Raw genomic sequence first — 44,140 nt, 5'->3', positions numbered from 1 at the left:
TTGAGGGCGTACGTGGAGAAGGCTCCCCCGACCACCAGCCGCACCCCGACCCCCGGGGTGGCGTGTCAGCTGCGGGCCGTCGCCGGCCGATCGCGCCCACGCGGCGACAGCCGCAGAACAACACCGCCCCGCGCCCCTGACGGGGCACTGCATGACCCCCCGGACACGCCCTAGGTGGTCGCTTCGAAGTGGCTGGGGCGTCCGTCGCGCAGGACCAGGCGCCCCAGCCGCTCGGCGTCCGCGCGGCGCATCAGCCGCGCCCGGCCGGCGGCGTCCTTCAGGACGGCCGTGTGCCAGGGCGTGGCCCATACGTCGGCGCACTCCAGCAGCCGGATCCCGAACTTCTCGCCGCCCACCGGCTGCGGGTGGATCGACAGGCGTACGGCATCCGGGTGACGGTCGGCGACCAGCGCGCCCCAGGCCTGGCTGCGGGCGATCACCTCGTAGGCGCGGGCCCGGCAGGCGCGCTGCAGGGCCGAGCGGCTGCCGGTGTGGTGGGCGGTGTCCTCGACGAGGAAGCGGGTGATGCCGCGGTAGAGCCGGGCGGTCTCCTCGTCGCTGCGCACCTTGGCGCGCAGCTCCTCCACGGAGGGGGCGTAGGCGTCGGTCACCAGGCGCCGCTTGGCGTCGTGGCCGAGGTCGCCGTGCACGTCGCGCAGGTCGAAGGTGTCCAGGTGGCGCAGGCCCTCGCGGCGGATGAGGGCGCGCAGTTCGTCCCCGTAGGCGTCCACGTCCTCGTCGCTCACGCCGATGCTGTCGGCGAAGATGTGGCCGTCCGAGCAGATGACCATGCGGGCGCCGGGTGCGTACAGCTCGCCGATGCGGGCGCACAGGCCGTCGAGGAAGGCCAGCGAGAGGCGCTCGCCCTCGTCGGGCAGGCGCCCGAGGACCTTGGCGGGGTTGGGCGACTTGCAGGGGAAGCCCGGCAGGGTCAGCACGACGGGCTCGCCCGCGTCCGTGAACCTGCGTATCCGCTGCAACTGCCGCGCGTGGCGGGCCGGGTCCGGCGCGGCCGGCCCGGCGGTGCGGTGGTAGGGCAGCAGCAGCGCGAGGATGCGGGCCTCCAGGCAGGAGGCGGGGGCCGGGGCGGGGGCGGGAGGGGCGAGGGTCATGCTGCGGTCATCCACGGTGGCGAGGGCAGGCGGGCGGGGCGAAGGTGACGGGCAGGGCGCTGGTGCCCCGGCCCAGGACGGCGGGGATCCACTGCAGCTCCTCGTCCGGCACGGCCAGGCGCAGCCCGGGCAGTCGGGCGATCAGCGTGCCGAGCGCAACCTGCAGTTCGATGCGGGCGAGGGCCGCGCCGGGGCAGAAGTGGATGCCGTGGCCGAAGGCCAGGTGCGGGCCCTGTGCCCGGTCGAGGTCGAGGGTGTCCGGGTCGGGGAAGCGCTCGGGGTCGCGGTTGGCCGCGCACAGCGAGACGATGACCGAGTCGCCGGCGGGCACGCGGGTGCCGTGCAGGTCGGCGTCCTCGGCGAGGAAGCGCCAGGTGGTGAGCTCGAAGGCGCTGTCGATGCGCAGCAGTTCCTCGACGGCGGCGGGCATCAGGTCCGGCTCGGCGCGCAGCCGGGCCAGGGCCTGCGGTGCGCGCAGCAGCGCCACCACGGCGGTGGTGATCTGGTTGGTGACCGGCTCCTGGCCGGCGACGAGCAGCTGGAAGACCATCGAGTCCAGCTCCTCGCGGGTCAGTTCGCCCGCGTCGTGGGCGGTGACCAGGCGGCCGAGCAGCCCGTCGCCGGGGTGCTCGCGCCGGTCGGCGACGACCTCGGCGATGTAGGCCTGCAGCTCGCGCAGCAGCGCCTCGTACGCGGGCCGGCCGGGGTCGGCCGGGCCGACGGGCGCGACGACCTTGCCCCAGTCGCGACGGAAGCGCGCCGCCAGGTGCGGGGGCAGTCCGATGACCTCGGCGAGCACCTGGAAGGGGAAGCGGGCCGCGAAGCAGCGCACCAGGTCGACGGTGGTGGCCCCGTCCGCAGGCAGAGCGGCGTCGAGGAGCGCGTCGGCCATCTCCTGGAAACGGGGCCGCAGCGCCTCCATGCGCCGCGGCGCGAAGGCGTCGGTGACCAGACGGCGCATGACGGTGTGTTTGGGCGGGTCCTGGTGCAGCAGGTGCACCTGGAGCTGGGAGTGCTGGGGCTCGGGCATGATCGAGGCGCGGGCGCGCCAGCGGTCGTTGCCGAGCGCGTGGTTCTTGCCCAGCCGCGGGTCGGCCAGCGTGCGCTGTGCGGCGGCGTGCCCGGTGACCAGCCAGGCGGTCACCCCGCTGGGGAAGAGCACCCGGTGGACGGGGCCCTGCGCGCGCAGCCGCGCGTACAGCGGGTAGGGGTCGCGCTTGTACGCGGGACCGAAGAGGGGGACGGGGTCGGGCAGCGGCACGGCGTGGGGCTCCTCGCGAGGTCGTGGACCCCAAGGAAGTCGTACGCCCGCGCGGGCGAGTTCCCGGCTTTTCGTACGACTCCCGGGCCGGCGCCCGTCGACGCCCCCGGTATCCCGGGGTAGTCGGCCGCGCGGGCCCGCTGGTTCCCGGCTGCGAAAGGGACAATCCTCACGCGCCGGGAAGCGGGCGATGCGCCCGGACGGCCGGGCGGACCGTGCCACGATGCGCAGATGACCGCACGCCGAGTACCCCCGTACGCACCCCTCGTCGGCTTCCTGCTGCTGCTGGCCGCCCTCTTCGGCGTCGCCTGGGCGGCCGGTGCCGCGGCCGGCCCCGTGGCGCCCGGCATGCACCCCAGCGGGAGCTCCGGCCCGGGCACGGGCGGTGGGGGCATGGGCGGCATGAACGGGATGAAGCACTGATGAGCACCCCCACCTCGACCCAGGCGCCGGCGGTCACCACGGAGCTGATCGTCGGCGGCATGACCTGCGCCGCCTGCGTGGCCCGCGTCGAGAAGAAGCTCGGCCGGCTGGAGGGCGTGAGCGCGAGCGTCAACCTGGCCACCGGACGGGCCCGGATCAGCCACCCCGCGCAGGTGACCGCCGACGAGCTGGTGGCCGTGGTGGAGGGCGCGGGCTACACGGCCGCGCTGCCGCAGCCGCTGACGCAGGAGACGACCCCCGCGGAGGGCGAGGGGCCCGGCCCGCTGGTCCGCCTGCTGATCACGGCCCTGCTCTCCGTACCGGTGCTGGTGCTCTCCATGGTCCCGGCCCTGCAGTTCCGCAACTGGCAGTGGCTGTGCTTCGTCCTGGCCTCCCCCGTCGCGGTCTGGGGCGCCTGGCCCTTCCACGACAGGGCGCTGCGCGGGCTGCGGCACTCCACGGCCACCATGGACACCCTCGTCTCGCTGGGCGTGGTCGCCTCCTACCTGTGGTCGGCGTACGCCCTCTTCTTCGGCGGCGCGGGCGAGCCGGACATGCGGATGCCGTTCACGCTCGTGCCGTCGGCCACCGGCGGCACCGCGGACGTCTACCTGGAGGCCGTCGTCGGCGTGCCCCTGTTCGTCCTGACCGGCCGCCTGCTGGAGGCCCGCGCCCGGCACGGCACCGGCTCCGCCCTGCGGGCCCTGGCCTCGCTCGCCGCCAAGGACGTCGTCGTCCGCGCCGACGACGGCACACAGCGCCGGGTGCCCATCGACGAGCTGCGGGTCGGCGACCACTTCGTCGTACGCCCCGGCGAGCGCGTGGCCACCGACGGCGTGGTCGTCAGCGGCAGCTCGGCCCTCGACCTGTCCCTGGTCACGGGCGAGAGCGCCCCCGTCGAGGCCGGCCCCGGCTGCACGGTCGTCGGCGGTGCCGTCAACTCCGGCGGCCTGCTGGAGGTACGGGCCGAGGCCGTCGGCGCCGACACGCAACTGGCCCGTATCGCCCGGCTGGTGGAGGAGGCCCAGACCGGCAAGGCCCGCGTGCAGCGCGTGGCCGACGCCATCGCGGGCGTCTTCGTCCCCGCCGTCCTGGCCGTCGCCGTCACCGTCCTCGGCTTCTGGCTCGGCGCCGGCGCCGCCCCGCAGGCGGCGGTCACCGCCGCGGTGGCCGTCCTCGTGGTCGCCTGCCCCTGCGCCCTGGGCCTGGCCACCCCCACCGCCCTGCTCGCCGCCACCGGCCGCGGCGCCGGCCTCGGCATCCTCGTCAGCGGCCCCCAGGCCCTGGAGGGCCTGCGCCGGGTGGACACAGTGGTCCTCGACAAGACGGGCACCCTGACGACGGGCGCCATGACGGTCACCGACGTCGTCGCCCTGCCCGGCTGCACCGCGGAGCGGGCCCTGACCCTGGCAGGCGCGGCCGAAGCCGGCTCCGAACACCCGGTGGGCCGCGCCGTCCACGCCCACGCCACGGCCCTGACGGGCCCCCTCCCGCAGGCCACGTCCTTCACGGCAACCCCGGGCCTGGGCATCCGCGCCATGGTGTCGGGCCACGAGGTGACGGTGACCCGACCGGGGGCGGGGACGGGGGCGGCTCCGGCCACCGCGGGGGCGGCGGGGGCGGAAGCGGTCCCGGCCACCGCCGCCCCGACGGGCGCCGCCCGGGCCATCACCGCCACCACCCCGGAGCCCGCCCCGGCCACCGCCGACGCCCCGGAGTCCGCCCACCCGGGCGGCGGGCCCGCCGTCCTCCCGGGGGGCGGGGGGCGGAGCCCCCGGGAGGGGGACGGGGCGGAGCCCCGTGACGGGGGGTCGGGGGGCTTGCCCCCCGGGAACGGTGGAAGGGCGGGAGCGGGGCACCCCTCCCACCCCGCCGAAGCCCTCCGCACCGCCCTGGCCGCCGCCGACGCCCGCGGCGACACCCCCGTCGTCGTCCACATCGACGGCACCCCCGCAGCCGTCATCGCCCTCGGCGACACCGTCCGCCCCGACACCTACCGCGCCGTGGACCACCTGAGGCGCCTCGGCCTGCGCCCGGTCCTCGCCACCGGTGACACCGAGGCGGCCGCCCGCAGCGTCGCGGAGCGCCTCGGCATCGACGAGGTGCACGCGCGGGCCACGCCGGAGGAGAAGGCCGCCCTCGTGCGCGCCCTGCGCGAGAGCGGCCACCGCGTCGCCGTCATCGGTGACGGCGTCAACGACGCGGCCGCCCTTGCCGGCGCGGATCTCGGTATCGCCATGGGCAGCGGCACGGATGCCGCGATCGGTGCGGCGGACGTCACGCTGGTCCGTGAGGACATGGGGGCGCTGGGCGACGCGGTCCGGCTGGCCCGGCGCACGTCGGTGACGGTGCGGTCCAACCTCGCGTGGGCGTTCGCGTACAACCTGGTCACCGTGCCGCTCGCCGCCGTCGGCCTGCTCAGTCCGATGCTCGCGGCGGCGGCGATGTCCGTCAGTTCGCTGCTGGTCGTGGGCAACAGCCTGCGGCTGCGCAGCTGGCAGCCCCGTCCCCCCGCCGCAAGGAAGTCCCGGTGAAGAACTCCCTGATCAGCGCCGTCCGTGCGGCCCGTGCCGCGCTCGTACCGGCCGCGGCCGGTGCCCTGGCCCTGGCCGGTCTGACCGCGTGGGCGGCCTCGGGCGCGGCCGGTCGCCCGGCCTCGGTGACGGTGGAGGAGGCCCGCGTCCTCGTACCGTTCGGTTCGGACGACACCGCCGCGCTGCTGCGGCTGCGCAATTCCGGCGACGTGGACGACGAGCTGATCGGCGTGGACGTGCCGACGGCCGGCGGCGCGATGCTGAGCCGGACGGTCGTGCGCAACGGCGCCGGCACGATGCGCATGGTCCACTCGGTGACCGTGCCGGCGCGCCGGACGCTGGTGATGTCGCCGCACACGGTGGACGTGATGGTCTACCGGCCGCCCGCCCTGCGTGTCGGCGACCGGCTGCCGTACGTGCTGCGGTTCCGCGAGAGCGGCACGATCCGCGGGGAGGCGGTCGTCGTACGCCCGGGGAACTAGCCGGCAGCGGCAAAAAGGGGCCCACGGTGCGACGTCCGCACCGTGGGCCCCTTTGCGCGACCGGCCGGGTCAGCCCGCCAGCGCGGGCACCCGCTCCCGTGCCGCCGCCTCCGCGGCGGCCTCGTGCTCGGCCGCGGCGAGCTGGACGATCAGCGCCTCCCGCGCCCGCGCCACGCGCGAGCGGACGGTGCCCACCGGGCAGCCGGCGACCACGGCGGCCTCGGCGTACGGCAGCCCGAGCAGCTGCGTGAGGACGAAGGCCTCGCGCCGTTCGCAGGGCAGGCGGTCGAGCAGCTGCGAGAGGACGACGCCCTCGTCGAAGCCGGGCAGCGCGGCCGGCTGGGCGCGTTCGGCGGCGGACTGCCAGTCGTCGGTGTCCGACAGGCGCGGCCGTGCCGCCTGGAAGCGCAGCCGGTCCACGACCGTGCGCCGGGCGATGGACAGCAGCCAGGTGCGGGCCGAGGAGCGGCCTTCGAAGCGCGGCAGGGAGCGCAGCGCGCGCAGGTACGTCTCCTGGACGAGGTCGTCCGCGCCCTGCGGGTCGTTGCTGAGCCGTGCCACGTACCGGCGCACGTCGTTCTGGGTGGCCCTGATGAAGTGGTCGACCGCTTCGGCGTCGCCGCTGCGCGCGGCCAGGGCCCAGGCGGTCACCGTCTCGTCGTCACGCACGACGCCCCCCGGTGCGGGGGCGCGGCGCGGTGCCGGGGACGATGGCGGGGTGCATTGCAGTGAGGTACGTACCGCCGTCTCCGCCTTCCTCGACGGCGAGGAGCCGCCCCCGGGGATGCCGGGGCCGGTGGTCGGGGCGCATCTGGAGGGGTGCGCGCAGTGCCGGGAATGGCAGGAGCGGGCCCGCAGGCTGAAGGTCCTCGCGGCGGGGCTGGACCTCGGCTGAGCAGGCCGGCGGTGTGAGGGCAGGGGTCATCGCCCTGGGTCCTTCCTGGAATCCGGGCGCCCGGCGGCCGGGGAGGGGTGCTCCACTCCCCTGTGGCGGGCGGGCCCGGTGAGGTGATTCGGCCCGGTGGGTCGCCGTCAGACGACGGCGACGCGGGCAGGAGGACCGCGCGTGGGGAGGACGTGGGCGTACAGCAGCTGGCGCAGCCGCTGTACGGCGTGGGCCAGCCCGGCCCGGACGCGGGGCGGCCCGGGCCGTACCGGTATGACCTGCAGGACCAGCAGCAGGGGCGCACGCAGCCGGGCCCGCACGGTGCGGGCGAGCCGGAACGCGGCCTGCTCGCCGCCGGCGAGCCAGATGCCGCAGACGAGGGCGACGAGGACGTGCGCGGACCACATGCCGAGCGCGCCGTGCCCGGCGTGGGACATGCCGGGCATGCCCATGCCGCCACTCATATCGGCCATGTCATGAGGTGCCGCGGCGCCCGGGGCGGGCAGTCCGTACCCGCCGCAGATCGTGCCGGCGGCGGGCATCAGGGCGTGGTCGAACGGGCCGCTCGGCATGGCCTGCGCACCCTGCTGCACGCTCTGGGCGACCGTGAAGAAGGAGTGCAGGGCCGTCTGTGCGCCCACCGTGGCGAGCGTGATCAGCAGCGGTCCGCGTTCCCGGCCCGCCAGGAACCAGGCGCAGCTGCCGGTTCCGGTCAGGGCGACGGCGACGGCCCACCAGGGAACGGTGGTGCCGGACATCAGGGCGTGGCCGAGGGCGGCGAGCAGCACGCAGACCGCTGCGAACACCCCGGCTCGCAGCGTGCGCGGGACCTGGCCGGCCTGCTGCCCTGTTTTCATGACGGGGACATCGTTGCACCCGCCCCGCGCGCGTCGACGGCGGGGGGCGCGCTGACGCCCGTACGACCCCCCGCTCGGCGCACGGCTCCGCCCCGTACCGTCCGCCCGGCGGTACGGGGCGGGGTGGGCGAGACCGGTCTGACCTGCTGCTTGTCTGACCGGCTCACCTGCTGCGCCCACTTTGGGCTTCCCTCGGTTTCCTCCTGTTTCCCCCGGTTTACCCCCCACGCGGGCACTGCCATGTGCCCGAATGTGCCCGACGGCCGCCCGGTCATCGGGGCCGTGGGGGCGGGGGGCTGGGTTCTCGTGCTGCCCGGATCGAACCCGCAGATCAACGGGGCGTGGAATACCACAAAGCCCCGAGGCGCGAAGTGCGCTTCGGGACTTCCTGGTGTCCGAACCCGTCGGTCTGTTCCTCCCGGTATCCACGTGCGTACTTTGGCGAGTCCTCGTGGATACCGGATCGATCCCAGATCCGGACAGGCACGATGCTCTCATACGACTCCCCGACCGCTCCACCGCGAGCAGCGAAGGGACGCACCCCCTCTTTCCCTGTTGACGCGGCACGCCCCACAGGCATCGCTGGCGTCACAGCTCTAACTTCTCGACTGCCCGGCCAGCGCCGTCGCCCCCTCCACAAAGAGCTGCTGCCTTCCGGCTTCTCGCCCCGCATGACGCGTCTCCTCGTCGAGGGCGACGCCGACGACACCTACACCCCGTGGTCGAAGAAGAAGCTCGCCGACGGCCGCTACGGGCTGGTGATCGGCAAGGACTCGCACACTGCCAGCGACCACGGCCACCGGGTCATCTGTGCCCTGACCACCGAGGCCATCCGCGTCGGCGCCGACCGCATCAACTTCCGCGACGTCGTCCTCAAGGGCAGCGGCCGGGGCGGGGCGCACGCCCGCGACCTCGCCCACCGCTCCGGCCACGATGCCGCCGTCGCCTACCTCGACCGCGTCTGGGACCGCGCGAAGACCCGCGTCCAGGGCAGTGACCGGATCGACTCCCGGCAGGACGCCCACGCCGATCTCGCCGCCTACCATGCCCGCGTCGAGCGCACCCCGTGGAAGGGCAGCGCGGGCAAGACCGACCTGAAGAACCTCGCCGCTCGCCTCGCGGTGTGTGAGAAGGCTGGCGGCCGACGGCACACCTTCTCCGAGCACCATCTCGCCGAAGAGGTCGGCTGCGCGCGGGAGACGATCCGCAATTCGAACGAGCGCCTGGAGAAGAGCGGGCACCTGCGCAAGCTCGACTCCGGGTCGCCGACCGAGGGCGCTACCTGGCTCCTCACCGACCCTCACGACCTGTCTCACGACGAGACCAACCGTCAGTGGCCGCAGGCTGGGGAGCCAGGAGTGGCCCAGAGGTGAGACGAGCCGAGTCCCGCGCCGATCTCGACTCGCGCACTGCGAGCCGCCTCGCTCCCGAGGACGCGTTCGCCCACTTCGGCCTCGGTGACATCGGCCTCGCCGTCGTCGCGGCCCGGGCAGAGCGTGACGGGCAGACCGTCGAAGAGCTCCAGGGCCCGGCGACGGTCTCGCGCCCTACCGCGTACCGGCAGATCAAGAAGCTCACCAAACTCGGACCCGTCCGCCGCGAGGGAGAGCTGCACCACCTCACCGACCAAGCGCTCAGCGGTATCGGCGCCGCCACCGAGGACTGCTCGGAGCCCGTCACAAGCTGGCAGGACGCCGTCGAGCACCTGGGCACCGACGCCACGGCCGAGCGCCGCCGTCACCGGCACCGCGTCCAGTGCGAGCGCTTCCAGCGGCAGCAGCAGCGCGCGGCTGAACGCCGCCGCGCCACCTGGCCGCAGCCGGATACCCGCACCGCATCGCGGGCTACGCCCACGACCAAGGGCAGGTCATCGACCTCGCGCGAAAGTCGACACGGCGACGAACCGCGTCCTAAAGAACGGTCCATCGAACAGCTGACAGCTGTGACTTCACGCCACCTGCCCGCCCAGTTCACCTTCAGAGCTGCCTTAAAAGGCGACTGGCAAGCAGGGCACGAGACGCATGAAGACCTCAGGGCGACCCTGCGTTACCGATCCATACGACGCGACCGTCGAAGCCACCTCGCTCACGGGCCTTTTGCGACCGGAGACTTTCGAGCTCAGCAACACTCATGCCAGAGTCGACCGCCAGCGCATGGATTACCTCGAGCACATCGGCCAGCTCTCCAGCCACGGCCTGCTCTTCCGCCTCCAGGAGCTCCGCGACCTCCTCTTGGAGCTTGGCATGCAGACGCTCCCGGTACTCGTCGCCCTCCGCCACATATGTCACGGGCTCCGCACCGCCGCTGCGGATGATCTCTGGGATCCGGTCACGGACAAGTTTGCCCTCACTCAAGGACAGGGGCTCCCCGTTCCTCTCGGACGTGATCCGACTCACACCCCGCCTCCTCCCCGGCAGATCTCCGCTGCCGCCGACTACCCGCAAGACATCACACCGCAGGTTACGACGCCACCGCTCGCTCGTCGCGACACCCAAGTGGCACATAACACCCACGCCTGCACTGTCGCGTTCAGGATGGATGACCATACTCGGCCGGCGGGTGGGGGTTAGGATCTCCTTGCACTCCTGGCGGAATGGGGGGACCTCGTCGAGGAGCATCACCAGGAGTGCTGTCTATAGGCGCGCATTCCGACAATTGGGGGAATCATGACGGGCGGCTCTGCCGCGACAGACGTGGTCTACCTCGACTACAACGCCACCGCGCCGCTGCGCCCGGAGGCTCTCGAGGCCACGATCAACGCGCTTCAGGACGTCGGCAATGCCTCAAGTATGCACCTTCTGGGGCGTGAAGCCGCGACCCGTGTTGACTTAGCACGTCGTCAGCTCAGCAGCCTCCTCAACTGTTCGCCGGGCGAACTCATCTTCACCTCTGGCGCCACGGAAGCGAACAATCTCGCCCTGCGCGCCGCCTGCGGCCGCCGCGGAACCCTAGTGACCACGATGGTCGAGCACCCGGCCGTGCTGGAAACCGCACGCGCGGTCACTGCCAACGATCCCGGCTCCCTTGTCCTACTCCCCGTCGATGGAGACGGCGTTGTCGACCTGGAGCCTCTGCTCGCGGCAGTTCGTCACCGCGGGGTGTCCCTCCTTTCCGTGATGCTCGCCAACAACGAGACCGGGGTGCTTACCGACCTGGCGCCCATCATCAAGGTTGCTCGTGAAGCCGGAGTCCTGGTCCATACCGACGCCACGCAGTACGTCGGGCGGCTCCCCCTCGATCTCTCCAACATGGACGTCGACCTCCTGTCGCTCTCAGCCCATAAGTTCGGCGGTCCACAGGGTATCGGCGCACTCTTCATCCGCCGTGGAACCCCTCTCCCGCACCGGCCGCTCCTCGTCGGTGGTGGACATGAGCGCGGGTGGCGCGCTGGCACGCTGAACGTTGCCGGTATCGCGGGACTTGGAGCGGCCGCCGAGGCCTCACGACAGCACCTCGAGCAGGAAGCTGAGCGGGTCACCGGTCTGCGTGATGCTCTCGAAGCAGGGTTGACCTCCCGAGTACCGGGATGCCGGATCAATGGTGCGCGCGTGCCGCGGCTGCCCGGCGTCACAAGCGTCACCTTCCCCGGGGTGCCGGCCGATGCCGTTCTGGCCTCCATGCCTCATGTCGCCGCATCCGACGGCAGCGCCTGCTCGTCCGGGGCACCGAGCCCAAGCCACGTCCTCCTCGCCATGGGGCACAGCCGCGACGACGCCGACTCCACGGTGCGCTTCTCGCTCGGCTACGGCACAACCGTTGGCGATATCGAGGTCGCGCTGGACGCCACCGTCAATGCGGTCTCCCGTGTGCGGTCCGCTTTGACAGTCACTGACGGGGCCTGACTGGCGTTGCCCATTCGGGGCCACCTCCATTTGCGTAACTGCTTGTTCCACCGAAAGGTCCAGTTACATGTCAGACAGCCGGCTTGCCGAGGCCGTCGAACTCTCCTTCTCACGGCATGAAACCTTTGCTCCGCGCTTCGGCTGGCTGCACAAGGCTTATATGCAGGTCAAGGACGACAGCCAGATCTTCCACCGCGAGGATGCGCCCGTCCTGCTTGGCGTGGGTAAGAACATGGTCAATTCGATGAGGTATTGGTCGAAGGCTTTCAAGCTGACGCGCGAGCACCCTCATGCGGACCCGTCTTACCGCTCGTACATCGCATCGCCAACCTGGCGTGCAGGCTGGCTACTTGACGAAGCTGGAGCAGATCCCTACCTCGAAGACACGGGAAGCCTCTGGCTCTTGCACTGGTGGCTCGTGTCATCTGAGCCTCAAGCCAAGTGCTGGGCGCCCAGTTGGTATGTGATGTTCAACCTCGCGCCCTTCTCCCGCGTGACCTCGGCGGAGATGACCAGCGTCATCACCCGCCGCGTTCATGAAGGGTTCAGCGAGAAGGACTGGCCTGCGACGGAGTCAATCACTCGTGACGTCGACTGCCTGATCAAGATGTACGCCCTCGACCATGAATTCAACCCGCTATCGCCCGGGAGCTTCGAGGACTTGCTCATGTCTCCCTTCCGCGAGTTGGGTCTCCTTGAAGGACAGGGCAAGGGTCGTCAGCGAACCTGGCGTTTTACCCAAGGCACGCGTTCCAATCTTCCGGCCCCGGTTCTGGTCTACGCCTGCCTGGACTACGCATCGCGGTTCTCGGCGAATGCGGGCTCTATCACCCTGGCCAGGCTCGCCAATGAGACTGGCGCCCCCGGTCGAGCTTTTCGTATGCGGGAGCCGGATCTGGCCACGGCCATCGAGAATCTTGTCAACGATCACCCTGACTTGAACCTTGTGGAAGCGCTCGGACAGCGCAGCCTCACGTTCAGCAGAAACCCGCAGCTACTGGCTTGGGACATCCTCGACGAGCACTACGGCAACATCCGCAACCGTGATGGGTTTCCGACTCCGAATGAGTGGGCGGAGCGGTATCCCGGCCTGAACACCACCACCTCCAAGCGTGCGCACAAGAAGCTCCCGCAGCAGATCGAGGAGCTGGAATTGATCGAGGAGAACGCGTGACCATGGCCACGTCCAAGACCACCCGGCGCCACCGTCAGGCCGAGGCCACCGTGCAGATCCCCAAGGGCATCAAGCTGGTTGGCTCGGAGCTGCGCTCTACCAACCTTGAGCGCGATGTGAGTGAGCCGCTGATCAATGCGCCCTATGTGGGAGTGCGCGCCCTCGACGTCCTGGACCGGGTCACCAACGCCGTATCCGACCTTCGTCGCACCCGGGCATGGTCGTTCACCGGGCCCTACGGCTCCGGTAAGTCGACCCTGTCGAACCTCCTCGACGCCCTTCTCGGCCACGACGTGCCCCGGCGGAAGGCAGCTGAGCAAGCCGTCGCCGCGAGCGGCCCAGGCCACGCTTCGCGGCTCGCACGGGTTCGTGATGAGCTGCACAAGGACGGGTTCCTCGGAGCTGTTGCCACTGCGCGCCGGGAGCCTCTGGCGATCACCGTGCGGCGGGCCTTGCAGACCGCGGTCGAGCGCAAATGGAAGAAGCGTCCGCCCAAAGCCGTCGCACAGGCACTTGCGGCTTGCATGGAACGCGAGGTTCCTTCCGCCGAGAGCCTTATCGATGCTTTCGCAGTCCTGTGTGATGTCGCTCCGGTTCTGCTCATCATCGACGAGTTCGGCAAGACGCTGGAGTACCTCGCCGCCGAGGGCGACTCCGGCGACGAGGGAAGCGATGTATACCTCCTCCAGATGCTCGCCGAAAGAGGCGCTGGTCCTTCGGGAATGCGCCTGTTCCTGATCACGCTCCAGCACCTGGCATTCACCGATTACGCAGCGCGCTCCAGCACCATCCAGACGCAGGAATGGGCGAAAGTCCAGGGACGTTTTGAAGACATCACCTTCGCACCAAACCTCGGCGATGCCGTCTACCTCATGCAGCGGCGCCTTGACCCTGCGGGTCTCGACACCGCCGACCGTGAGCTCGTCCGGGTCCAGGCGCAGGCCGCAGCAGACACCTGGGCCGAGCACGCCCTCAACACAGTTGTCGACATCTCCGCCGAGACGTTCGCCGGCCTTTACCCGCTTCACCCTCTCACCGCCGTCGCCGCCCCCTTGCTGGCTGCCCAGATCGGTCAACACGATCGGAGCCTGACCGGCTTCCTCGCCAGCGATGAGCCCAACACCGTTCGCCGGACCCTGGACACGCTGTCCTGCGATGCGCCGAAGCACGCCTCCACCATCCGGCTGCCTCAGCTGTACGACTACTTCTTCGCCTCCGGACGCACGACCATCCTCGCCTCCACGAACGCCAGCCGCTGGCTCGAGGTTGACAACCGCCTCAATGAGGCACATGGCCTGCCGGCCGAAGACCAGGCAGTCCTCAAGGTCATCGGCGTCCTGAACCTGATTGATGCGGACGGCCTCCTCCGTGCTACGCCGTCCATGATTCAGTTCGCCCTCCATGATCCAGCGGACGCGGGTGATCCCAAGCGCTTCGCTGCCCTGGAGAAGCAACTGGAACGACTTACAGCCGACGGTTTCGTCGTCCACCGCACCTACAGCAACGAGTACCGGGTCTGGCAAGGCACTGACGTCGACATCGACGCGCGAGTCAGGGAAATTGCCACACGCATCGACCCAGCCGATGTAGTCCGATACTTCAGCCAGCACCTCGGCACCGTGCTCCCCGCAGCGGTTGTTGCCGGCGGACACAGCCAGAGAACCGGCATGCTCCGGTACTTCATCACCTCAGTCAGTCATCAAGCGGAGAAACTCGACGGCCCGGAGGTCGTCCAGGACGCGGCAGACGGCCTAATGCTCTACCACCTCGGGTCCCTTGAAACCCGACCCGTGGTGAACTCTCCGCTGCCGGTCCTCATCGGTACGACCAAGGCGCCCGAAAAGGTTCTGCAAGCCGGTATCGACCTGGTGGCACTTGAGGAACTCCTCGAAGACAGCACCATCGATCACGTGGCAGCGCGAGAAGTCACAGAACGCGCGTCATACATCTCGCAGAACATCGGCTCCATGCTGGACAAGGCGTTCAACCCCCTGAGCCCCGAGTCCACCTGGTACTTGTGGGACCAGGGCTCCGAGACGGCCAGTGCGCCGAACGAGCCCATCAAGGCCCGCAGTTACGCCAACCTCGCTTCCCAGGCATGCGACCGTGTCTACCCCCTCACACCGCACATCCGCAATGAGATGGTTGGCCGTCACCAGCTCACCAGCAACGGCGCCCGCGCACGGCGCCAGCTGCTGACCGACATGCTGCAACGCTCAGGTACCCCCCTGCTCGGCTACGACGCCAAGAAGTACACCCCGGAACGGGCGATGTACCACGGTGTGGTGGAGTACCTCGGGCTCCATCGAGCTGCCGGCGAATCCAGCGCCGACAGCCAAGGTGACGGCTTCCTCACCCACGGCATTTCTCGCCCTAGCCCCGAGCGCCACGCCCATGTCGTCGGCGTTTGGGAGGCTCTCGACGAAGCCCTGACCAACACGAAGCGCACCACACCGATCGTCGATATCTATCACCGCTTGATGGCGCCGCCGTACGGTGTGAAAGCAGGCGTCGTCCCCATCCTCGTCGTGGCGGCCCTCATCCTGCGGTCCGACGACGTCGCCTTGTTCGAGGACGGGAACTACTGCCAGCGGCTGACCCCGGAGATCATCGAGCGCCTCAACGTCCCCTACCCTGACCGCTTCACGGTCAAGGCCACACCAGTCGGTCGAGGCCAACGACGCCTCGTAGTTGAGGGATTGACCCAGGCCCTTGACGTCGAGATGCCGCGCTCGCGTACCGCTCGCAACCCCGCACTGCTGGCCGTCACACGGGCAATGTTGGAACGCGTGATGGTGCTCGACCCCTACGCCCGACAGACACGACGAATGGGCGACGATGCGCTGGCCGTCCGCGAAGCACTCTCCCGTGCGACCGACCCGGACGAGCTGGTCTTCACCTCCTTGCCCAAGGCGTTGGGGTTCGAGCCCGTTCTCGCCAACTCCACTAAGGACGAGAAGACCACCGAGTCGTACGTATCGCGCCTAACCGCGGCCCTCGATGAGCTGTCCAGTGCAAGCGCCACGCTACGCCGCGAGGTAGTAGCTACGATCGGCCGCGAGTTCCGTCTCCCCGAGGATCTCCCCCAGCTTCGCATCGGACTCGCCGAGCAACTTCGAGGCTTCGCGAACGCTCCACTCGAGCTCAGCCTGCGCGGGTTCGTTTCCCGGGTCCTCAACGAGAGTCTTCCGGACGAAGACTGGCTCGACCCGCTCATCATCCGGCTCGCGAACAAGGCATTGGGTGACTGGTCAGACAGGGATGTCGCGAGCTTCCCCCGGCAGGTCAGAGAGGTAGCTCGGGCCCTTGACCGCGTGAGCCACCTCTACGAGCACGAAGCGCATACTGCTGGGCAACTCGCGGATGAGCAACGCCAGTTGGACACACACCTCCTCACCCTCACCACTCCCCAGGGGCAGGAGGAGCGCACCCTCATCCACGTGCCACGGCAGTCCCGCAAGACAGCCGAAGAGCTCGTTGTCAGTGTCATCCGGCAAGCTGAGGAAGCACTGGGGCCTGACGGCGCTCGCATCTTGCTCGCCGCCCTGGCCGAGCGCCTGTCAGCAACACACGCCGACTCAGCTGCCCAGAGGAAGGAGAAGCTGTGACCAGCACCGAGAACTCAGACAGGAAGAAGCGCCACGTCCTCGGCTTGTCCGGAGGCAAGGACTCGTCCGCTCTTGCCATTTACATGCGTGATTGCGTTCCCGAGATGGAGTACTTCTTCTGTGACACCGGTGCCGAGCTACCGGAGACCTATGAGTACCTCAACCGCCTCGAAGCAGCCGTAGGCAAGCCGATCGTCCGCCTCAATGCCAGCCGGGACTTTGATCACTGGCTGGAGGTGTACCAGGGCACGCTCCCAAGCCCTCAGATGCGCTGGTGCACCAAGAACCTCAAGATCAAGCCACTCGAAGAGTGGGTGGGTGACGATGAGGTCATCTCCTACGTCGCGATCCGCGCCGACGAGAACCGACTCGGCTACGTCAGCACCAAGCCGAACATCACCGCCGTCTTCCCCTTCCGCGAGGACGGCATTGACCGCGCCGGCGTCGACCGCATCCTTGACGAGGCCGGCATCGGCCTCCCCGACTATTACCAGTGGCGAACACGCTCCGGCTGCTACTTCTGCTTCTTCCAGCGGAAGCACGAATGGGTTGGCCTCAAGGACCGGCACCCTGAGCTGTTTGAGAAGGCCATAGCGTACGAGGAGAAGGTCAACTACCAGCGCACTGCCATGCAGGAGCGGCAGTACACGTGGTCCCAGGGCGAATCCCTCCATGAACTCATCGAGCGCAGGGACGAGATCGAGGCCAAGCACCAAGCCGCCCTCGAGCGCGCAGCCAAACGCGTGAAGCCCAACCGTCCCCTGCTTGAGGTCCTGTCCGACGCTCTCGACGAGGACGACGACTCTGCCGCATGCGCGGTGTGCCACCTCTGAGCGATCGAGGATGCCCGGCGCATGAACCTTCTTCACAAACCGGGCATCCCGCGCCAGCTCGCTGACGCCAGGTCAGTGATCGATGCCAGACTAGGCGTACGACATCCACGAGAGCGGGGGGCTCTTGCGTATGACCAGTCCGAGCATGGCCGACGGCCGGGACGCACTCACGCGAATAGCTCAGCGGTACCACGAGGAGGACAGCCCGGCACTGCCCATGGAAGTTGGCCTGCTCCGAATGCTGGACGCCGAACGGTGTCAGCAACTCGACGCAGATCTCCGCCGGTTCGCATCACCATGGGAGGTCTACCAGGCCACCGAGGACCTCGCTCCAGCCTTGCCGGATGCGCCTGGCTTATACATGTTCGTGTGGCGCCCGCGATTCCAATTCCACGTCGACAGCCGGCCCTCACATGGCAGCTTCCCTCAGCTGCTCTATGTCGGGCAGGCCGGAGCTTCCAACACCGACTACGGTAACACAATACGGCAGCGCTACAAGGAATACCGCCGCTACCTCCGCAGTAATCCAGAGAGTCTGTGGACCGACAGCGAACCAAAGACGCGCACCGAGCGACTCAGTCGCTACCTCCCACTTCGACCGATGGAGTTCTGGTGCACCACGGTCGCTGACCGAAGTCGAATCAGAGGACTTGAGAAGAGGCTGATTCGCCTCTGGAACCCTCCCCTGAACGATGCAGATCGCCCGAAGCTCCGCGGAAAGCTCGGTGCTCCCCGAGCCGCATGGACAGCCTAACCCCGACGAGATGAGGTTAATCGATGCCCTCCAAGACGTTCGTCCCCGCCTTCGAGGCGCGCGTAGGAAATTGGAAGTACTACTCCTGTCTCATGAGCTACGCTGCGGTGGCTCGTGAGATCAATTTTGCGCACGAACTCGGTGGCAACCAGGACTTGGGCACGATGATTCAGCGCGGAGTTGGCAGCCGCACAACTGACATCACGAACTACCTCCTCACAAACGAGAATCGTTTTCTCGGCGCCATCATCGTGGCTGCGTGGGGAGGCGCGCCTGAGTACATTCCTCTTGAGATGGAGAAGAGCCCTGACAACGGCGACGTTCTCTCAGGAATGGACCGCAACTTTGGCGTACTGACCTTCGATGGAACGCATCAGTTCTTCGCACTCGATGGCCAGCACCGGCTCAGGGCCATCAAAGATGCAGTCAAGCGCAACCCGGAACTCGGGCGCGAAGACATCACGGTGATCGTCGTGCCCCACTTTGACGATGAAGCTGGCCGACGGCGAACCCGCCGTCTCTTCACCAACATCAACCGAAACGCGGTGAAGACAACCGCCCAGGAAAACATCGCGCTTGACGAAGACGACGGCTTCGCTATCCTCACTCGCCGCCTTCTGGACGATCACGAATTCTTGGGCCGCCAGGGAACCGTCCAGGTCTTCAGCAAGGTCGGCAACGACGGAGAGCTTAGACTCGCCACCCGTCAGGTGGGAGTATCCGGGACTGCCTGGACCACCATCGGCGTGCTCTACGACCTGGTGACCGAACTTGGCTTTGGCCTCCACGAGAGCATGAACAAAACCTCGCAGCGAGCAACAGACGACGTCCTCGACGAAAGCTACGAGATCATAGCTCAACGCCTTGACGAACTCCTGAGTGCCTGTGGTGACATGCGTGATCGCTATGAGTCACATGCCGCCCCCAAGGACTTGCGCGCACCCAAGGCCCGCGACGGCGAAGGGCATCCCTTCATGCGGCCCGCTGTCCAGATCCAGATTGCTCGCGCCGCCCGCCACATCAGCGACCAGGGCTTGCTGCCTTGGCCCGAGCTGTTGAAGCGGCTGCACGAGCTGGATTGGCGAATGACAGCGGCCCCGTTCTCAGTCGTTTGGCAAGAGACCCCGGAAGCCGCCCGTAAGGGCAAGATGGTCACGGCGAAAGAAAACGGACAAGCCCTGTACGAGCTGCTCCTGGCACACCTTGCACCCAACTCTAAGAGCCAGATCGAACGGGCTCTTAGGAATTATCGGACCGTGAAGAACGGCGAGCGGTATCCGATTTCCGGTGAGGAACTGATGCGCCGTCTCCCTGCCGCCGCGGAATTCAACTAACGCAGCACGGTCACAGGCCGTCGGACACGAAGGTGTACGCCCTGCGCTGTCGTGCGGGGATTCCAGCCTTGCTGTCCTTCGCTGCAGGTGTGACATGCCCTGCCCTGTGGGCGCGCTCCCATAGGGCGAGGGCATCGCGCCCCTCGTCGGTCAAAACGAGCAGACGGCGTCCAGGTCCAGCCGGCTGAGGATCGAGGAGACCCTGGACAGCTAGCCCGACTACTCGCTGCCGGGCAACAGGCTTCACCCCCGAATTGACCTCGTCCGGTATATAGAAGCCCTTCGCATCTTCATAGAGCCTCTCCTGCCCGGCGGCACTAAGTGCTGCGACCTGCGCCGCGGAGAAGTCGAGTTCCCTAGCTCGACTTTCCTCCTCTTCGGTCAGTAATGCGCTGTCGCTACGAGCATGCTCTTCGGCGTGATTCTGAGCCGCGGCCTCGACGTCAAGCCGCGCGAACGGGCCATCACACTCGTTCACCACCGCCCCTCCAGGGGCACAACGTGCACAAATTACGCCCCAGGCATCTTCCGGGAAGGTTCGCGTGAGCCGAACCTCCAGATATGAAGGCAGGCTCGGCACTGAGGGGCCGGCAGCATAAGGACATTCGATAGCGGACGGCGAGTGCATCATGTTCGTCATTACTCATCAGGCAGCGCTGGCGCAGCGCGCAGTCGTTCTTCGCCCGACATACGCGATACCTGAGTCGGGCCACACCTCAGCGCACCAGAACGCACGAACCACGCCTCATCACTGCGACATTAAGGCCGCAGCGGAACGGCTACCGGTGTCCCTGACGGTGTTGCACTCGCCATTCTTATGCGTAAGTGCATAACAAACAAACAACCGTGAAGTGGGGTGCATCACGTCACCGCACGTCGCATCCCCTTTGCTGTAAGTCATAAGATGCAGCAGTGGCCGACACCCCTTCAGCCGACCCGCTGTCGTCGAAGAAGACCAGCTTCAACGTAAATGACCTCATATGGGCGTCAGTTGATGGCGAAGGGACAAGCCCTGGGAAGGCCCGAGAGAACGGGCTGACTACCCCACATGTCGTCGAGCTGCTCCTCGCCGGCTACGTCAACGGAACCATCAAGGTGACCGCCGGCCGCTACGTTCGCGGACGATCCCGCAGCCCCCACGTAGTCAGCATCACCAGTCGCACACACAAGGCTGCGGCCGAGAAGGTGGCAGCAGAGAAGAGCCCGGACGGTATCCGCTCCTTATCCCACCTCGCCGAGGTCCTGCTCGCTGCCTACACCCGTGGGGACATCGTCATCACGGCCGTCGGCCACGCCAGCGATGGCGTCGCCACGCGTTAGCAGTTCGGGGTGAAAGTCAGCTGTATCTCAGCCGAAGGTCAACAGCGGCACATAGTGCAGGCCCGGTTCCGCGCGGCTTGGTCATGCTGGGTGCCACGCCTTCGACCACCCAGCAGCTCGCTGAGGAACTGAACCTTGGCGCTGAGGAGGTGACTCGTACGGTCGTCGGCCGACTGCGCCTTCAGGCCGACCGAGACGTGGATGTGCGGCAGGATAGCGCCGCTCTCCGGGTCGTGCGCAAGCGTGCCGGCGCCGAACGCCTCGACGTTGGTAACGTAGGTCATGGACCAGACCGGGGCATCCGGATTCTCGAGCTTCTCGCAGGCCCCTACGATCTCGGCCTCCGCGAAGGCACCGATGAATGAGGGGATGTACCCCTGGCGTACACCGTTCTCGCGGCAGAATGTGGAGAGCGCGTCGAAGAAGTCTTCGCCGTGATCGAAGGTGACGCCGAGGGTCCGTTCGATAGTCAGTTCGTGGGCGCGCATGCGCCGTACCTTCTGGGATCTGTTGAGGTCAGTTGGCGAACGTCGTGAAGGTCGCTGCGACTGTGTCGCGCCCTGTTCCGTGGGCGATCAGCTGGTGGAGAAGGAGCCTGGCCTGGTAGGGGGTAAGGGATCCGGCCGGGATGAGGCCGCGCTTAATGAGGTCCGATTCCGACCCCACGAAGCTGTAGGTGTGGGTTAACACCGGACCGTTACCGATCCGCGAAGCCAGGACTATGGGAATTCGCGTGGCAAGTTGCTCCAGCGCGTCCACGAGCTGCTGCGGTACATGCCCAACCTCGAAGGCCGCGACGACCAGGCCGTCGCAGGCGTCAGCCCATCGTTCGAGCAGGGCTCCGTCGTCTCCCAGACTGCCGGTGTAGTGGCCGATCCTGGCACCCTTGGGCCAGCGGTTTCATTAGGGCGGGCCGATCAGGCAGCCTGCCGACGAGGCGGACGCGGTCTTCAGCGATGCGGCCGAGCGGGCCGGCACCCGGTGACGTGAACGCGGCTAGGCTGGTGGTGTGGGACTTGCGTACGTGCCGTGCCGCGTGGATTTCGTCGCCCATGACGACCAGGCACCCTGCTCCTCGCAGCTTCGGCTCGGCCGCCGCAGCCACGGCGGCGTACAGGTTCCCGGGGTCATCTGGACCTACCATGGTCGGGTTGCGCATGGCGCCTGTAACGATCACCGGAGCGTCTTGTGTATGGCAGAGGTCGAGGAAGAAGGCGGTCCCTCCTCGATCGTGTCGGTCCCCTGGGTGACCACGACACCGTCTACTCGCCACCTTCGAGCACCTGGCTGATTCCTCGCTGAGCTTGGCGGGGTTCCCGAAGGTGAGCGAGGCCCCTGGAACCCGACAGAAGTCGTGTACGAGCAGGTCGACGTCGAGGGCGTCCAGACCGAGGACGGCAGCAAGGAGGTCACGGGCGGACAGCGCCGGACCACGCCGCCGATGGCGGGATCAGTGGTCATGGCGATGGTTCCGCCGAGAGTAGACCGCTGCCGTTCTCGTTGCGCCTGCCGCCATGCCAGCCTCATCCTCTCGGTATCCGAGCGAGGACGCCCCCGGAGATCGTTCCATGCAGGCTACCGAGTCCTGGTCGCGGAGGTACGGTCAGTGGATCGAAATTCGGCGACGACGAAGGAACAGGCGATGTCGAGAGCTGCAAGGCTGAGATGGCGGCTGCGTGGTCTTCCCAGGCGTAAGGTCCTGCCCGCCGTGAACTGCCGACAGCGGCGAGCGAGCCGCCTACGGTCGAGATCGAGATACTCGGCCGTCGCTGCGAGACGCTGGCCTGGTCTCCCTCCCACTGTGATCGAGTGCGCCTTGGCGTGTCGAGTGATGTCCGCGAACGAGCACAGCGTGTGTTTCCCCGTCGTCAGCAACGTCTGAGCCACACCCTCCGACCGCACCCACGTAGCGATCGCAGCCTTTCGGCCAAGCACAGGCACGAACCCGTCCGTCTGCTGAAGGCCCTCCTCATCGACCAGCCACGTGGTAACTCCGTAGGCCTGAGCTGATCCGGAACGTCAAGGACCACATGAAGCAGTGCCCGCCGGTGAAGGTGACTCTGCCGTGGGTGGACAGCCCCAACCCCGCGGTGCCGTTGGAAGAACTCCCGCAGGTGACCGTTGAACTGCTCGTCTTCTCCATCAACGGCAACCCGTGCAGCCACGACACCTTCAGCCAGTACATCTGGAGGCCCTCACTGGAGAAGGCCGGGGTGCTCAAACGCTTGTACAAGCCGGACGGCAAGCCCAGGAAGGCGTGGCACGACCCCGAGGGCTGCAACACGTACCACGTCCTTCGCGACACCTTCGCTTCGGTGCACCTCGCTGCGGGCGAGCCCCCGGCGACAGTGGCAGCGTGGATGGGCGACACCGTCGAGACGATCTACCGGTGCTATGCGCACTGGATCCCCGAGATGAGCGGTGCCGGCCTGCGGACGATGAACCAGTGGCTGTCAACGCCCGCGTGAAATGGGCGCCGCGTACAACACGCGGCATGTAGCAAGGTGCGATCGCTATTGGTTGGTTTTGTCCGAGCGACACGAGAACGACGAGGAGGGCACATGGACGTGCGACTGCGACGCCCAGCCCATGCGCCCGGGCTGTACCCGATGGGCGTCGCAGTACCGACCCTGACCTGCAAGGTGGTAACCCGCCCCGTACCGTCCGCCCGGCGGTACGGGGCGGCGGGCCGCCGGCTCGGGGGGAAGACCGGCAGGCCCTGTCCCGTTGCGCCAGTGGGACTCGCATCGCCGAGTCAAGCGCGGCCGGGGCGGCGGCGGGAGCGTGTGCAGGGGGTGAATGCGGGTGCGGCTGCGCACACCCCGTGTGGAATGGCCCCTTCCGCAGGGGCCCGGGCGCTGGCTACGAGGTGGAACGCGAGCTCTTCGCGCTCTTCGCGTTCTTCGCGCCGTGGTGGGGCAGCCATGCGGCGCTGCTGCGGTCGCCGAAGCGGCTGCCGATGGCGCCCTTGATCACCGAGAGCGCGGCGGGCAGGGCCGCGACGGCCGCGGCCTTGATCGCGGAGATGCTGGTGAGGTCGAACCCGTCGGCGATGAGGATGCCGAGGAAGGTGGTCACGTACGCGGCGAGGGTCCGCTCGGCTATGTCGGAGATGACCTTGCTGTTCATGCAGGAGCTTCCGTTCGAAAGTCGCGGTCGGGCGATCGGGCGGTCGGGACGCGGGGACGGAGCGCGCGGCGTGACGTGTGACGTGTGGACGTGTGGACCGTGTGACGTGACGTGTGCACTCCAAGCTTCCGCTGCTCGGGGTCTTACCCGTGCCGGACCCGTTCGGCACCCGTGGCGAGGGCGGTATCGTCACTGCGGCGGGCCGAACCGGGAGGGTCCACATGGCCAACCCCCAGCGTGACCGTTCTGCGGGCGACCCCTGGAGCGCGGGCGCCGCGCCGGCGCCGGCCGTCGACCCCGCCGAGCGGTGCCGGGCGGTCGGCGGCGCGCACGCGGCGTTCGTCGCGGACGGCGTGCTGGACCCCGGTCTGCGCCCGGTCGTCGCCGCATCCTGGCGGCGGTCCGCGGCGGTGCTGCCCCGCCCGGAGTTCATGGCGCCGGTGGAGCTGGGCGACGACGACCTGGAGCAGTACCGCGCGGCGCACCCGCTCGCGCGGGCGATGCCGCTGTTCCGGGAGCTGCTCGGTTCCATCGCCGACGACGGGGCGCACCTGCTGGCGGTGTGCGACGCGGCGGGCCGGCTGCTGTGGGTGGAGGGGCACGCGGGGGTCCGCAGCCGGGCCGAGCACATGAACTTCGTCCCGGGCGCCCGCTGGGACGAGCGGCACGCCGGCACCAACGCGCCCGGCACCGCGCTCGCCCTCGACCACCCGGTGCAGATCTTCGCCACCGAGCACTACAACCGTCTCGTCCAGCCATGGACCTGCGCGGCCGCACCCGTCCACGATCCGCGTACCGGGCAGCTGCTCGGCGCGGTGGACCTCACCGGCGGCCACCACCTGGCCGGACCGCACACCCTCGCCCTCGTCCGGGCGACGGCCCGCGCCGCCGAGGCCCAGCTGGCGACCGCCTCCCTGGGCCCGCCCTTGTCGGGCCCCGCGCTGTCCGTGCTGGGTCGCGACGAGGCGCTGCTGGTCACGGACGGACGGCGGGTACGGCTCGGGCGCCGGCACAGCGAGATCCTCGCCCTGCTCGCCGCCCGCCCCGACGGCATGACGGGCGATCAGCTCACGGCGGCGCTGTACGGGGACCGGTCCGTACCGCCGGTGACCCTGCGCGCGGAGATCTGCCGGCTGCGCCGCCTCGTCCCCGGCCTGCTGCACTCGCGCCCGTACCGCCTGGCCGTACCCCTGCACACCGACATCGCCCTGGTCGAACGGGAACTGGACCACGGCGACGCCCGGGCGGCCCTGCGCGCCTATCCGGGCCCGGTGCTGCCCACGTCGGAGGCGCCGGGGGTGGCCCGACTGCGCCGGCTGCTGGAGGACCGGCTGCGCCGCGCCGCACACGCGGCGGACGGTGGCCGGTAAGCGCCCGCGAGCAACCTTCGCGCAACGTACGAACGGCTACCGTGCGGCCGCCCGCTCACGCACCGTCCGCCCGAGGGCTGGAGAACCCATGACCCGCTACGCCACCCCCGGCTCGCCCGACGCGCTGGTCTCGTACCGGCCGCGCTACGACCACTGGATCGGCGGCACGTACGTACCGCCCAAGCAGGGCCGCTACTTCGAGAACCCCTCCCCCGTCGACGGCCGCACCTTCACCGAGGTCGCCCGCGGCACCGCGGAGGACGTCGAACGCGCCCTGGACGCCGCCCACGCGGCCGCCCCCGCCTGGGCCCGCACCTCCCCGGCCGAACGCGCCGCCGTCCTCAACCGCATCGCCGACCGCATGGAACGCAACCTCGAAGCCCTCGCCGTCGCCGAGTCCTGGGAGAACGGCAAACCCGTCCGCGAGACCCTCGCCGCCGACATCCCCCTGGCCATCGACCACTTCCGCTACTTCGCGGGGGCCGTCCGGGCACAGGAGGGCAGCCTCTCGGAACTCGACGAGGACACCGTCGCGTACCACTTCCACGAACCCCTTGGCGTCGTCGCCCAGATCATCCCGTGGAACTTCCCCCTCCTGATGGTCGCCTGGAAGCTCGCCCCCGCCCTGGCCGCCGGCAACGCCGTCGTCCTCAAACCCGCCGAGCAGACCCCGGCCTCCGTCCACGTCTGGCTCGACCTGGTCGCCGACCTCATCCCGCCCGGCGTCCTCAATATCGTCAACGGCTTCGGCGCCGAGGCCGGCAAGCCCCTGGCCGCCAGCCCCCGCGTGGCCAAGGTCGCCTTCACCGGCGAGACGACGACGGGGCGCCTGATCATGCAGTACGCCTCCGAGCACCTCAAACCGGTCACTCTCGAACTCGGTGGCAAGAGCCCCAACATCTTCTTCGACGACGTCTCCGCCGCCGCCGACGACTTCCTCGACAAGGCCCTCGAAGGCTTCACCATGTTCGCCCTCAACCAGGGCGAGGTCTGCACCTGCCCCTCCCGCGCCCTCATCCAGCGCGGCCACTACGCCGACTTCCTCGCCGCCGCCCTCACCCGCACCGAGGCCATCGTCCCCGGCCACCCGCTGGACACCGACACCATGATCGGCGCCCAGGCCTCCAACGACCAGCTGGAGAAGATCCTCTCCTACTTCGACATAGCCCGCCAGGAAGGTGCCCGCACCCTCACCGGCGGCACCCGCGCCGCCCTCGGCGGCGAACTCGCCGGCGGCTTCTACATCGAACCCACCGTCTTCGAGGGCCACAACCGCATGCGCGTCTTCCAGGAAGAGATCTTCGGCCCGGTCGTCGGCGTCACCCCCTTCACCGACTTCGACGAGGCCGTCACCCTGGCCAACGACACCCTCTACGGCCTCGGCGCCGGCGTCTGGACCCGCGACCACACCACCGCCTACCGCACCGCCCGAGCCCTCCAGGCCGGCCGCGTCTGGACGAACACCTACCACCAATACCCCGCCCACGCCGCTTTCGGAGGCTACAAACAATCGGGCTTCGGCCGCGAAGGCCACAAAATGGCCCTGTCCCACTACCAGCAGACGAAGAACGTGCTGGTGAGCTACTCGGCGAAGAAGCTGGGGTTCTTCTAACCGACAGCCGAGAACAGCCATCGGACGGACGTCGCGCCCGCGGCCCGCACCGGCGCTCGCGCCGGCGGCCGGACTGGGGGGCACGGCGCAGGACGGCGTCGGCCCGAATACGCACGAACTGACCGGGCGACCGTGCACGTTGCCGGCCAGGGCGACCGGGCCGGTGGCGGTCGGGCTGGCCGCCGAGGAGCAGAGCCGCCGGGAGCTGCGCAGACGGCGGTGGTGTCCGTGGAGCCGGGGCTCAGCCGCCGCGCCGCACTCGGGCGGCCTTGCGGGCCTCCGCGAGCTTGCGGGCCTCGGTGGCCTTGCGGGACGGCTTGCCGCCGGAGCCGTTCTTCGTGTCCTTGGTGCTGCCCAGGCCGCGGAACGGGGTGTTGTGGTTCTTGGGGCGTGACACGGCCGGCCCGCCGTCGAGAGGCTCGCCGGAGGGGGCCCTGGCGCCGGTGATACGGCTCAGCTCCGCCTCGCCGGACCGCACCTTGGTGACCTTGGAAGCGACCTCGGCGTCCGCCATGACCTGGCTCGCTTCGCGGCGCTGCCCCGACAGGACGAGCGTCACGACGGTCCCGGAGCGGCCGGCCCGAGCCGTGCGGCCCGCGCGGTGCAGGTAGTCCTTCGGGTCGGTGGCCGGGTCGACGTTGACCACGAGGTCGAGGTCGTCGACGTGGAGGCCTCGTGCGGCGACGTTCGTCGCCACCAGCGCCGTGATCTGCCCGTTCCTGAACTGGGCCAGGGTGCGGGTGCGCTGCGGCTGGGACTTCCCGCTGTGCAGGGCGGCGGCGGCCACGCCGCTGGCCCGCAGATGCCGTGTGAGCTGGTCGACGCCGTGCTTGGAGTCCAGGAACAGCAGGACGCGGCCGTCCCGGGCGGCGATCTCCGTGGTCACGGCGTACCGGTCGGGGCCGTGCACGACGAAGACGTGGTGCTCGATCGTGGACACCGCGCTGGACGAGGGGTCCACGGAGTGGACGGCGGGGTCGCGCAGGTAACCCTGCACCAGTTCGTCGACGTCGCGGTCGAGAGTGGCGGAGAACAGCATCCGCTGTCCGTCGGAACGCACCTGGTCCAGGATCTCACTGACCGGCGGCAGGAATCCCAGGTCGCACATCTGGTCCGCCTCGTCCAGGACCGTGATGCGCACCCGCCCCAGTCGGCAGTCCTTGCGCTCGACGAGGTCGTGCAGCCGGCCGGGGGTGGCGACGACGATCTCGGCGCCGTCCCGCAGCGCGGCGGCCTGCCGTCCGATGGACACTCCGCCCACCACGGTCGCGAGCCGCAGCCGCAGCGCCTCGGCGTACGGGGTGAGCGCCTCGCCGACCTGCTGCGCCAGCTCCCGGGTGGGCACCAGCACGAGTGCCAGCGGTTCCTTGGACTGCGCGCGCCGCCCGGCCGTCCGGGCGAGCATCCCCAGGCCGAAGGCGAGGGTCTTGCCGGATCCCGTGCGGCCCCGGCCCAGGACGTCCCGCCCCGAGAGAGCGTTCGGCAGCGCCGCCGCCTGGATGGGGAAGGGCTTGGTCACACCCTGCTCGTCGAGCACCCGCAGCACCTCGGCCGGCAGCCCCAGCTCCGCGAAGGAGGCCACCGTGGGCCGCGCCGGAGCGGCGCCCGACGCCTCGGGCACACAGTCCTGTCGTCGGGCATCGGCACGTGCTGATCCGCTGCTCACAGAAAGCCTTCCTTCGAAGAGACCGTACCGAGGAAGGCGCGGCCGGGTCGCGGCCACCAGCCTGGGACACCGCAGGGAGCACCGACACGGCGACGATGCAAACGGGTAAGCGTAGCACGGGGCACGCCGACCGGGCCTCCCACGGCGCTGAGAAACGGCAGACGGCCGCCGTCCGGCACCAGAGCAGAAGCACGCGAGCTGCTCGCCGCGCTCGCCTCGGCGGACTCCACGGCCCGGCTGGACCTTCCCGGATCCGGCGGGCCGGCAAGGGCCGGAGGCGAGGGCGTGCGCATCTCTTCCCGTCAGGGTTCCGTTCGCCCGCCCACCCAGCTCCCACGGCATCCCGTCGCGCCCCGCTCCCTGTCTTCCCCGGACCCTGCACGTACCAAGATCCGGACCATGTCCGGACCGGTCCTCTCCAAGGAACCGCCCGCCCTGTCGCTTTCGCTGGTCAGCGCAGGTATGACCGCTGTACCACCAGCAGACGAAGAACGTGCTCGTCTCGTACTCGGCGAAGAAGCTGGGCTTCTTCTAGGAGCACAAGAAAGGCTCCCGACGTCCTACCGTCAAATGACTGATGTGCGCCTGACGCTGGTCGGCGAGAGTCGAGGGCGCCGGGAGTTTCCCGGTGGCGGGCGCGGGGGGCGCGCCCGCGCGCTTGTCGACATACGGAAACGAGGATCACCAGGATGGCAATCAGTCAGCGTCCTGCCGGGAAGTGGAAGACGGCCCTGGTCGCCGGGGCCGCGGCCCTTGCCGTCACCGGCGGCATCGCGGCGCCGGCCGGTGCCGCGCCCCAGTCGGGTGCGGCGGCGGACCGCCTGGACATGGGCAACCAGAGCCTGTACAGCGACGTGCAGCTGGGGGATCCGGCGAAGCCCCGGGACCACCCGGGCGGTCGCCCGCTGATCAGGCACCAGTGGATTGCCACCCTTGGGTACGCCGCCGTGACCGCCCTGAACCAGCGGACCAGGTTCGGCTGGCAGCGCAACTACAAGGACTACACGGTCGCCGTCGTCGGCAACAACATCCAGGGCAAGGAGGTCACCATCTACACCAAGATCACCAACCTGCTCTACGGTGAAGGCGGTGTCATTGGTGCCCAGACTGCTCCGACGTCACAGGTGGCAGTGGCCCGCAACACCATCGTGGCCCAGGGGAACGTCAACATCATCACCGAGATCGTGAACGTCCACGTCATCAGCCCCAAGTGGGAAGACATCTACAATGCCGACTGCCGTGCCCAGGAGGATCTCCGCAACGCAGTGAAGGCGCAGCTCGCCTGCACGATGGGCTGATCCGCAGTCGGGCGGCACGAGGGAAGCACGAAACCGGAACGGCCGGTCGGTCACAGTACCGACCGGCCGTTCCTGTGTGCGCCCGGACGGCCCCGCTTCAACCCCCTGCGTCACCCCCGCCGCCGGCCGCCGAGCGCGTCGAGCCCACCCGGCGCCGCCTTCACTGCGGCAGCCCGCGCCGCTGTTCGGCTTCTCCCCGGCGACCGCGTGCTGACCGGTTCTCGGCTTTCCTTGCCGTCCTTGCTGCGACGGCTGTTTCGGAAGCTGCACGTCCAGCGGCGTCGGCCGCGAGTACGGTGCCATCGGACTGGCATGCTACGTCGCGTACATGATGATCACCGCATGGCCGCCCGCGGACGCACCGGGCGGCCGTGCGCGAAAGTGGGGGAAGCATGGAACCGGCGGAAACGCCGTTGGTCGGACGAGGGCACGAACTGGCCGTACTTTCGGCGTTCGTGACCGCGCCCGAGGGGCGGGCCCTGGTGCTGCGTGGCGAGGCGGGTGTGGGCAAGAGCGCGCTCGTCGACCACGCGGCCCGACTGGCCGCCCGGGCGAGCCACGTACTGGTCCGGGCCACCGGGGTGGAGGCCGAGTCGGAACTGCCGTTCGCCGGGCTGCACCAGTGCCTCTACCCCCTGCTCGACCGCACCGTCCGGCTGGAACCACGGCAACACGCCGCCCTGGACGTGGTGTTCGGCCGCGGCAAGGGCGAGCCGCCGTCCGTGATGTCCCTCGGCATCGCCGTGCTGGACCTGCTGTCGCTGGCCGCCGCCGAGCGGCCGCTGACGCTACTGATCGACGACGGCCAGTGGCTGGACGACGCCAGCGCGGAGGTGTGCGGATTCGTGGCACGCCGGCTGGCGGCCGTTCCGGTGAAGATGCTGGTCGCCCTGCGGGACGAGGTGCGTTCCGCCTTCGACCACGCCCGGCTCGCCGACCTGCAGGTCACGGCCCTGTCGGAGGAGGACGCCGGACGCCTCCTGGAGCTGCGTCACCCCCGACTCGACGAGCGCGTCCGGCGCACCGTCCTGGACCACGCCCGGGGCAACCCGCTCGCCCTGCAGGAACTGCCGCCCTACGTGGCCGCGCCGAAGCCCGCCGGTGACCTGCTCGCCGTCCCCGGGGTGCCGCTGCCCCGGCGCCTCCAGCAGCTCTACGGCACGCGGATCGAGCGCCTGGCCCCCGCCGTCCGGGCGGAACTGCTGCGTGGCGCCCTGGACGGCGCCGCCGCCGGCCGGCGCCGCGGTCGCCTGCACGCCACGCGGTACCGGATGCGCGACGTCGAACCGGCTGTCGCGTCGGGTCTGCTCGACGTCGACACGGCCACGGGTGACGTCGTCTTCCGGCACCCGCTGGTCCGCTCCGCCGTCATCCAGCTGGCGACACCCGACCAGCGCCGGGCCGCCCACGCCGAACTCTCCCGGGTGCACCGGGCCGACCCCGAGCGGCACGCGGGCCACCTGGCGGCCTCCGTCGTCGACCCGGACGAGGCAGTGGCCGCGGCGCTGGAAGCGGCGGCCGACTCCGCGACGCGGCGCGGCGGCGCGGCGGCCGCGGTGGCCTGGCTGACCCGCGCGGCGGAGCTGAGCGAGCGGCCCGCGGACCGCTCCCGGCGGCTCGGGGACGCGGCCTACCTCGCCGGGCAGGCCGCGCTGCTGGACGAGGCGCAACAGTTGCTCCACCGCTCGGCTCCCGAGCCCGGAACGGCCGGTTCCCTGGCCGCCGTCCTCACCTCCGCCCACGCGGACTTCGTCCAGGCCGGAGCGGTCCGGCCCGCCTTCCAGCGGCTGGCGGCGGCGATCGAGCGGTGGTCGGACGGCGTGGCGCAGACCGGTGGCGGAACCCTGGCCCGGGCGGCCGACGCGCTGGTCACCATGGCCCACTACGCGGGCGATCCCGCCCTGTGGCAGCGCGCCGAGCGGATCCTCGACTCACTCGGCGACCGGCTCCACCCGCTGACGGCGCTCTACCGGGACGCGAGCGCCGTGGCGCGCAGCGGTGCGGGGCTGCGCGTACGCCTGGAACAGGCATTCGCCGCCGAGGCGCACCTCGCGCCGTGGGACCTGGCCCGGCTGGGCGTCTGCGCCTCCCACGTCGACGTGCTGAGCCAGTACCGCACCCAGCTGCAGCGCGCCGTCGAACGGGAGCGGGAGGCCGGCGCCGTGTCGAGCGTGATGACCATGCTGCGGATGCTGATGCTGGACCAGATGTACTCCGGCGACTGGCAGGAGGCGGAGCGGACCGGGCACCAGGCGCTGGAGTTGTCCACCGCGCACGGCCACGTCCTCCTCGCGTACCACACCCGGGCCGTGCTGGGGCAGCTGGCGGCCAGACAGGGGCGGCTCGGCGTCGCACGGGAGCTGCAGTCCGCCGTGGACGCCTGGGCCCGCCCGCGCGGGGTCGGTCTGCTCACCCAGATCACGGAGGCGATCGCCACCGGAGTGGCGCTCACCGAAGGAGACTTCGAGGCAGCGTACCTGTACGCCATCGGGATGACGCCGCCGGGCAGCTTCGACCGTCACGCCCACCAGATCGCCCCGCGCGCCCTGCTCGAACTGGTGGAGGCCGCGCTGTACAGCGGCCGCCGGGACCAGGCGCGGCGGCACGCCCTGGCGGCCTGCGAGGCCGGCCTGCCGGAGGCATCCCCGCGGCTGGCACTCTCCGCCTACGGTGCCCTGGCGATGACCGCGGACGACCTGGCGGAGGCGACGGCGATGTACGCGCGCGTCGAGGCGCACCCGGCGGCCGGCGACTTCCCCTTCGAGCTGGCGCGCATCCGCCTGGCCTACGGCTCGACCCTGCGGCGGCTGAAGGAGCCGCGCGCGGCCCGGCAGGCGCTGGTGCCGGCCACCGAGGCGTTCGACCGTCTCGGCTGCGCGGCGTGGGCGGACCGGGCCCGCGCCGAACTGCGGTTCGCGGGCGGGTCCCAGGCCCCGTCGGCCCCGGACGTCGCGGCGCTGACCTGGCAGGAACGCCGGATAGCCGAACTCGCCGCGACCGGACTGACGAACAAGGAGATCGGCGAGCGGACCCGGTTGTCCCCACGGACGGTCAGTTCGCACCTGTACCGGGTCTTCCCGAAGCTCGGCATCACCTCCCGCGCCGCCCTGCGCGACGCGCTGAGCAACCACGCCGGCAAGGGGTGAGGCGACGCCCTCCGCACTCGCCCATTTCCTCAGGTTGGCGACGGATTGAACTGCACACGACGGCACAGAAGCCGCCTTCTCCGCGAGGTCACACGCCGCATTTCTGAATTGGCGTCAACTGCAGCCGGTGCACTAGAATTTACGCACCCAACAGCACAGAGGAGAGGCGCCGTCCATGGGCACCAAATTCATCGAGGTGGACGAGACCCACAAGGGTCGGCCGGGCGTGGAGGAAGGGGTGAAGACGATCGAGGTCGGCGGCCAGACGATCACGACCCCGATTTTCGTCCAGCGCATCGACTTCGACGACCTCGCCCCCGAGGTGACCGAAGACCTGACCACGGTCAAGTTCGCCGTGACCGTGACGGAGGAAATGGAGGACTTCACCGGGGAGATGCACGAGGACGGTTCCCCGGTGACGGAAATCAAGGAAATCCAGGTGCCCAAGTGGCTCGAGGTCGACCTGGGCGCCGAATCCCTGAAGCGGTACGAGGAGGCGATCTCCCCCTTCCTCGCCGCAGCCCGCGAAACCGAGGCCCCGGCGATCCCCGCCCCCCGCAAGCGCCGCAAGAAGTGAACCCCGGGCCCCTCTCCTGCCGGCAGGAGAGGGGCTTCGCCCGTGCGGTTGCCGGGCAATCTCCAGGGGCAGCGTCAAGGCAGCACCTGGAACCGAAAGGCCGGATACGCCCCATGAGCGATGAAATACAGGCAAAAGAGGCGCTCAAGCTCGCTCAATGGCATCTGAGCCGAGCGGATCAGCTCCGCCTGGGCCTGGTGAGCCGTACCAGCGCGCTGTTGAGTGCGAACGCATTGGTCATCGCCGGAGCAGTTCTCGTCTCCAGTTCACCCTCTTCGCGCCTGGCGCCGATCATCTGGGGCTCCACCCTTGTCGTATTGACGATGAGCACATACTCGGTGGTTCAGGCGACCGGGGTGCTCACTGGTCCGCTGCGCGGGCGCGACCTGTCCCGCCCGCCCGGGTTTCCCCCGTCGCTGTCCTTCAGCTACAAAGACACTTTGGATGAATTCAGCGACCCGTTGGCCTTCCGGGACGGCTTCATGACACAAAGCACCGGCGACGCCACACGGTCGGCCCTCCTCGAACTCTGGCGCTGCATGACGCTCCATCAGCTGAGAATGGCCAGATTGCACCGTGCGACTCGTTCCCTGCTCGCCAGCACCATGGTGTTGATTGCCACAGCGGCGGAAAGAATGGCCTTTCAGGTCCTGTGAACACGAGGAACACGAGTTCCGTCGCCCTCCACTCGAGCGGCTGGAGGGGCTGGGGGCGACTCGTGTGCGGGAGGTGGACAAGGGTCCTGCCGGCCACTGGTGGGTCATGCAGGACCCCGAAGGCAACGAGTTCTGCGCCGCGTAGTGGCCGGCCGGCGCGGTCCCTACTTCCCGAAGGCCGCCAGGGCCAGGCGCAGGCCGACCGCCGGGGCGTTCTGGGTGTTGGTGGAGGACGTGCCCAGGGCGTAGACCGCTCGGCGGTTGAGGTCGCGGGTGGCGAAGACGCCGCTGCGGTAGCCGGGGTCGCTGCCGGTCTTGCCCCATACGGTCGAGCCGTCGGGGAGGGTGAAGGACATCAGGCCGACGCTGAAGCACGCGGTGCCCTTGGTGGGGCCGGTGTTGCAGTTGAGGTTGTTGGCGTAGGGCAGGGGCTTGCCGTCGAGACCCTTGGGCACCGTGAAGAGTTCGGCGGCCTGGGCCGGGCGCAGGAGGCTGCCGTCGAAGAGGCCGGTGATGAAGCGGTCGAGGTCGCCGGTGGTGGAGGTCGTGCTGGCGGGCAGGCCGCCCTGCACGTTGACGTCGACGAGCTCGCCGTTGCTGCGGGGCATGTAGCCGGGGAGGTAGGGGCGGGGGACGGGGGTGCTGCGTCCGGGGACCGCGGTCCTGGTCTCGCGCATCTTCAGGGGCTTGAGGATGCGCTTGGTCACCTCGTACTGGTACGGGTGCCCGGTGATCTGCTCGATCAGCTTGCCGGCGATGCGGTAGCCGAAGGAGTTGTACTCCTGCTGGGTGCCGGGGCTGAAGCGCGGGCCGGGGGCGGGGCGGCCCTCGGGGCGGAGGGTCTGCTGGATGATCTGGTCCCAGGTGAGGGAGCCGAGGCGGCCGTCGATGTCCTGGTCCGGTGTGGTGGCGGGGGCGCCCTCGAAGTCCTGGGGGAGGCCGCTGGTGTGGTTGAGCAGCTGCCGTACGGTGATGGGCTCCTTGAAGCGGTCCTCCGGCAGCAGGCCGGGCAGGTAGTGCTGCACACTCTGGTCGAGGTCGACCCGGCCCTCGGCGGACAGCTGGAGGAGGATCACCGCTTCCATGGGCTTGCTGATGCTGCCGATCCGGAAGTGGGCGCCGGTGCTGATGTGCTTGCCGGTGACCAGGTCCCCGGAGGTGCCCCGCCAGGTCTGTGCGTCCTTGTGCACCTCGGCGACGGCAGCCGCGGCGCCGTCGGTCGGGCGCAGGCCGATGGCCTCGTTCAGGGCGGCGCGGTCCAGGCCGCCGGACGCGCCCGTCGCCGCCTGTGCGGGGGCCGTGGTGAGCACGACGGCGGCCGCGGCGGCGGTGGCGGTGGCCAGGGACAGGGCCGATGAGCGACGCATGCAGGACTCCGTTTTTCCTCGTTCTTCGCTTGCGACGTCCACTCTTCCGCCGGTGATCTTGCCGTACGACCGGGATGACCCTGACGCGACCCCGACGCGGCCCTGACCTCCCCGTCGAGGAAGTCCCTGACGCAGCCCGTGGCCATTGCGCCCAACGCGCCCCATCCGTAATGGTGTTCGCATGACCCACGACCGTCCCCACCGGAGGGTTCCGAGGCCGGCGGACGTGGCCGCGCTGCTGCGCCCGCGCCCTGTGGAGCTCGGCGGCACCCGGCGCCGGCTCGCCGCCGCGGCGACCGTGGCGGACCTGCGCCGCGCCGCCCGCCGCCGCGTACCGAGGGCCGTCTTCGACTACGTCGACGGGGGCGCCGGCGACGAGTTGTCGCTCGCCCGCAACCGTGCGGGCTTCGCGCGCATCGAATTCCGGCCACGCGTGCTGCGCGACGTCTCCGCCGTGGACACCTCCGCCACGGTGCTCGGCAGCCCCTGTGCCCTGCCGCTGGTGCTCGCGCCGACCGGGTTCACACGGATGATGCACCACGAGGGCGAGGTGGCCGTGGCCCGGGCGGCCGGCCGCGCCGGCGTTCCCTACGCGTTGTCGACCCTCGGCACGACGTCGGTGGCGGAGCTGGCCGCGGCGGCTCCGGGCACACGCCGGTGGTTCCAGCTGTACTTGTGGCGCGACCGGGAACGCAGCGAAGATCTCGTCCGGCGCGCCGCGGACGCGGGGTACGAGGCGCTCGTCCTGACGGTCGACGCGCCGGTGGCGGGGTCGCGGCTGCGCGACGTGCGCAACGGGATGACGTTGCCGCCCGCCCTCACCGCCCGTACGTTCGTCAACGGCGCGCTGCGGCCGGGCTGGTGGCTGGATCTGCTCACCACCGCCCCACTGGAGTTCGCCTCCTTGCGGCAGTGGGGCGGTACCGTCGCGGAGCTCGCGGACCAGATGTTCGATCCGACGGCCTCGCTCGCCGATCTCGCCCATGTGCGGGCCGTGTGGCCGGGCAATCTGGTGGTCAAGGGCGTGCAGAGCGCGGAGGACGCCCTGTCGGTCGTCGAGGCCGGCGCGGACGCGGTCGTGGTGAGCAACCACGGTGGCCGGCAGCTCGACCGGGCCCCGGTGCCGCTGGAGGAACTGCCCGCGGTGGTCGAGGCGCTCGGCGGCCGGGCGGAGGTGTACGTCGACGGGGGCGTGCTGTCGGGGGCGGACGCCGTGGCCGCGGTGTGCCTGGGCGCGACCGCCGTGCTGGTGGGACGGGCGTACCTGTACGGGCTGATGGCGGGCGGCGGAGCCGGCGTGCGGCGGGCCCTGGACATCCTGGGCGCCGAGGTGCGGCAGACGATGCAGCTCCTCGGCACGACGTCCGTCAAGGACCTGACACCGGAACGCGTACGTCTGCGGCCCTCGGACCGGTGATCTCGGAGGCGCTGCCCACCGGTCGGGCGGACGCCACCGCGTGGCAGGCCCCGAACCCGTCGGCGCGGCCGACGACGCGCCCCGCTTCGATGCGGATCGCCGTCTCGGTGTCGTCGTCCACGGCCGTCACGCCCGCGGCCGCGGCGACGGCGCCGGTGGTGTCGCACACGACGCGCAGGGCCGGCCAGGCCGCCCGGGGGAAGGCGCTGCGCAGGCAGCCGCACAGCTCGGCGACGACGAGCCGGGCGAGGGGCATGAGTTCGCCGGGGTCGCCGGTGACGACGACCACCGTGACGGGAGTGCCGGGTGGTGCGGCGCGGACGGCCTCCTCGGCCGCGGAGAGCCGATGCAGGCCGAGGACGGCGACGATGCCGTCCTCGTGCAGCGGCGCGGGCGCGGCCCGTACGGCGTCGACGGCCGCGGGCGGCTGCCAGGGCCGGTCCTCGGCGCGGGCGGGCGGGTGCACGGGCGGGGGCGCCCACCAGTCGTTGAGTTCGAGCCCGCACAGCCGCTCGGCCGCGCTGACCATGTCGAAGGGCTGTACGAAGCCGGGTGCGGCGGCGGCCAGTTGCCGGGCGCCGTGCAGGGAGGTCAGTACGGTCTCGGCGAGTCGGACGAGCCGGCCGGGGGGTGCCCCCTCCGGCGACCGGGGCGGCCGCAGGTGTTCGAGGGCGAGCGCGAGGAGGAGCGCGTCGAGCTTCATCAGCTCGACGAACGGCTGTGCGAGCCGGGCGTCGGCGAGGATTTCGGGCAGCGCGTCGACGTCGATGCGGGCCTCGCCGTACTGCGGGGGGACGCCCCCGTGGGCGGCACCGGCGTCGGCGAAGCCGGTGCCGGGCAGCCGGGCGACCCAGGTGCGCGCAAGAGCGCCGAGCGCCTCGCGGGCCGTGCCGCCCGCTTCGGTGGCCGGCGGCGCGGGCGCGCGTTCGGCGCGCTCGGCCAGAACGGTGAAGTACAGGGCCCGCTTGCCGGGGAAGTTGGAGTAGACGGCGCCGCGGGTGAGCTCGGCGCGCTCGGCGACGGCGTCGATCCTGGCGGCCCGGAAGCCCTTCTCGGCGAACTCCTCACGGGCGGCGGCCAGCACCCTGGCACGCGTGCGCTCCTGCGTCTGCGCCCTGTTGAGCCGAGCCATTGTCCTCCTCGTAGCGGGCCCCCACAGAGCGGCCGTCAAATTACCCTAGCATCGGGATGACGGGAACATCTGGATGGCAGGGGCAGCTGTTAAAGTCACGCAAGAGCGCGCGGGGTTCCCAGGCGGGGCCGCGGCGCACCGGAGGGGACGGGTCGACGGGTCATGGCACGCATCGGTGACGAGGGGTTCCTGCTGAAGTGCTCCTTCTGCGGGAAGACGCAGAAACAGGTCAGGAAGCTCATCGCCGGCCCGCCCGGCGTGCACATCTGCGACGAGTGCGTGGGGTTGTGCAACGAGCTCATCGAGGAGGAGCTGGCGGTCGTCACCGAGGCACCGCTGGAGGAGCTGCCCAAGCCGGCGGAGATCCACCGGTTCCTCGACCAGTACGTCGTGGGCCAGGAGGCCGCGAAGCGCTCGTTGGCGGTGGCCGTCTACAACCACTACAAGCGCGTGTGGGGCATGGAGGACGACGACAAGGACGTCGAGGTCGCCAAGTCGAACATCCTGATGCTCGGACCCACCGGCTGCGGCAAGACCTACCTCGTGCAGACCCTGGCGCGGCTGCTGAACGTCCCGTTCGCCATCGCCGACGCGACCGCCCTGACCGAGGCCGGCTACGTGGGCGAGGACGTCGAGAACATCCTGCTCAAGCTGCTGCAGGCCGCCGACTACGACGTGACCCGGGCCGAGACCGGCATCGTCTACATCGACGAGATCGACAAGATCGCCCGCAAGAGCGAGAACCCCTCCATCACCCGCGACGTCTCCGGCGAGGGCGTCCAGCAGGCGCTGCTGAAGATCCTGGAGGGCACGACGGCCTCGGTGCCGCCGCAGGGCGGGCGCAAGCACCCGCACCAGGAGTTCATCCAGATCGACACCTCCAACGTGCTGTTCATCGTGGCCGGTGCCTTCGCGGGCCTGGAGAACATCATCAACGACCGGGTGGGCCGGCGCGGGCTGGGCTTCGGCGCCCAGATCGAGCCGGTCACGGCGCGCGCGGACGGGGACGTCTTCGCCAGCGTCATGCCGGCCGACCTCGTCAAGTACGGGCTGATCCCCGAGTTCATCGGCCGGCTGCCGGTCATCGCCCGCGTCTCCAGCCTCGACAAGGCGGCCCTGCTCAAGACGCTGACCGAGCCGCGCAACGCCCTGGTCAAGCAGTACAAGAAGCTGTTCGAAATGGACCAGGTGGAGCTCGAGTTCAGCCGGGGCGCGCTGGAGGCGATCGTCGACCGGGCCATTCTGCGCGGCACGGGCGCCCGCGGTCTGCGCGGCATCATGGAGAACGTCCTGCGGCCGGTCATGTTCGACATACCGAGCCGCAGCGACGTCGTCAAGGTCGTCATCAACGAACGCACGGTCACCGAGAACCGCAGCCCGATGATCGTGACGCGGCCGCCCTTCTCCGAGGTGTCCGGCGGCCACTCCGCCTGACGGCAGCCGCCCGACGGCCCGGGGGCCTGCGCCACCGCCCGACGTACGGTACGTCGGCCGGCGGCGCGGGCCCCTCGCCGTTGTCATCCTCGCCGCCCGCACAGCTCCGCCTCGATCACCGCGGCGATCCGGCCGAGCATCTCCGGTTTGAGGATGCCGGCGTGGGTGGTGGCCACCCGGTGGCAGACGACCTCGCCGTCGACGTACGGGCGCCAGCTGCCGGCGTCCAGCACGGTGTCGGTCTCCTCCGTCGCCGCGAACAGCACCATGCGCGTGGCGACCCGTTCATGCCGGTAGCGCGCCGTGACGGCGATGTTGTTCTCCAGCACCCGCATGATGGTGAGGAATTCCTCCTCCTCGATGCTGCCGAGCACGGTGTTGGTGGTCCGGGCCAGCTCGGCGAACTCGTCGAAGCCCATCGGCCCGGCCGGCACCTGCTCCGTCCCGACGCCCAGCAGGTCGAGGATCCCCCGGTAGTACTCCTCGTGCGCATGCTCCTCCAGCTCGCCCTCGTCGGCGGCCGGTTTGGCGTCCAGGCAGACGATCAGGGCGACCTCCTGGCCGCGCTCGCGCAACCGGGCGGCCATGGCGTGGGCCACCACCCCGCCGAAGGAGTGGCCGAGCAGGTGGTACGGCCCCGACGGCTGCACCCGCAGCATCGCCTCGATGCAGTCGTCGGCCACCTCCTCCAGCGACCGCGGCAGGTCGTCGGGGTGCGCCAGGCCGCGGGCCTGCAGCCCGTACAGCGGGATGTCGGCGGCGAGGTGCGGCAGCAGGGCGGCATAGTTCCAGCTCATGCCGCCACCGGAGTGCAGGCAGAACAGTGGCGGCCGCTGTCCCTTCGCCCGCAGCGGCAGCAGGACGTCGAAGGCACTGGACCTCTCCCCCTCGCCGCCGAGCCGCTGCGCGAGCGCGGCCACCGTCGGCGCCTCGAACAGGGCCCGCAGGGGCAGCTCGACGCCCAGGACGTCCCGGATACGGCTGATCAGCCGGGTCGCCAGCAGGGAGTGCCCGCCCAGGTCGAAGAACCCGTCGTCGACCCCCACCCCCGGCACCGCCAGCACCTCGGTGAACAGGCCGCACAGCACCTCCTCCTGCGGGGTGCGCGGCGGCCGCGCCGGGCCGCCCCCGTAGTCCGGGGCGGGCAGGGCCCGCCGGTCGACCTTGCCGTTGGGGCTGAGGACGAGCTCGTCGAGGGCGACGACGGCCGCGGGCACCATGTACGCCGGGAGCCGGTCGCGCAGCGCCTCGCGGACGTCCGCGGCGGAGAAGGACTCCGGCTGCTCGGGCACGACGTATGCCACCAGGCGGGTGTCGCCCGCCGCATGCCGGTCGGCGACGACGACGGCCTGCACGATGCCGGGCAGGCGCCGCAAGGCGTCCTGCACCTCGCCGGGCTCGACCCGGAAGCCGCGGATCTTGACCTGGTCGTCGGCGCGCCCGAGGAACTCCAGCTGTCCCTCTGCGTTCCAGCGGACCACGTCGCCCGTGCGGTACATCCGCTCGCCCGGGGCGCCGAAGGGGTGGGCGACGAAGCGCTCGGCGGTCAGCCCCGGCCGGCCCAGGTACCCGCGGGCCAGGCCGGCACCGGCTATGTACAACTCGCCCACCACGCCCCGCGGCACCAGGCGCAGCCCGGCGTCCAGCACCAACCCGGACAGCCCGAACAGCGGCCGGCCGATGGGCACCACCGGGGCCTCGCGCCCGGTCAGCGGTGTGCTCATGGCCGCCCCGACGGTCGACTCCGTGGGCCCGTACGCGTTGATCATGCGGCGCCCCGGGGCCCACCGGCCCACCAGGTCCGGCGGGCACGCCTCGCCCGCCACCAGCAGCACCGACAGGCCGGCGAGGGCGCCACCGGGCCCGTACCCGTCCAAGGTGGCCAGCACCGAGGGCGGCAGCGTCACGTGCGTGACCTGCTGGCGCCGCATGGTCTCCTGCAGCGCCTCGCCCGCCAGCGCGTCGGCCGGGACCGCCACCAGGCTCGCCCCGGCGGCGAAGGCCATCACCAGCTCCCACACCGACACGTCGAAGCTGGGCGAGGCGAACTGCAGGACCCTGCTCTGCGGTGTGAGGGCGAAGCCGTCCAGCTGCGCCTTGGCCAGGTTGGCGATGCCGGCGTGGGTGACGGCCACCCCCTTGGGCCGGCCCGTGGAACCGGAGGTGTAGATGACGTACGCGGGGTGCGCGGGATGCACGGTCACATCGGGCGCGGTGTCGGGGAATCGGGAGAGGTCCTCGCGCTCGGTCCATCCGTCGTCGAGCACCTGGGCGGGCTCCGCGTCCTGCAGCATGAACGCGATGCGCTCGGCCGGGTAGTCCGGGTCGACGGGGACGTAGGCGGCCCCGGTCTTCAGCACGCCCAGCACGGTCGCGACCAGCCCGGGCCCGCGCCGCATCAGCAGCGCCACGCGCCGCTCGGGCCCCACCCCGCGCGCGAGCAGGCAGTGCGCGATGCGGTTGGAGAGCCGGTCCAGCTCCCCGTACGCCAGGTGTCCGGCGTCCCAGCGCAGCGCGACCGCGCCCGAGTCGCGGACCGCCGCCCGGGCGAAGAGCTCGGGCAACGTCACTGCCGGCTCGTCGGACCGGTCGGCCCGCGACCACTCCAGCAGCTCATCCCGCTCGCCGGCGCCGAGGATCTCCAGTGCGCCGATCGACCGGTCGGGATCCGCGACCGCCGCCCGCAGCAGCCGGGACCACCGGTCGGCGAGGACGCGCACGGTCTGCGCGTCGTACAGGTCGGTGGCGTATTCGATCAGTCCGGTCAGCCCGGCGGGACGGCCCTCGTCGTCGAAGGTCTCGGCGACGCTGAAGAACACGTCGAACTTGGCCGAGCCCACCCCGATCGGCTCCGTGCACACACGCAGCCCCGGCAGCTCGAACCGGGCGTCGTCGCCGCTCTGCAGCACCAGCACCACCTGGAACAACGGGTGATGAGCGGTGGACCGCTGCGGGTTGAGCTTCTCGACGAGGTACTCGAACGGCACGTCCTGGTGGGTGTAGGCCGCAAGGCTCGTCTCCCGGACGCGGGAGAGGAGGGTGGAGAAGGCGGGGTCACCGGAGGTGTCGGTGCGCAGGACGAGGGTGTTGACGAAGAAGCCGACCAGGTCGTCCAGACACTCGTCCCCCCGGCCGGCGATGGGCGAGCCCAAGGTGATGTCCTCGCCCGCCCCGAGCCGGGTCAGCAGCGCGGCCAGACCGGCCTGCAGCACCATGAAGAGCGTGGTGCCGGAGGTACGGGCCAGCTCCCGCAGCCCGGCATGCGTGCGGGCGTCGATCGTCAGCGGCGCCACGTCGCCCTGGTAGGAGGCGACGGCCGGCCGGGGCCGGTCGGTCGGCACGGTCACCTGCTCGGGGAGAGCAGCGAGGTGGTCGGTCCAGTAGCGGGCCTGACGGACGAAGACGCTGTCGGGATCACTGTCGTCACCCAGCAGTTCGTGCTGCCAGAGGGTGTAGTCCGCGTACTGCACGGGCAACGGCGCCCACTGCGGCGCCCGCCCCTGGAGCCGGGCCCCGTAGGCGGCCACCAGGTCACGGGCCAGCGGCCCCATCGACCAGCCGTCGCCCGCGATGTGGTGGACGACGAGCACCAGGACCGACTCCTCCGGCCCCACGGACAGCAGCCGGGCGTGCACGGGGATCTCCCGGTCGAGCGCGAACCCGTACCGCACGGTGTCGCGCACCGCCTCCGCCACCTGCTCCTCCTGCACCGGCACGACGGTCAGCGGGAGCCGGGCCTCCTGCGGGGTGAGAACGTGCTGCCGGGGCAGGCCGTCGGTGTCGGGGAAGACCGTCCGCAACGGCTCGTGGCGGGCGATCACGTCGTTGATGGCGGCCTCCAGCGCCCGCACGTCCAGCTGCCCGGTGAGCCGAAGGGCGAGCGGCATGTTGTACGTCGAGGAGGGCCCCTCGAACTTGTACAGGAACCACAGCCGCTGCTGCGCGAACGACAAGGGAAGGACGGCAGGGCGGGGCCGCGGGGCGAGAGCGGTACGGACGGTGTCCGACGGGGCGCCTACGTGGTGGGCCAGGCCGGCCACCGTCGGTACGTCGAACAGCGCCCGCAGGGCGATGTCCGCGCCCAGCACGCTGCGGATGCGGCTGACGAGACGGGTGGCGAGGAGGGAGTGGCCACCGAGGTCGAAGAAGTCGTCGTCGATGCCGACCTCCGGCATGCCCAGCACGTCCGCGAAGAGCGCGCAGAGGGCTTCCTCCTGCGGGGTGCGCGGTTGGCGTGCGGAGCCCGTGGCGGTGCCCGTGGCGGTGGTGTAGTCGGGGGCGGGCAGGGCGGCGCGGTCGAGCTTGCCGCTCGGGGTGAGCGGCAGGGCATCCAGGACGACGATGGCCGACGGCACCATGTGTGCGGGCAGCCGGGTGCGGAGGGCGTCGCGAAGGGAAGCGGACGAGGAGAGCCCGTCGGGAGCGGGGGTCGGGACGGTGTAGGCGACGAGGCGGGTGTCGTGTTCCTGGTGCCGGCGCGCCACGACCACGGCCTGGGCCACGCCGGGCTGGGCGCGCAGGACGGCTTCCACCTCACCGGGCTCGATACGGAAGCCCCGGATCTTCACCTGGTCGTCGGTCCGGCCCAGAAACTCCAGCTGACCGTCGCCCGCCCAACGCACCAGGTCGCCGGTGCGGTACATGCGGCTGCCGGGCTCGGTGGCGTAGGGGCACGCCACGAAGCGTTCAGCGGTCAGGTCGGGGCGGCCCCCGTACCCGCGAGCAAGGCCGGGCCCGGCAACGTACAACTCGCCGGGTACGCCCGGTGGGACGAGACCGAGGCGCTCGTCGAGGACGAGAAGCCGCACGCCGGGGACAGGGCCGCCCACGGGTGCTCGCGTGCCGGACAGCGGGCGGCTCATCGCCACCGCCACCGTGGCCTCCGTCGGACCGTAGGCGTTGACCATGCGACGGCC

At 70.3% G+C, this 44,140-nt stretch carries 34 protein-coding genes and 1 pseudogene; 21 read left to right on the top strand and 14 right to left on the bottom strand.

The window, feature by feature from the left end; all coding sequences use genetic code 11:
- Window positions 1–170 precede the first annotated feature (170 nt).
- Window positions 171–1,112 carry an isocyanide synthase family protein gene (locus tag AB0K17_RS27710; RefSeq protein ID WP_365984663.1) on the bottom strand — a complete coding sequence of 314 codons (942 nt, stop codon included), beginning with the start codon at window positions 1,110–1,112 and terminating at the stop codon, window positions 171–173.
- 7 nt (window positions 1,113–1,119) lie between these two features.
- Window positions 1,120–2,373: a cytochrome P450 gene (locus tag AB0K17_RS27705; RefSeq protein ID WP_365984659.1), complete on the bottom strand. Its 1,254-nt coding sequence runs from the start codon at window positions 2,371–2,373 to the stop codon at window positions 1,120–1,122.
- 231 nt (window positions 2,374–2,604) lie between these two features.
- Here AB0K17_RS27705 and AB0K17_RS27700 point away from each other — a divergent pair, with 231 nt between their 5' ends.
- From AB0K17_RS27700 to AB0K17_RS27690, 3 genes are read left to right on the top strand one after another with little or no spacing between them, the layout of a single operon-like run.
- Window positions 2,605–2,796 (top strand): hypothetical protein, encoded by a 192-nt coding sequence (locus AB0K17_RS27700; protein ID WP_365984658.1) that lies wholly within the window; start codon window positions 2,605–2,607, stop codon window positions 2,794–2,796.
- Window positions 2,796–5,330: a heavy metal translocating P-type ATPase gene (locus AB0K17_RS27695; protein WP_365984657.1), complete on the top strand. Its 2,535-nt coding sequence runs from the start codon at window positions 2,796–2,798 to the stop codon at window positions 5,328–5,330. Before AB0K17_RS27700 ends, AB0K17_RS27695 begins: the two co-directional genes overlap by 1 nt.
- On the top strand, window positions 5,327–5,812 hold the full coding sequence (locus AB0K17_RS27690; RefSeq protein ID WP_365969057.1) for a copper chaperone PCu(A)C: 486 nt from the start codon (window positions 5,327–5,329) through the stop codon (window positions 5,810–5,812). The genes AB0K17_RS27695 and AB0K17_RS27690 overlap by 4 nt, the downstream gene beginning before the upstream one ends.
- Window positions 5,813–5,881: 69 nt before the next feature.
- Here the strand turns inward: AB0K17_RS27690 and AB0K17_RS27685 are convergent, their stop codons facing one another.
- Window positions 5,882–6,481, bottom strand: coding sequence for a sigma-70 family RNA polymerase sigma factor (locus AB0K17_RS27685; protein ID WP_365969056.1), 600 nt, complete (start codon window positions 6,479–6,481; stop codon window positions 5,882–5,884).
- 49 nt (window positions 6,482–6,530) lie between these two features.
- Between AB0K17_RS27685 and AB0K17_RS27680 the strand changes: the two genes are divergently transcribed.
- Complete coding sequence (locus tag AB0K17_RS27680; protein WP_365969055.1) at window positions 6,531–6,707, top strand: zf-HC2 domain-containing protein; 177 nt, start codon at window positions 6,531–6,533, stop codon at window positions 6,705–6,707.
- Between the two features lie 137 nt (window positions 6,708–6,844).
- Here AB0K17_RS27680 and AB0K17_RS27675 read toward each other — a convergent pair whose 3' ends face one another.
- Complete coding sequence (locus AB0K17_RS27675; protein ID WP_365969054.1) at window positions 6,845–7,555, bottom strand: hypothetical protein; 711 nt, start codon at window positions 7,553–7,555, stop codon at window positions 6,845–6,847.
- A gap of 671 nt (window positions 7,556–8,226) precedes the next feature.
- Between AB0K17_RS27675 and AB0K17_RS27670 the strand changes: the two genes are divergently transcribed.
- Window positions 8,227–8,928: a hypothetical protein gene (locus AB0K17_RS27670; RefSeq protein WP_365984656.1), complete on the top strand. Its 702-nt coding sequence runs from the start codon at window positions 8,227–8,229 to the stop codon at window positions 8,926–8,928.
- A gap of 657 nt (window positions 8,929–9,585) precedes the next feature.
- Here the strand turns inward: AB0K17_RS27670 and AB0K17_RS27665 are convergent.
- Window positions 9,586–10,173, bottom strand: coding sequence for a nucleoside triphosphate pyrophosphohydrolase (locus AB0K17_RS27665; protein WP_365984655.1), 588 nt, complete (start codon window positions 10,171–10,173; stop codon window positions 9,586–9,588).
- Between the two features lie 75 nt (window positions 10,174–10,248).
- Here AB0K17_RS27665 and AB0K17_RS27660 point away from each other — a divergent pair, with 75 nt between their 5' ends.
- The 5 genes from AB0K17_RS27660 to AB0K17_RS27640 all read left to right on the top strand — a co-directional run bounded on the left by AB0K17_RS27660 (window position 10,249) and on the right by AB0K17_RS27640 (window position 19,100).
- Window positions 10,249–11,397, top strand: a complete 1,149-nt coding sequence (locus tag AB0K17_RS27660; protein ID WP_365984654.1) for a cysteine desulfurase family protein — start codon at window positions 10,249–10,251, stop codon at window positions 11,395–11,397.
- A 67-nt stretch (window positions 11,398–11,464) separates the two neighbouring features.
- Complete coding sequence (locus tag AB0K17_RS27655; RefSeq protein WP_365984653.1) at window positions 11,465–12,571, top strand: DUF4007 family protein; 1,107 nt, start codon at window positions 11,465–11,467, stop codon at window positions 12,569–12,571.
- A 2-nt stretch (window positions 12,572–12,573) separates the two neighbouring features.
- Window positions 12,574–16,179 carry an ATP-binding protein gene (locus tag AB0K17_RS27650; RefSeq protein ID WP_365984662.1) on the top strand — a complete coding sequence of 1,202 codons (3,606 nt, stop codon included), beginning with the start codon at window positions 12,574–12,576 and terminating at the stop codon, window positions 16,177–16,179.
- Window positions 16,176–17,012: a phosphoadenosine phosphosulfate reductase family protein gene (locus tag AB0K17_RS27645; protein ID WP_365984652.1), complete on the top strand. Its 837-nt coding sequence runs from the start codon at window positions 16,176–16,178 to the stop codon at window positions 17,010–17,012. Before AB0K17_RS27650 ends, AB0K17_RS27645 begins: the two co-directional genes overlap by 4 nt.
- 777 nt (window positions 17,013–17,789) lie before the next feature.
- Window positions 17,790–19,100 (top strand): DNA sulfur modification protein DndB, encoded by a 1,311-nt coding sequence (locus tag AB0K17_RS27640; protein WP_365984651.1) that lies wholly within the window; start codon window positions 17,790–17,792, stop codon window positions 19,098–19,100.
- A gap of 10 nt (window positions 19,101–19,110) precedes the next feature.
- Here the strand turns inward: AB0K17_RS27640 and AB0K17_RS27635 are convergent, their stop codons facing one another.
- Entirely contained in the window at window positions 19,111–19,578 is a 468-nt protein-coding gene (locus tag AB0K17_RS27635) for a hypothetical protein (protein WP_365984650.1), read from the bottom strand.
- Window positions 19,579–20,012: 434 nt separating this feature from the next.
- On the opposite strand from AB0K17_RS27635, the gene AB0K17_RS27630 reads away from it, so the two are divergent.
- Window positions 20,013–20,420, top strand: coding sequence for a hypothetical protein (locus AB0K17_RS27630; RefSeq protein WP_365984649.1), 408 nt, complete (start codon window positions 20,013–20,015; stop codon window positions 20,418–20,420).
- A gap of 38 nt (window positions 20,421–20,458) precedes the next feature.
- Here AB0K17_RS27630 and AB0K17_RS27625 read toward each other — a convergent pair whose 3' ends face one another.
- Genes AB0K17_RS27625 through AB0K17_RS27615 form a run of 3 tightly spaced genes read right to left on the bottom strand, consistent with a single transcriptional unit; the run spans window position 20,459 to window position 21,579 of the window.
- On the bottom strand, window positions 20,459–20,908 hold the full coding sequence (locus AB0K17_RS27625; protein ID WP_365984648.1) for a PPC domain-containing DNA-binding protein: 450 nt from the start codon (window positions 20,906–20,908) through the stop codon (window positions 20,459–20,461).
- Between the two features lie 28 nt (window positions 20,909–20,936).
- Entirely contained in the window at window positions 20,937–21,275 is a 339-nt protein-coding gene (locus AB0K17_RS27620; protein WP_365984661.1) for a hypothetical protein, read from the bottom strand.
- Window positions 21,238–21,579 carry an asparaginase domain-containing protein gene (locus AB0K17_RS27615; protein WP_365984647.1) on the bottom strand — a complete coding sequence of 114 codons (342 nt, stop codon included), beginning with the start codon at window positions 21,577–21,579 and terminating at the stop codon, window positions 21,238–21,240. Before AB0K17_RS27615 ends, AB0K17_RS27620 begins: the two co-directional genes overlap by 38 nt.
- 910 nt (window positions 21,580–22,489) lie before the next feature.
- On the opposite strand from AB0K17_RS27615, the gene AB0K17_RS27610 reads away from it, so the two are divergent.
- Complete coding sequence (locus AB0K17_RS27610) at window positions 22,490–22,888, top strand: hypothetical protein (protein ID WP_365984646.1); 399 nt, start codon at window positions 22,490–22,492, stop codon at window positions 22,886–22,888.
- 394 nt (window positions 22,889–23,282) lie between these two features.
- Here AB0K17_RS27610 and AB0K17_RS27605 read toward each other — a convergent pair whose 3' ends face one another.
- Window positions 23,283–23,549 (bottom strand): hypothetical protein, encoded by a 267-nt coding sequence (locus tag AB0K17_RS27605; RefSeq protein ID WP_365984645.1) that lies wholly within the window; start codon window positions 23,547–23,549, stop codon window positions 23,283–23,285.
- Window positions 23,550–23,770: 221 nt separating this feature from the next.
- On the opposite strand from AB0K17_RS27605, the gene AB0K17_RS27600 reads away from it, so the two are divergent.
- Entirely contained in the window at window positions 23,771–24,919 is a 1,149-nt protein-coding gene (locus AB0K17_RS27600; RefSeq protein ID WP_365984644.1) for a GAF domain-containing protein, read from the top strand.
- Window positions 24,920–25,007: 88 nt separating this feature from the next.
- Window positions 25,008–26,531 carry an aldehyde dehydrogenase family protein gene (locus tag AB0K17_RS27595; protein WP_365984643.1) on the top strand — a complete coding sequence of 508 codons (1,524 nt, stop codon included), beginning with the start codon at window positions 25,008–25,010 and terminating at the stop codon, window positions 26,529–26,531.
- A gap of 241 nt (window positions 26,532–26,772) precedes the next feature.
- Here the strand turns inward: AB0K17_RS27595 and AB0K17_RS27590 are convergent, their stop codons facing one another.
- Window positions 26,773–28,152 carry a DEAD/DEAH box helicase gene (locus AB0K17_RS27590; RefSeq protein ID WP_365984642.1) on the bottom strand — a complete coding sequence of 460 codons (1,380 nt, stop codon included), beginning with the start codon at window positions 28,150–28,152 and terminating at the stop codon, window positions 26,773–26,775.
- 734 nt (window positions 28,153–28,886) lie between these two features.
- Between AB0K17_RS27590 and AB0K17_RS27585 the strand changes: the two genes are divergently transcribed.
- The 5 genes and pseudogenes from AB0K17_RS27585 to AB0K17_RS27565 all read left to right on the top strand — a co-directional run.
- Window positions 28,887–29,495: a hypothetical protein gene (locus AB0K17_RS27585; RefSeq protein WP_365969049.1), complete on the top strand. Its 609-nt coding sequence runs from the start codon at window positions 28,887–28,889 to the stop codon at window positions 29,493–29,495.
- 392 nt (window positions 29,496–29,887) lie between these two features.
- Window positions 29,888–32,641 (top strand): AAA family ATPase, encoded by a 2,754-nt coding sequence (locus tag AB0K17_RS27580; RefSeq protein ID WP_365984641.1) that lies wholly within the window; start codon window positions 29,888–29,890, stop codon window positions 32,639–32,641.
- 175 nt (window positions 32,642–32,816) lie between these two features.
- A complete protein-coding gene (locus AB0K17_RS27575; protein ID WP_365969047.1) occupies window positions 32,817–33,218 on the top strand; it encodes a hypothetical protein in 402 nt (133 codons plus the stop codon).
- Between the two features lie 113 nt (window positions 33,219–33,331).
- Window positions 33,332–33,874 carry a hypothetical protein gene (locus AB0K17_RS27570; protein WP_365969046.1) on the top strand — a complete coding sequence of 181 codons (543 nt, stop codon included), beginning with the start codon at window positions 33,332–33,334 and terminating at the stop codon, window positions 33,872–33,874.
- A gap of 31 nt (window positions 33,875–33,905) precedes the next feature.
- Window positions 33,906–34,019: pseudogene (locus AB0K17_RS27565) on the top strand (VOC family protein); the annotation flags it as partial.
- A 19-nt stretch (window positions 34,020–34,038) separates the two neighbouring features.
- On the opposite strand, the gene AB0K17_RS27560 reads toward AB0K17_RS27565, so the two are convergent.
- Window positions 34,039–35,241 (bottom strand): serine hydrolase domain-containing protein, encoded by a 1,203-nt coding sequence (locus AB0K17_RS27560; protein WP_365984639.1) that lies wholly within the window; start codon window positions 35,239–35,241, stop codon window positions 34,039–34,041.
- Between the two features lie 181 nt (window positions 35,242–35,422).
- Between AB0K17_RS27560 and AB0K17_RS27555 the strand changes: the two genes are divergently transcribed.
- Entirely contained in the window at window positions 35,423–36,658 is a 1,236-nt protein-coding gene (locus tag AB0K17_RS27555; RefSeq protein ID WP_365984638.1) for an alpha-hydroxy acid oxidase, read from the top strand.
- Here AB0K17_RS27555 and AB0K17_RS27550 read toward each other — a convergent pair.
- Window positions 36,609–37,790 carry a helix-turn-helix domain-containing protein gene (locus AB0K17_RS27550; protein WP_365984637.1) on the bottom strand — a complete coding sequence of 394 codons (1,182 nt, stop codon included), beginning with the start codon at window positions 37,788–37,790 and terminating at the stop codon, window positions 36,609–36,611. The genes AB0K17_RS27555 and AB0K17_RS27550 overlap by 50 nt on opposite strands.
- Before the next feature lie 162 nt (window positions 37,791–37,952).
- Here AB0K17_RS27550 and clpX point away from each other — a divergent pair, with 162 nt between their 5' ends.
- A complete protein-coding gene (clpX, locus tag AB0K17_RS27545) occupies window positions 37,953–39,224 on the top strand; it encodes an ATP-dependent Clp protease ATP-binding subunit ClpX (RefSeq protein ID WP_344434035.1) in 1,272 nt (423 codons plus the stop codon).
- A gap of 83 nt (window positions 39,225–39,307) precedes the next feature.
- Here the strand turns inward: clpX and AB0K17_RS27540 are convergent, their stop codons facing one another.
- Complete coding sequence (locus tag AB0K17_RS27540) at window positions 39,308–44,131, bottom strand: amino acid adenylation domain-containing protein (RefSeq protein ID WP_365984660.1); 4,824 nt, start codon at window positions 44,129–44,131, stop codon at window positions 39,308–39,310.
- Window positions 44,132–44,140: the final 9 nt, after the last annotated feature.

Source organism: Streptomyces sp. NPDC049585 (genome assembly GCF_040675615.1).
Classification (GTDB): Bacteria; Actinomycetota; Actinomycetes; order Streptomycetales; family Streptomycetaceae; genus Streptomyces; species Streptomyces luteosporeus.
Note: the sequence above shows the minus strand (reverse complement) of the source record. Positions and strands in the feature narration are given on the sequence as shown.

Coding starts and splice junctions, on each gene's coding strand:
- AB0K17_RS27710 (WP_365984663.1), bottom strand. CDS start 1,112: ATGACCCTCGCCCCTCCCGCCCCCGCCCCGGCCCCCGCCTCCTGCCTG.
- AB0K17_RS27700 (WP_365984658.1), top strand. CDS start 2,605: ATGACCGCACGCCGAGTACCCCCGTACGCACCCCTCGTCGGCTTCCTG.
- AB0K17_RS27695 (WP_365984657.1), top strand. CDS start 2,796: ATGAGCACCCCCACCTCGACCCAGGCGCCGGCGGTCACCACGGAGCTG.
- AB0K17_RS27675 (WP_365969054.1), bottom strand. CDS start 7,555: ATGAAAACAGGGCAGCAGGCCGGCCAGGTCCCGCGCACGCTGCGAGCC.
- AB0K17_RS27670 (WP_365984656.1), top strand. CDS start 8,227: ATGACGCGTCTCCTCGTCGAGGGCGACGCCGACGACACCTACACCCCG.
- AB0K17_RS27665 (WP_365984655.1), bottom strand. CDS start 10,173: ATGCTCCTCGACGAGGTCCCCCCATTCCGCCAGGAGTGCAAGGAGATC.
- AB0K17_RS27655 (WP_365984653.1), top strand. CDS start 11,465: ATGTCAGACAGCCGGCTTGCCGAGGCCGTCGAACTCTCCTTCTCACGG.
- AB0K17_RS27650 (WP_365984662.1), top strand. CDS start 12,574: ATGGCCACGTCCAAGACCACCCGGCGCCACCGTCAGGCCGAGGCCACC.
- AB0K17_RS27640 (WP_365984651.1), top strand. CDS start 17,790: ATGCCCTCCAAGACGTTCGTCCCCGCCTTCGAGGCGCGCGTAGGAAAT.
- AB0K17_RS27625 (WP_365984648.1), bottom strand. CDS start 20,908: ATGCGCGCCCACGAACTGACTATCGAACGGACCCTCGGCGTCACCTTC.
- AB0K17_RS27615 (WP_365984647.1), bottom strand. CDS start 21,579: ATGCGCAACCCGACCATGGTAGGTCCAGATGACCCCGGGAACCTGTAC.
- AB0K17_RS27605 (WP_365984645.1), bottom strand. CDS start 23,549: ATGAACAGCAAGGTCATCTCCGACATAGCCGAGCGGACCCTCGCCGCG.
- AB0K17_RS27600 (WP_365984644.1), top strand. CDS start 23,771: ATGGCCAACCCCCAGCGTGACCGTTCTGCGGGCGACCCCTGGAGCGCG.
- AB0K17_RS27595 (WP_365984643.1), top strand. CDS start 25,008: ATGACCCGCTACGCCACCCCCGGCTCGCCCGACGCGCTGGTCTCGTAC.
- AB0K17_RS27585 (WP_365969049.1), top strand. CDS start 28,887: ATGGCAATCAGTCAGCGTCCTGCCGGGAAGTGGAAGACGGCCCTGGTC.
- AB0K17_RS27580 (WP_365984641.1), top strand. CDS start 29,888: ATGGAACCGGCGGAAACGCCGTTGGTCGGACGAGGGCACGAACTGGCC.
- AB0K17_RS27575 (WP_365969047.1), top strand. CDS start 32,817: ATGGGCACCAAATTCATCGAGGTGGACGAGACCCACAAGGGTCGGCCG.
- AB0K17_RS27570 (WP_365969046.1), top strand. CDS start 33,332: ATGAGCGATGAAATACAGGCAAAAGAGGCGCTCAAGCTCGCTCAATGG.
- AB0K17_RS27560 (WP_365984639.1), bottom strand. CDS start 35,241: ATGCGTCGCTCATCGGCCCTGTCCCTGGCCACCGCCACCGCCGCCGCG.
- AB0K17_RS27555 (WP_365984638.1), top strand. CDS start 35,423: ATGACCCACGACCGTCCCCACCGGAGGGTTCCGAGGCCGGCGGACGTG.
- AB0K17_RS27550 (WP_365984637.1), bottom strand. CDS start 37,790: ATGGCTCGGCTCAACAGGGCGCAGACGCAGGAGCGCACGCGTGCCAGG.
- clpX (WP_344434035.1), top strand. CDS start 37,953: ATGGCACGCATCGGTGACGAGGGGTTCCTGCTGAAGTGCTCCTTCTGC.
- AB0K17_RS27540 (WP_365984660.1), bottom strand. CDS start 44,131: ATGGTCAACGCCTACGGTCCGACGGAGGCCACGGTGGCGGTGGCGATG.